The organism is Chitinophaga flava (assembly GCF_003308995.1).
GTDB lineage: Bacteria > Bacteroidota > Bacteroidia > Chitinophagales > Chitinophagaceae > Chitinophaga > Chitinophaga flava.
Genome location: NZ_QFFJ01000001.1, coordinates 1,095,759 through 1,153,429, shown reverse-complemented (window position 1 = coordinate 1,153,429; position 57,671 = coordinate 1,095,759). Strand labels below are relative to the sequence as shown.

Here is a 57,671-nt window from a genome sequence, read left to right as displayed (position 1 = left end):
TGAGGTCGGATGTCAGCAGGAGGGTAGATACGATATCGGCGGCGTTTTTATCTACCGGAACAGCGTCAGCGTCGGTGATGGCCACGGAGATATTGGACTGCAGTGTATCGGGGAGACGCAGCACGAAGGTGCTTTTTTTGCGGGCATCCCTGGCTACGTCAGATTCCAGCACGTCCATTTCCATATGGTCGTTATTGCGGACAAAAGCCAGTCTTTCTGCGATTGGCAGGCCATTGCTGCTGAACAGGGTAATCTGCAGAATACCGCTGGGCAGTTTGTCGGCGGGAATAAAACCACTGATACGACCTTCAGACACATCGAGGATGGCTTTATATACCAGCTGCTGGCCCATCTGGCCGATGACTACCAGTTTGTTGAATGCGGTATCACCGTTATTGGCGGGAACGGCCTGATAGAAGATACGCGGGCCTTTGTTGAATACCTTCAGAGAGGCGCCGGTAGACTGTGCAGCCGGCAGTGTAAAAGTTTTAGTCTGGCCTTTGGCACTTTTCACGACAGCCTGGTAGGCGTCGGATGCCGCGCCAGGTGTTACTTCGAAGGTACCCATCCCGTCATGAACGGTTTTGATAGCGGTGTTTTTGGCATCTTTGATAGTGCCGCTCACCTCGATGGGATAGCCATTATTGTCGATAGCCTTGAAAGCCACGGTATTAGGCTGGCCGGTGATCAGGTTGCCGCCTTCAGGAAAGAACTGTACGGAAAAGTCCTGGGCGGTACTGTCGGCAGCTGGTCCGCCTTTTTTAGCCGGATCAAATATCTCGATAGTACGGGAATAGGTAAAGGCCGGGTCAAAGTTGAGCATCCAGGCAGTATAGGCTCTCAGCTGGTATACGCCTGGTTTCTGTGTTTCCGGCAGATCGAAGTTGCCCGGTGCGCCGGCATTAAAGATGCCGAACAGTTTTTTCTGCACGACATTATTATTCTTGTCCAGCAGTTCTACATACAGGTTGGTAGCCTGTGTGGAGGGGAGACCCTGAAGGGTCACATATCCTTTGAACCAGATGGTTTCACCGGCGGCGTAATAGTCTTTATCCAGGTGCAGGAAGACTTTTTCCTGCGGGTAGCGGTTGTTGTACTGTTGTAAAGCCTGAACGAGATGATCAGACCAGTCGGCAGGGGGAGGCATAACCGCCACGGCACCCATTACTCCGGCCAGCAGGGTAGCGGGGATCATCCATTTCAGGTGACGTCTCTTTTTTTTATTGTGCGCTTGCATGAACTGTATTTTGAGCCGATATAATGGGTATAATAATAGGACAAAAATATAAACTTCGGAAAGAATAAAGGCTAAGATTACGGCAGGTTTGTTATTATTGCGTGTTTAAGCATTGGTTTTAACAGGAATTTAATGAGTTCAATCCGGAAAAGATTAGTGGTGGCCGGCGGTGGCGCGGCCGGTTTTTTTTGTGCAGTGAATGCTGCCCGGTTATGTCCGGGGCTGGAAGTGCTGGTGCTGGAGAAAACAGGCAAGCTGTTGTCCAAGGTGAAAGTGAGTGGCGGCGGCCGCTGTAACGTGACGCATAATGCACCGGATATCACGTATATGACTAAACGTTATCCGAGAGGAGCCCATTTTGTCAGGAAAACCTTCTCCCGTTTTTTTGTGACCGATACTATCGCCTGGTTTGAAGAGCGGGGCGTGAAACTGAAGGCAGAAGCGGATGGGCGGATGTTCCCGGTTACCGACGACTCACAGACTATCATCGACTGCCTGTTGCGGGAAGTCGATAAATACCATGTAAAAGTAGAGACCAACAAGGAAGTAACAGACCTGGAGAAAGGCCCTGATGGCCGCTGGCGTCTGCAATTGCAGAACGGTCAGGAGCTGAAGGCAGACTATATCTGCATAGCCGCAGGTGGTTATGCTCAGGCCGGTAAATTTGGCTGGCTGGAGAAAACCGGCCACAGCATTGTGCCGCCGGCACCTTCCCTGTTTACTTTTAATATGCCCGGTCATCCTATCACGTCGCTGATGGGCGTAGCCACTACGGCGCACGTAAAAATTGCCGGCACCAAATTACAGGAGCAGGGCCCGGTGCTGATCACCCATTGGGGTATGAGTGGTCCGGCAATACTGCGTTTGTCAGCCTGGGGTGCCCGTGACCTGCAGGCACTGCAATATACCTTCACAGCGATTGTCAACTGGCTGCCTGACTACAACGAAAACAGCCTGCGGGAAGAATGGCCTTCCCTGCGCCAGGAGCTGGGCAAACAGAAAATACATCACAAAAACCCGTTTGGCCTTCCTCAGCGGCTATGGCAGTTTTTACTGGGCCTGGCAGGTATCGGAGAAGAACTGCGCTGGGCCGATGTTCCGGCCAAAGACCAGAACCGGCTCATGAAACTGCTGGTATGCATGGAGTTTCCGGTGAAAGGCAAAACTACTTTTAAAGAAGAATTTGTTACCTGCGGAGGTATTACCCTCAGCGAAATAGAACCAGCTACGATGGAAAGCCGCTTAGTACCCAACCTGTTTTTTGCCGGAGAGGTGATGGACGTAGACGGTATCACCGGTGGGTTTAACTTCCAGCATGCCTGGACGAGCGGATTTATTGCTGCTTCAACGGTGATGCAGATGATGCTTTCTGATAATCCTGATGAGCGATGATCATATTAATTTATAAAGCGAAGGGCCTGGATGTTATGTCCAGGCCCTTCGCTTTTATAAGAATTCGTTTTCATCAAAACCTGATCTTCGCTCATCAGGATTATCAAAAAAAATCACACACATCATAGTTTCAGATAGTGTACTCCGGGCTCATACTCTTTCTCCAGTGCAGCGAGCAGGTTCTGAAAATCATCGGGCTGGCGGAGGAAATCCACTTTGGTAGTATCGATCATGAGTGTGCGTACAGGATGTTGTTTGATATACTGCATGTAGGTATCATGAACGTTGAGCAGGTATTCATCAGGAATTTGCTGCTCATAGGGGCGGTTCCGGTGACGGATATTTTCCTGGAGTTTGGCTACGGGAGCGTTGAGGAAAATGAGCAGTTCCGGTTGTACCAGCTGTGGATTGATGATGTCGAAGAGCTTCTGGTAGAGGGAATACTCTTCTTTGGGCAGGGTTATTTTTGCGAACAGCAGGCTTTTGATAAACAGGTAATCGGAGATGATGACATCGCTGAACAGGTCTTGGGTTTGCAGCATGTCTTTCAGCTGTTTATATCTTTCAGCCATAAAAAACAGTTCCAGTGGAAACGCGTACTGTTGCGGGCGTTCGTAGAAGAGTGGCAGGAAGGGATTGTCTGCAAATTCTTCCAGGATCAGTTTAGCGGAAAAGTGTTGAGACAACATATTGGCCAGTGTGGTTTTGCCGGCCCCGATATTCCCTTCTATGGTAATAAATTTATAGTGCATGCATTGGATTTTATGGCACAAGGCATTGGTGGCGGTAAGGCCACTATGAATGGCTGCCTAGTGTTTTTGCGTATCAGTATTCAGTTTCAGCGCGCTCAGGTCATCAGGGCATTCCTGTTGCAATTGTCTTACAGTTTTATGCAGTACCGGATGTACGTAGTCGGGTACAATTTCGTTGAGAGGTACCAGTACAAACTGTCGCAGGTGCATGCGGGGATGCGGAAGTTTCAGTTCGGGCAGTGACACGATTTCGTTGTTAAAGAAGATCAGGTCTATATCGATTACCCGGGCGCCCCATTTTTCCTGGCGGATACGGCCGATGCGGCGTTCTATCCCCAGTAGTGTATGCAGTAACGTTAGTGCGTCGAGCGTAGTATGTATCTCCAGACCCTGGTTCAGGTAGTCAGGCTGGTCTACGGAGCCCCAGGGGGCTGTCTGGTATAAGGCAGAGGTTTTTACTACCTCTCCGGCTTCTGCAGCGATGTACTGTATCGCCTTTTGCAGGTTGGCGATCCGGTCTCCCAGATTGCCACCTATAAGTAATATTGCTGTATTCATGTATATTCTGAGGCCCAAAAGTAGCCATATTCCTTATTTTTGAAAAAATGTATCTTTCCACTTCCCTTTCATTTTAACTAAAACGTATGCGTTTCTTTAAAACTTTTCTAGCTGTGTTACTGGGCCTGGTGGTCTTCTTCGGCATCTGTTTTATCGTGCTGCTGGGAATCATCGGGAAGGCGATTTCTTCCGAGACGGTGACAATAGCCCCCAATGGAATCCTGGTGCTGCAGACCAGCCAGGCTTTTTCCGAACAGAAAATTGTTAATCCCCTGGCTGCTTTTTTGAAAGATGAATCATCGGAGGTGCCCGGATTATATCAGGCGGTAAGGCTGATAGAGAATGCTGCCACCGACGATAATATCAAGGGAATATACCTCAAGGTAGATGGCAGCGGCAACGGTTTCGCCGGTAATGAAGAGCTGCGCAACGCCCTGCTGCGCTTCCGGAAGTCCGGTAAATTTGTCTATGCCTATGGTGAAGTAATGCCTCAGCAAGCCTACTACCTGGCTACTGCTGCCGACAAAGTATACCTCAACCCCAAAGGAGGTGTTGACTTCTCCGGCTTTTCCACCCAGCTGACGTTCTTTAAGGGCGCCCTGGAAAAACTGGAAATACAGCCTGAAATCTTCTACTGTGGCAAGTTTAAAAGCGCTACAGAGCCGTTGCGCGAAAACCAGATGACAGATGCCAACCGCATCCAGACCAACCAGTTCCTCGGAGAACTGTATAGCAACTACCTCTCCGGTATTGCTAAGGCCCGTCACCTGGATACCGCCACTCTGCATGGTTATGCCAACCAGAACCTGATACAGGAGGCGACAGATGCGCTGAAATACAAACTGGTGGACGGCCTGAAGTATGACGATGAAGTTATTGCTGAGCTGAAAAACAAAACCGGCCTTGGCAGCGATGATAAAGTGAACTTTGTAAGCCTGTTGAAATACAACAGCGCTACAAGCCTGAGCAATGGCACCGGTGAAAGCAAAATAGCCCTGATCTACGCTCAAGGCGATATTATAGGTGGTGAGTCCGACAAACGCAATGTTATCGCCAGCGAAAACTATATCCAGGATATCCGCAGAGCCCGGGAAGATAAAAACGTGAAGGCGATTGTTTTCCGTGTGAACTCTGGCGGTGGCAGCGCCCTGGCTTCCGAAGTAATCTGGCGGGAGCTGTCGCTGGCTAAAAAGGTGAAACCGGTAGTAGTGTCTATGGGTGACTATGCAGCCTCCGGCGGTTATTATATCTCCTGTATGGCTGACAGCATCTTTGCACAACCTAATACCCTTACCGGTTCTATCGGTGTATTTGGTATCATGTTTAACTTACAGAGCTTCTTCAAAAATAAGGTAGGTGTGACCTTCGATGGTGTTAAAACAGCTCCTTATGCTGACCTGGGTTCTATTTCCCGTCCGCTGACAGAAGTGGAAAAACGTTTTGTACAGAATGGTGTTGATAGCATCTATTCTTCCTTTAAATCCCGCGTGGTGGCTGGCAGAAAGCTGGACCCTGCTGTAGTGGACAGCATCGCACAAGGCCGCGTATGGAGTGGTACCGATGCCCTCAAACTGGGACTGGTAGACCGTATCGGTGGTATCAACGATGCCCTCGATTGCGCAGCCCGTCTGGCTAAAGTATCCAGCTACAGAATGGTGGAATACCCTGAAATAAAGGATAAATTCTCCCGCCTCCTGAAAAATGTAAGTGAAGAAGTGCAGGTGAGAATGGTGAAAAAAGAACTGGGCGTTAACTACGACCTGTATGAGCAGCTTAAAACCATCCAGGAAATGCCTCGTGAAGTGCAGGCCAGACTGCCTTTTTCTTATAGATTCTAATCTCTTTAATGCCCAGGACTTTAGTCCTGGGCTAAATTCGATGCTAGTGTTTTGATAGCCTTGTCTATTTTTAGCCCTGGACTTTAGTCCGGGGCTAATATTAAAATCTACTTAAAATCGGGTAGGTTATCTCCGCTCCATCATCTCCCCCAAAGGCTTCAATAACAACCCCCAAAAGGGCATAAAACGGGCAGTAATCTCCTTCATAATCCTGTTGATCGCGTAAAAAACGCGGCCAGCGTTCATTTTTTTGAGTAGTTTTACGCGATTTTTAACAAACGCGACTCAGATGAATGGAGTGAAGTACAGCCAGTGGAGGGCCATGCTGGCCATAACAAAAGGAAGTTTTAGAGGTATATTCAGAAGCCCTTCAGCGGTGGTTTTCAGTCTGGGATTCCCGCTTGTGTTCATTCTGGTATTCGGATTTATCGGTAACAGCAGTGTATCTGTGAAAGTGGGTGTAGACAGGCATACCGATATCAGCAGCGGGTTTTATCAGGGTTTGTCGCAGGTGAAGACCGTTAAACTGGTGGCCGATCAATCGGCTGCTGAAATGGAAGATGACCTGAAAAAAGGCCGTATTGTGGCCATCCTCAATATTATCCCCCAGCCAGGGTCCGACAGTGTTCTCCACTATCAGGTAAATATTAAAACATCTACAGCTTCTGATGTCAATAAAAAAGCCATTTTACAATCGGTGCTGAAAGAGGTGGCTGCCCGAATGGACGCCCACACTTATCCCCGCCCTTCTGTAGCTACTTTTGTGAGTGAAGAAATACCGGGCCGTGTATTTAAAACAATCGACTTTATATTGCCGGGTCAATTGGGTTTTGCGCTGATGAGCGCGGCCGTGTTTGGCACCGCTTTCCTTTTTTACAGCTTACGTCAGACGCTGGTACTGAAGCGCTTTTTCGCCACTCCTATTAAACGCACCTATATAGTGCTGGCAGAGGCACTGAGCCGTATGATCTTCCAGCTGATCAGTTCTGTGATCATCATCGGGCTGGGGCATTTCGCCTTTGGATTTACGCTGGTGCATGGATGGGCCACTTTCGCTGAAATGCTGGTTCTGTCTGTTTTCGGGCTGCTGGTATTTATGGGCTTTGGTTTTGTGGTGAGCAGCCTGGCCAAAAATGAGAGTACTATTCCGCCATTGGCTAATATTTTTACTTTGCCACAGTTCCTGCTGGCAGGTACCTTTTTCCCGATAGATTCTTTCCCGTCCTGGCTGCAGCCTATCTGCAAGCTGATGCCGCTGACCTATCTCATTGATGCGCTGCGGAAAATAGCTTTTGAGGGGTTGCATCTGTGGCATGTGGGCTGGGATATAGCCATTTTAACCCTTTGGGGAGTGGTGGTGTACGCTGTGGCGGTGAAGGTATTCCGTTGGGAGTAGCTGGTTTTTTTTGATTAGCTTTGGCTTACCTAAAAACAGCTACATGCAAGCCTTTTTTATTATTCTGGGGGCGTTGATCGTCCTGGTATTGGGGCTTTTCATTTTTAGTTTATTCCTTCCCCCTGTGGTGAAAGTGGAGCGTTCGCTTGTCATTCCTGCTACGGCAGACAGAATTTTCCCGTTGATCAATGTAGTACGTAACTGGGAGCTGTGGTCGCCCTGGAAAGAACAGGACCCCGACATATCTATCACCTATGGGGAAAAAGATAGTGGTGCCGGCGCCAGCTACAGCTGGAAAAGCCATAACCGTAATATTGGCACCGGGCATATGACCATTACAGAATCCCGGCCAGATCAATATATCGCTACTGATACTGATTTTATGAATATGGGCATTGCGAAAGGGGCGTTCCGGCTTGATCCGGTGGGTGAAGGCACGCTGCTTACCTGGAGCATGACCTGTAACATGGGGCAGCATCCGTTACGGAAGGTAATGGGCCTGATGATGGATAAATGGGTAGGTAATGATTTTGAGAAGGGGCTGGAAGGATTAAAACGATTGGTTGTTCGTAATTAACCTGTATTTATGCGTTTATTTAAATTGTTAGGTATCAGCATTCTTGTATTGGGCATTTTTGCCTTCCTGTTATCGCTGATGTTTCCCTCTACCGCGGTGGTAGAACGTACCGGTGTTATTCAGGCGCCAATAGATTCTGTATACGCGGTGGTGAATAACCTCAAAGCCTGGGAAAAGTGGAACCCCTGGAGCCGTCCGGATACTACGGCACAGCTGGTATATTCCAGCCAGACTTCCGGCGCCGGTGCCTCCTATTCCTGGCAGGGCCAGCTCAACAGTGGTAAGGTCCTGATTCTGGACAGTGAACCCGATAAAGGGGTGCATTATATGATGGATATTCAGAACATGCGGCCGGTAAAAGGTGGGATCGAACTGAAAAAGACCGCTGATGGAAAAGCTACGGCCATATTCTGGCATATGGAAATAAAACTGGGACTGCTGCCCTGGTGGAAACTGAGAGGATTCCTGGCAGACCGCATCTATGGCCCTGCTATGAATGAGGGGCTGAACAGGCTGAATGAGCTTTGCACTCACCAGTGATCGGTTATATATAGTTTTTTACCATTGATCCAATAAAATAAGGCAGAGCGAATTTTAAGTTTTAAATTGTTGTCTTTACCTCATTCCTCAACAAAAAAACTGCAGCTTAAAATGAAACACCTTTTATTGGCAGCCTTCTTCTGCGCCACTACTACTCTCGGTTTTGCCCAGGAGAAAGAAAGGAAAAGTCCTCATGTAAACGTAGAAAATAAAGACATTAAAGTTGTGTATGGCCAGCCTTCCAAAAAAGGCAGGGTTATATTCGGCACCCTGGAACCATGGGGTAAAGTATGGCGTACCGGTGCTGATGAAGCTACTGAAATCACTTTCAAAAAAGATGTGGTATTTGGTGGTAAATCTGTAAAAGCAGGTACCTATACCCTGTTCTCCATTCCTGACCAAAAGAAATGGACGGTGATCCTCAACAGCAAACTGGGTCAGTGGGGCGCTTACGACTACGAAAAAATCAAAGGCCAGGACGTAGCATCTGTACAGGTGCCACGCGAAACCTTAAAAGCACCAGTGGAAAAACTCACCTTTACACTGCCAGGCAATGCTGTAGTGTTTGAATGGGATGATACCAAGGTGTCTGTACCGGTGAAATAAGTTTTCCGGAGATAAAGTAAAAAAGCAAAGGAGCGAAGATTCTTCGCTCCTTTGCTTTTTTTATTTTTCAGGAAGATGTTAATGCAGTTGTGACACCAGTTCACGAATACTGGCATACACCAGGTCCAGCTGCTCGTTGGTAATACAGTACGGAGGCAGGATATAGAGTGTATTACCCAGAGGCCGGAGCATGATCCGTTTGGAACGGAAGAAGCGGTGCAGGTGGTCGGCCAGTTGGTTGGTATAACCATCTGCTCCATCAGTAACCAGTTCGAAAGCCAGGATGGTACCCAGCAGGCGCGGGTTTTTGACGGGCGCCATGGATGTAAGCTCCTGGAGAAAGTGCTGATGTTTTTCGTGTATACGTTGACGTTGCTGGGCACAGGCCGGATCTGTAAAGAGGTCCAGGCTGGCCAGGGCTACTGTGCATGCCAGAGGGTTGGCAGTGAAAGAGTGGCCATGGAACAGTGTTTTAAGCTTGTCTGCCGACAGGAAGGCTTCGTATATGTTACTGGTGCTGGTGGTAATGCCCAGCGCCATACTACCGCCGGTGAGTCCTTTGGAGAGGCATACCATATCGGGTGCTGTTTGCACATATTCCATCGCAAAGTTTTTACCGGTTCTGCCGAAGCCGGTCATCACTTCGTCGGCGATGAGCAGGATGTGGTTGTCTTTGCAGAAGCTCAGCAGCTGGTCAAAAGCCGGGATATCGTACATGATCATGCCGCCGGAGCCTTGTAATAACGGCTCGAAAATAAAGGCCGCGATCTGATCGGGCTGTTGCGCTTTGATATCAGCTATCAGGTGATCAATATTATCGGGAGTGGGCACATCGAGGAAGTGCACTTCAAACAGGAAATCGTCGAAAACGCGGGTAAACACGCTGCGTCCGCTGACGCTCATGGCGCCAAAGGTATCGCCGTGATAGGCATTTTTAAAAGCGATGATTTTATGTCTGCGCTGGCCTTTGTTGTCCCAGTATTGTAATGCCATTTTCAGGGCGACTTCGACAGCGGTGGAGCCATTATCGGAATAGAACACCCGGCGCTGGTTGGCAGGTAGTATCTGTAGCAGCCTTTCTGCGAGGTTTACAGCGGGAGGATGGGTATATCCGGCAAAAATACAGTGTTGCAGTTCCAGTGCCTGAGCGGCTAGCTGTTTTGCGATATGCGGATGTGCATGTCCGTGGATATTGACCCACCAGCTCGACGTAGCGTCGATGTATGCGTTATTGTCTTCATCATATAAACAGGCGCCTTCGCCACGTACGATACCGATAGGAGCAGGAGCAGTCTGCATCTGAGTATATGGATGCCAGATCACTTCGAGGTCTCTGGCAGACAGGTTTCCTTTTGTTGTTGACATGGAGCAAATGTAGGGAATTCATTTTTTATAGGTGTACAACAGGCGGTAGAGGTCTTCCGCCTTGTAGGGCTTGGGCAGGATATCCCGTATACTCAGCTCCTGCAGGCGTTCGATAGCATCCGGCATAATATCGGCGGTGAGCACTATGATAAACGCGTGGGGTTGCATTTGTTTGATATAGGGAATAGTTTCATAACCGTTCATCTCGGGCATATGAAGGTCCAGCATCACGCCATCGAAGGTTTGTTCCTGCATGCGGAGGACGGCTTCTTTACCGTTGACGGCCAGTGTTACTACGGCGCCGGTACGGTTTAGCTGCAGCTGCATGACCTTGCGGTTGATCTTATTGTCTTCCACTACCAGCATGCGCATGCCTGTAAGCAGATTTTCCGGGATGATGACGGGAGCTGTTTCGGGAACAGCAGTATCGGCGGGCGTATTAAACGAAACAGAGAACCGGAAGGTAGTGCCCTGATTAGGAGTGCTGTCTACTGTAATATGGCTGTTCATCAGCTCCACCAGTTTGCGGGTGATGGACAATCCCAGTCCGGTGCCACCATATTCGCGGGTGGTGGCGGAGTCGCCTTGTACAAAGGTTTCGAAGATCCGTTCCTGAATGTCGGGAGGTATGCCGATACCGGTATCAGTGACGGAAAAACTGATGGATGCTGTGCCTGCACTGTTTTTTTCGAGTTGCAGCGTCACACATACACAACCTTCATTGGTAAATTTGATGGCGTTGTTGAGGAGGTTATTCAGGATCTGTCCGAGTCGTACGGGGTCGCCGAGGAGGCGGGCGGGTACGTTGTCGTCTACCTTCGTATTCAGTTGTAATCCTTTGGCGATGGCCAGTGGCTGATAGTTACCGGCAATGCCCTGAATGAGGTCACGGAGATCCAGTTCAATATATTCGAGTGTTACTTTCCCGGCTTCTATCTTGCTGAGGTCCAGGATATCGTTGACCAGACCGAGGAGGTGGTTGGCTGAAAACCGCAGGTTATGCAGCAGTTCCGAATGGTCTGTGCAGGGCTCATCTTTCATGATGCCGGAAATACCGATGATGGCGTTGAGCGGTGTGCGTATTTCATGGCTCATGACAGAAAGGAATTCGCTTCTGCTCCTGGCGGCATTTTCAGCGGTTTTTCTGGCTTGTTCGAGTTCCAGTTCTGCCTTCTTTTGTTTGTCGATGTCCATGATGATGCCACGGAAATGGGTAAGGCGGTCGTTGGTGTATACGGGTATGCCGGTGGTGCGTACCCATTTGACGGTGCCTTTGGCGGAGATATGCCGCAGGTCTATGCAATATTTCTGATGATAACGAAGCAGCTGTTCCTTGGCTGTTTCTACCAGGTGTTTATCTTCCGGATGATAAAATTCCAGATCATGGTATACGGGCATAAAGTTCTCCGGTAGTTCCCTGATGGCGTACACCTGTTTGGTCCAGAATACCTGTCCGGTGACAAGGTTGAACTCCCATCCGCCGATGAGTCCCATTTGTTGAGTGATGTCCAGTATCTGAATACTCCGGGCGTAATCAGCATTAAGCTGACGTAGTTCCAGCTCGCTGCGTTTGCGTCGGGTGATGTTTTGTATGAGGAGCAGGATGCGCCGGGGAGTGCTGTCCGTAGCCGGCATCAGACGCATTTTTAAAGCATACCAGTAGGGCATATCCTGCCGGATGTCGGCGTATTCATAAGACTGGGGATCGCCTGTTTGCAGCAGGGTATCGGCCAGTTTGCTGAAGGCGTAGGCATATTCGCCCAATACGTCTGCCATTGCCTTGCCTACGATTTCATCTTCTGGTATAAACAGCAGGTGTTGCTGATTGCACCATACACGGGTGAAGACTTTGTTTTCATCCACTTCAAATACAATATCATCAAGGGATGCGGTGAGGGCATGCAGTTCTGATGAGAGTTGTTTGTTGGTGATCTCCAGTCTTTCGCGGCAGCTCTGTGTACGGTAGTTATGTAGCAGGGCGCCGTAGGTAAGTGCTATAGGCTGAAGTAGTGGGATCAGGGAGAGGTCATAACCGCAGGGTTTATTAACCAGTGCTATGAGGCCAATGGTTTCTCCATGCAGGGTAATAGGGATGCCCAGGAAGGACTGGAATATAGCGATGGTGTATGGTTCGTCGGTGGCCGGGTGATTGCTGAACACCGGTTGCCCATTGAGGATGACAGTTCCGAAGAGGGTACTGAGGTTGGTGAAATGCTGGCCGCGTTCAGGACGTGCCCCGAAGTATTGTTGTACACCGTTATGTAATGGCATGTTGCTGATAGACTGTACCACCAGATAAGGAAGGTGGTTATAGTCTTTTTCTATTTCTCCGATAAAGCCTCCCTGGCTTTCGGTGAGTGCCATCAGTTGTAACAGTAGTTCCTGGCAAACTTGTGAAGGTTTGTTGTCTGTAAAGCTGGCATGCAGCCAGGAAACGATGTCCAGGGCGTTCTGTTGCCGGCAAAGGATTGTTTGCAGTGCATCAAAGCCATCTTCAAGTTTGAGGTTCCCAGAGTTGTTGCCAGGAAAGGGATTAGCCAGCATTTTGCAATCAGATTTAATTTGTTAGGACCATCTTCATCAGGCATATTAGTCTGACAAGCCCGGTCATGCGGTCTGGTAGTATGAAAAAACTGATTATTAAAGCAGGCTAGTGTTATGGAACAAGAGGAAGGGGCTGCCAAGGCAACCCCTTCAATAAATTTACAAAAATTAGTCAGAAAATATGAGATTATTTCCGCATACCATTGTTTTTAAATAAGGAATAGGCGGTTTGGTAGGTTGAAACACTCCGTTTGAGCAGGGCGCTATCCATGGGGGCAGGCTGTTCTTCACTTTTATCCTGACTCCAGGAAAAGCACTGGGCTTTTTGCTGGGGGCTGAGGATAATCATTTTACCTGTTTCCAGGTAAGCCAGTTTCTGGTAAGTGCTGAGCATAGCGCGTGGCTGATAAGTGCTGTCGAGCACATTTTTACCATAGAAATTGGAGTGATAAGACCAGTGGAGCATTTTCAGCAGGGTAGGATAGAGGTCTATCTGCGAGCACATCACGGGTATTTCCTGCGGTGCTGTATTAGGCACATTGTACAGGATACAGGGTATGTGGTATTTGCTGATTTCTATTTCATTTTTACCTGCGCTGCTGGCGCAGTGGTCGGCGACAAAAATGATCACGGTGTTTTTATACCATGGCTTGTTGCGGATAGCTTGCAGGAACTGGCCTATGGCATAGTCGGTATATTTCACGGCACCTTCGCGGCTGGTACCGGAAGGGATATCGATTTTACCACCTGGATAGGTAAACGGACGGTGGTTGGAGGTAGTCATGATGAAATCATAGAAAGGTTTGCCGGCTGCATATTTTTCGTCAGCACTTTTGATGGCGGCTTTGTAGATGTCTTCATCACATACACCCCAGGCGTTCTCAAACTGTACAGCGTTATCAGGTATGTTGGTTCGTTTGGAAGCTATTTTGTCGTCTACCAGCCGGTGGCGCAGCCTGTCAGTGATATCATAACCGTTGTTGCCGAAGAATTTATTCATGTTATCGAAATACCCATCTCCGCCGTAGAAGAAGGTGGCTTCGTATCCGTTTTTGCGGAAGATGCTGGCCGCAGAGAAGAGGTTTTCGTTGTTTTTACGGCGAACGATGCTTTGTCCGGGTGTAGGCGGAACCGCGAGGGATAAGGCTTCCATGCCTCTCACTGTGCGGGTGCCGGTAGCGTACATATTGGTAAACAATATCCCTTCCTTAGCGATGCTATCCAATACAGGTGTGATATTTTCCTTATTACCAAAACGGGCCATAAAATCGGCGCTGAAGCTTTCGATGGTGACCATGATCACGTTGGGCTTCACCGGAGGTATGGTGTCTGTAATGTTACGATAGATACTCTGACCGTTTTCCAGGTACTGTGCGTCGGGAGAAAGCAGCTGGTTGCGGACCTGTGCGAAGGCGGTACTTTCATCCTGCAGCAGATAATATTTATCGTAGGCCAGTTCATTGTTCAGATAGGCAGATATAAAGGAATAGATGCCTGCTTTGGACAGTTCCTGTGCATAACGATTTTTGTTTTTATCCGCCCAGTTGTTGTTGACCAGAAAGGCGTGGACGATCGTGATCCCCAGTAGGGTGAGGAAGATGAGCGCTCTTTTTCCGAAGCCTGTATTTGACCGGAAGCTGTTGCGGAAAATGCCTCGGCGGTTGCAAAGCCAGGTGAGTAGTGCAGTAGCTCCCAGTACGCCACCAATCAGCAACGGCAGCGGATACGACTGGTTAATATTACTGATCACCTCATAGGTATAGATCAGATAGTCTACTGCAATGAAGTCGAAGCGACCGGCATATTCTCCCCAGAAAGTAAATTCAGCAAAAAAGGAAAAAATAACGATCATCAGTGCCAGAAAAAAACCGGTATAGGTAAAGACCCGGTTAAACACAGTGTTGTTGAGCCTTTGCGGCAGCAGCAACAGATAGAAGGCATAAGCGATGGTGAAAAAAAGTGCTACACCGGCATCATAGATAAAACCTTTGACATATACAGAAAGTATGGTGGTAAAAGAAAGGCCTGCCTGTGGGAAGGCCCAGATTAACAAGGTGGTACGTACTAAGAACGAAAGTACCAGGAACAGGGCGGCAAAACCGAATAAAACGGCGTACCGATTTTTGGCAGATTTCATGCTGTTTTAATGTATGAATAAGGCCGCAAAGGTACGCCGTTCCGAATAAGAAAGTGCAGAAATATTACAGGTCAAATTTCACTGACAGGTTGATGGTACGTCCATCGATAGGACCCCACAACTGAGCAAACTGCGGATTATTGACAGGACCCGTAAACAGCGGTATGTGTTTACCCTGACGGGCGTCAAATATGTTTTCGCAATTCAGCACCAGTGTTACATGTTCTCCCAGTTTTCTGGAAACCATAGCGGCCCAGAACCAGTAGTTGGGTGCTTTCTGATTGTTTTCCAGGTATTGGTTACCTATCCAGCTGTTTTCAATGCCGAAACGCCATTTCTCTTCAATTTCATAAGCGAGGGTAGCGGCAAATTTATCCTGAGGAGCAAACGCTACTCTGGTAGAAGCAGGATCTGTGTATTTAGACACGGTATGGTTGTAGCCCAGGTACAGTTCCAGCTCGTTGCGTTTGAGGCGTAGATAGGTATCGGTGCCAAGGCTGTTAACGGAAAAGGGCTGGTTTTGGAGCATCACTTTTTCGTTGGTAGCATTGGTGACAGGTAAGATCGGGTCTGTAATATGTGTATAGTACAGAGCCTGGTTGAGGGTGACGTCTATTTCACCGAGGGTGGTGTGATAGTTGGCGTCGAAGTTGAGGCCCTGGCTTTTTTCAGATTTGAGTCCTGCAGCGAGTGGCAGCAGGTTGCGGTAGCCGATGGTTTGTGTTTGCGCAGAGAAGATGGCTGGTGATTTATAGCCGGTACCGCCGCTGAGGCGGAGGCTGAGATCTTCTATTGGTTTGTACACGAATGCGAGCCTGGGCAGTACATACCATCCGAATACGTTGTGATAGTCTGCGCGGATACCTGCTTCAGCCATCAGTTTATCAGTGATATGGAAACCGTCCTGAGCGAAGGCGCCCATGGTGTTGTAGGTGTAGTTGCCCAGTTGAGTACTGTCACCGGTTGCGCGGCGATAGATCTCACCGGTATTGTTGAGGCCTATTACCCAGTCGTGGCGGCCGCTTTTTTTATTGTAGGCAGCTTCCAGGTAGGTGCTTGTTTGGCGGCCTTTCAGCGGGAAATTACCAGCGATATTTTCGAGATGGAAGAAACTGGCCACACCTTTTACAGTGAGGGTGCCGCCACCCAGATTTTTACGGGTAAACTGGAGGTCTGCGCTATGCCGTTCACTGTTATTGATTTCCGTATAGCTGTGTACGTTATCGGCATGATGATCGAGCACCTGCATGTCGCCGCCTTCGCGTTTTTCGATGGTACCGGTGTAACCAGCTATCAGGGTAGTGTTGGCATTGGGGTACCAGAAAAAGCGTGGGTGGAGCAGGTATTGGCGTACGCGTGGCACATCGCTGAAGCCGTCATTGTTAACGTCTACCGGATTTTGGGAGGTAACACCGGCGAAGAGGGTGAGGCCTGTTTTACCATATCGTTGGGAGTACCAGGCGTTCACGTTATTTTCCTTGAGGGTGCTACGATTGGCCAGGATGGTGAGCTCGGGTTTTGAACCGGGCGTTTTGGCGATGAAGTTGATCATGCCGGCGATAGCGCCTCCACCGTAGAGGGTAGAAACGGAGCCTTTGATGATCTCTATCTGTTTGAGGTCCAGCGGGGGAATGGCGAGTACGCCGAAGTTGCCGCTGAGGCCTTCATACACGGGCATTCCGTCACGGAGCAACTGAGTGTATTTACCGTCGAGCCCCTGCATACGGATGGCATTGTTGCCGCTGACAGCCGAAGTGTTCTGGATATGTATCACAGAGAGGTCGCCGAGGATGCTGGTTACGTTACCAGGTTTGATACCGCTTTCTTCGATCATTTCTTCCTTACCCAAAATTTCCACTTTCATGGGCAGGTCTGCAATACGGCTGTTGTTGCGGGTAGAAGAGATGATAACCTCATTGAGGTCAGCGACTTTGCTGATTTCCGGGTGTTGGGTGGTGTCTCTACTAAGGGTGTCCTTAACGGGAGTGGCTACACGCTGCTGTGCGGTGGCAGTGAGTATGCTGATACAGAAGGCTCCTGTTGTAATAAGCAAACGCATGGAGGTAGTACTTTGGTGATTTATTCAGTTTCCATGCAAAGAAAAGAATACAATCTGGTGCAAATCTGTATCAACAGCTGGCGGTGAAAATGTGTAGGCCGTTGCGATACTGATAGGAGATGCGGATGTGATAGGACTCACCAATTTTTTTTACGATAGCGAGGCCCAGGCCGTTGGAGTTGGAATATCCCTGGTCGTTTTTTTTGAAGCGTTGAAATACATTGGCAGCGGGTATTTCGGGGAGACTACTGGTATTGGAAATGGTGAAGGTATTTGTTGTCAGTGTGATCTGAATATGGCCTTCGGGGTAGTTGTATTTGATGGCGTTTCCCAGGAGATTGCTGATCATAATGTCGGCCAGTGCGGGATGCAGCGGCCAGGGTGCAGTGGGTACCAGGGATGTTTCGATATTCAGTTCTTTTTCGCGGATCAGTTCTTCGAAGAGTGACAGGTATTTGGCGATGACCTGATGGAGGTCGGGACGTTCTGTAAAAGGATATTGCTGGTTCTCAATTTTCGCCAGCAGCAGCAGGTTGTGGTTGAGACGGGAGAGCCGTTGCAGTTCTTCACTGGTTTGACCGATATTTTTCAGTTGTTCTTCTGAGAGATTTTCATCCTGCAGCAGAAGTTCGAGTTTACTTTGTGTGATAGCAAGGGGTGTTTGCATTTCATGGGCAGCATCTTCCGTCAGTTCTTTCATGTTGATATAATCCTGATGGATACGGGCTGTCATCTGGTTAAGTGCTTCGTTGAGCTGGTTAAACTCATGTGTAGGAGTTTGGGGGAAGTCGGGTGTCTCCATTTTGTTGAGCTGCAGCTGCCGTATTTTATCGAGGGAGCGGTAAAAGGGGCGCCACATGTTACGGCTGATGAACCAGTTGGAAATAACTACAAAACAGAGCAGGCCACCAAAAGCGATCAGCATCACATGGATGATATTTTTCAGCAGGTCATCTTTTTCTATCATGGATTTACGCAATACCATCTGGTAATTTTGTCCGTGGATGCTGATGACCTGCGATAGTTCACGGAAGGGGGCCTGTGCATCTTCCGTTTCCTGGTAAAGATGAACGCCTTTGAGTTTATATTTTTTCTGTACTGGTTTATCGGTGGGGGTAAGTTGAAATTCCTGAGTGTTGAAGCGGAAAATGGGATTGTCGATATGGGCGGTATCGAGGTAACGGAGCCATTCCAGCTGGTCGTTGACCAGTTCTTCATCCGTTTCGTGTTTGATTTCTTTATTGAATTTATGAAAGAGGTAGAAGGCGCCGGCGGTGAATACCGGGAGCATAATAAGCAGGAAATATACGGTGGTTTTGGTGAGCAGTTTCATGCGGCGCATTCTGTTTATCCGAAACGATAGCCAGTACCGTAAACGGTTTTGATATAATCTTCTCCGCCGGCTTCGAGCATTTTTTTGCGGAGATTTTTGATATGGGTGTAGATAAAGTCGTATGATCCGGCCTGGTCGTAGGCATCGCCCCAGAGATGTCCGGCGAGGGCTGATTTGGTGACCACCCGGTGCTGATTGGCAATGAAATAGAGCAGGAGCTGATATTCCTTGCCGGTGAGGGTGATAGACTTATCGTGTACCAATACCGTTTTAGAAGAAGGGATGATGGTGATTTCGAAGAAGGTGATGCTGGTATTGCCGTCGAAGTTTTTGCGTCGTAGGAGGGCGTTGATACGGGCATTCAGTTCTGACAGGTGGAATGGTTTGGTGAGATAGTCGTCTGCACCGAGTTCCAGTCCGCCCAGTTTATCTTCCAGGGAGTCTTTGGCCGAGATGATAATGATACCGGCTTTAGACTTCAGTACTTTGAGTTCACGTATGATGTCCAGTCCGCTTCCCAGTGGCAGCCCGATATCGGCTACGATACAGTCGTATTCATAATCTGTAACCTTGTCCATGGCCTCTCTGAAATCGGCCGCCACCTCACAAATAAAGCCCTGGTGCTCCAGGTATTCGCGGATGCTGTTGCGGAGGGAAGGTTCATCTTCAATAATCAGCACTTTCATGAAACGGTGATGGGTATGATGAATGATGGTGGAAACTGTGATGTATTCGATGAATCATGATGGGATGTGGATGCTCCCGCAGCCCCAGGCTGTGATACATGATGATGCATTGGTGCACCGGCAGGCCCTTCGTGATGCAGATCGATATTTATCATGGGGCAAAAGTAGGGATTAATTCTAAAGCAATCCTGAACTGTAATGGATGTGATGTATGATGATGGGTGTGATAGATGGATGATGGAGAAAGGGGGGGCATCGTGATTTTTAAATGAGGTCTTATTTTTATTGGTTAATTAGTTATATATGTCTAATTAAATATGTCAAAAAAAGATGTTAAAACATTTTTAGGAGTAACGTATAAAATTATCATTGACGTGAAATAGTACCATTACCCATCTTACATCATGCTGAATATCGAATTGCTGAACTAATCATCCGGCCATCATGTCTTATCACAATTCATCACAGTTTATAATTAACCGGCTATCGTGTTTTATCATAATTCATTAGTGTTCATCGCGGTTTATAATCATCTGGTTATCATTCTATCATAACTCATTACTGTTCATTAGCGTTCATAATTCTCAGCATAATTCATCGTAGTTTCATTACGGTTTTAAATCCGAATGGTAATATTTATCGTTTATACTATAACAAAACGATGATGTAATCACGCGAATTGGACTTTAGGGCTAGACTATACGGGTTATGTATTAACAGGTCGTTTTGATCACAACGATAATGGAGTAACAACATTCAGACTATCCGGCGGAAAGCCAAATGCTTCGAAGCTAATGCTTTCGACTGTTTCCTACACTTTTTTGAAGAATCACTACAGGTACTGCTGTAGCGGGATGTTTATGTCATTAAAATATTGAAAACTTGAGCAACAAAGAAACCAAAGAATTGTTTGACCTGATGGATCAGGTTCCCAATGCAAAGCGGGTAGCAGAGGAGTACCGGCGTTTGATGCGGGAAGGTAAGCTGGACCCCCAAAGAGATGTTACTGATGCAGGAGCAGGATGGTTGATGGTAGAGGATGAGTTATTGCGGGATGATAATGCTAAATCGTACAACTACAAGGTGTCTGTGGTATGTGTAACGATCATCCTGCTGGGGTTGGGCTTTAGTGCATGGTGGCAGTGCCGGCATGAGAACAACCTTATCCGTCAGCTGGCGGTCAATGACCGGCCCGAAGTAACGACTGTATCCAATAGGCAGGTAATGCCTATGCCAGGTGTGGAACGTAAAAATGGTATTTATACCTTCCATGAGGCCTCTCTGCGGGATATCGGCGGTATGATCGATAAACGTTTTGAAGTCAAGGTGGTATTTGATGATCCTGCCATGTCGAAGCAGTGTTTTACCGGTAGTATGGACCCTTGCCAGTCACTCGATGCTTTTATGAACGTGGTGAAGTACAGCACTCCTGTAGATTATTATTTCAGGGGTAGTACATTGCATATTCAGCAACGGTTATCACACCGCCGTTAACAACGTAGATGCTGTAGCGTTATAGTCATGATAAGGAGGAAGCAGCATGTAATACCGTTGACAATAGTTGGTTTTTAGAAAATACGAGCGCTGAAGCGGAGTACCGCTGTACTGTTGCAGCTGCCTCATGTGCGGCGAACCGGCCATAGGACAGATTACGAATACAGTCCTGGCAACATTACAGCAGCCTTTGCTACGGTGAACCTATGTTGCGCTACGGTAAGTCCGCCGTTTCTTTAGGGATAGCCTTCAAAAATTTCTTCAACTCTTTTTCCCGTTGCCATAATTCTCTGGATGCAAGCCAGCATACAAAAGCTTCCTGGCGGCTGCCAGCCGGAATCCGGGTGTTGTGGGTTTTAAACTCATCTGCCGGAAACTGGTGGTCAGACTTCAGCAATTCTGCTGCCATATTAGGGTAGGCCTTCCTGGCTTCGAGGAACCGGGCTTTGGCCTGTTCCGGAAGATCCAGTTTGTAAAGTGCGAGGAAGGAGAAAAAAGTGGTTTCCAGCGTACGCTGAAGAGGAGACTGTTGCTGATACCATTCGAGATATTCCGCATATCTGCCGAGATATATACAACAAACGGGCAGAAGGGCAGCCACGCCGGTATCATCGTTTTTGTTGATCTTCAGCAAGTAGTTGATTTTGTCCAGTGCCCGCTCATATTGTTTCTCCTTGATGTATTCCGTGATTACCGCATGAAATGACCTGAGCAAAGGTCTGTTTTCCAGGATGCACCAGTAAACATCATCCTGATCCGGATTAAAGTACGGAGGCAGGGCTTCCATACAAACGAGGTGCGCTTTATGAACCAGCGCATTTCCTTCGATCTGGCGGCCCGTACGATTCAGTACCACCGCGAGCGACAACATGGCGTCTATGTTACAGTTACCACAGGCAAGAATAATCTTCCGGAAAATCCTTTCCGATTTCAGCAGCTGTGTATGCATGATATCCATGGCATGCAACAGCTCCTGATAATATGAGACCGTGATTTCGGGCTGATAGAACATCCATGAGCCGCCCTCTTTGATGAGATAAGGTTGACGTGGCATATCTTCCGGTTTTGTCAACAATTACATGCTACAAGAATAAGTATATTCAACATGGCAATTGTTAACCACTTCTAAACACCGGAAGTTATTTTGAAATTTTTTTTATCAGGGTTGTTCAGCCGCTACATTGCCCTGCGTATCCAGCGCCAGGAAAGGGTTGTAGGCAATTTCCCAGAGGTTATTTTCAACATCGGCGATATAACCGCTGTAACCGCCCCAGAAAACCTTTTCGGCCGGTTTCACTACTTTCACACCGGCAGCAGCGAGCTTTTCCATCAGGTCGTTCACTTCCTGCTCGGAGCCCAGATTGTAAGCCAGCGTAAATCCTTTATAGGCTGGAGTATTACCTTTCACCTGCGCATCGGCTGCCAGGGCGTCGTGCGGATAGAGGCTCAGGATGAAACCGTTCAACCGGAAAAAGACAATGGATTCCTCTGCTGCCATCGGTGTCCAGCCAAATTTAGTCTCATAAAATTCCTTCATCTTCTGAAGGTCGTTTACACCAATGGTAAGGTAAGTAAGTCGCTGATCGAGCATGGTCATCATTTTTATGCCTCAAAGATAAGTGGGCTAAGGATGACGGTGTTTGGAAAAAAACGACATTTATAAAGCGGAAGGTACACGCCCGGTATATTTGCGGATGTCGTTGGTGAGATGGGCATGATCATAATATCCATGCTCAAAGGCAATCTGCAGCAGGCTGGTGCCGGGCTTGCTGTTTCGGATATGCTGATGTACAGCCTGATAACGGACAATGTTGGCAAAAGCTTTTGGGCTGATACCGGTATGTTTCAGGAAATTACGCTCCAGCTGCCGTGGTGTCTGGTAGTGAGCGCGGGCAAGATCACTTATTCTGATAATGCCCTTATGCTGTTGTATACTGTTGATCACAGGCAGCATCTCCCTGGATGCCCGGGTATTGTGCAGCAGAAAATATTTATCCAGCACAGGCACAAAATCGTGACCAGCGCACAGCAACAGCTCCACCAGTTCCTGACCGAATTCAACACAGTTGTCTGCCAACTCCTGTAATGGAAAACGAAAGAAAGATGCAAACGCTGCCGGCTTGAACCGGATACCGATCATCCTGGCTTCTGCCGGCGGGCAGGAATCTGTATAGCGGGTCATCGTACCGATCAGATAAGCTTTTTCCGATGCCAGCATACGTGGTCCTTCCCCGGCGTTGTTGGTAACGGCCGCTCCCAGGTTACAGATGATATCTACACAACCATCGGGCAGTATGCGGCTGTGAGCCACTGCACCGGATGTATTGGTCACGGCCCAGTAGGCATCAATGTATTCCCTGAGTAAAGGATGTGGTTTGAATTGCTGGTACATTCACGATAATATGTTGCCGTAAATGTAAGAAAAAGGAGGTGTTTGTACTGTTCAAAAACGGACAACCGGTGTGCGGTTTTGAAACAGCGATATTTATGCGGGTCCGGAAGAGCCTTGCCAGTGCAGATTGCCGGCTGTGGCAGATTTATTGCAGCGGTCTGGCACAATGATTAAGATTGTTAAATGATTCCCTACTATGCTCAAAAACTATTTTAAGATCGCGTGGCGGAATATTACCCGCAACCAGGTTTTTTCTGCTATCAATATCATGGGGCTGGCTATCGGCATTGCCGCATCCCTGCTCATATTCCAGTATGTAGCATTTGAGCTGAGCTATGAAAATACCCAGACTAAAGCAGACCGTATCTACAGAGTACAGCAGGACCGTTACAACGATGGCAAACTCAGTACACAATGGGCTGCCGGTGCTTTTGCCATAGGTAATAAATTTAAAGAGGCTTTTGAAGAAGTGGAAGCTTATGTGAAACTGACTAAACGAAACGCTTCGGTACTGGAGACAGCCGGCAAAAGTGTGAAGGTGACAGAACATTATTACGCCAGCAGTGCCTATTTTGAGATATTTTCCACGCAACTTATCCAGGGAGATGCACGAACAGCACTGGTAGAGCCTAATACGGTGGTCTTGTCTGAAACCCTGGCGCATAAACTGTTTGGCAATGAAGACGCTGTAGGCAAAACACTGATGATGAATCAGGTAAGAGCATTCAAAGTGACCGGTGTATACAAAGATATGCCTGCCAATACCCATCTGAAAGCAGCAGCATTGTATTCCTATGCTACTTATGTGGATATCGTGAAACCCAGTAACCCGGAAGATGGCTGGCAATGGGATGGATGTCTTACCTACCTGCTGCTCCGCCCCGGTACCAATCCCAAGCAGCTGGAAGCGAAGATTTCTTCTCTGGTGGCTGCAGTTTACAAGGATGTGAAGGATGGCTCCAAAGCAGTATATACGCTGAAACCATTGAAGGATATTCATCTGTATTCTCATCAGATGATGGAAGCGGAGACTAACGGTAACGGCAGTACGGTATATCTGTTAATGGGCATTGCATTGTTTATTGTGGGTATTGCCTGGATCAACTATATCAACCTGGCTACAGCCAGGGCTATCAACCGTGCTGTGGAAGTGGGGGTACGTAAGGCAGTAGGTTCTCAAAGAAGCCAGCTGATAGCGCAGTTTATGGTAGAATCGCTGCTGCTGAATGCGATGGCCGTTTTACTGGCATTGTTTCTGGTCGTTTTTGCCATCCCGCTTTTTAATAGTCTTACAGGGCAGCATCTCTCTTTTTCCCTGTTAGGTGATAGCTTATTCTGGACTGTACTGGCTATACTGTTTCTAACCGGTTCTTTTCTTTCCGGGCTGTACCCGGCTTTTGTATTGTCAAACTTTAAACCGGTAACAGTGCTGAAGGGAAAGGTGATTTCTTCCCGTCAGGGAAGTACCTTGCGGAAATCGTTGGTGGTAGTACAGTTCGCGGCTTCGTTGTTTCTGTTGGTAGGAGTGCTGGCTGTTTTCCGTCAGATACAGTTTATGCGCAGCCAGCAGCTGGGTATTAGTATTGATCAAACGCTGGTATTGAATCCCCCGATCGTCGTCTCCCATGATTCTACTTTCCTCCGTAAGCAGGAGGCTTTCAAAAAACAATTATTGCAGGAGACGGCTGTTCGCAGTGTGACTGTCTCTTCGGTGGTACCGGGAGAGCCATCCGACTGGAACGCCGGAGGCATCCGATTGAAAGGCGCCGATGAAAAAGAAGGAAAACAATACCGGATTATTGGGGTGGATTATGATTATGTACCGGCCTATAGCCTGAAACTGTTGGCGGGTCGTAACTTTTCGCCTGACTTTGGTATGGATGGCAATGATGGTGCTGTGATATTCAATAAAACCGCTGTAAAACAACTGGGCTTCGATCGTCCGGAGGAAGCAGTAGGGAAGATTATTTTCTTCTGGGGAAATTACATGCGTATAGAAGGGGTGGTGGATGATTTTCATCAGCAATCGCTGCATGAGGCTTATGAACCACTGATTCTGCGGTTGATCCCGGATGTAAGAGGATACGTTTCTATCCGGGTGTCGCCCGACAATGCGAATGCGACAATAGCAGCTGTGCAACGCAGCTGGAATACTATTTTCCCTTCCAGTCCCTTTGAGTATTTTTTCCTGGACCAGCATTTTGATGAGCAGTACAGAACTGACCAGCGTTTTGGAAAAGTGTTCGGTATATTCACTGCCCTGGCTATCCTGGTGGCCTGTCTGGGCCTCTTTGGGCTGGCGTCTTTCACCATTGTACAACGCACCAAGGAAATCAGTATCCGTAAGATATTGGGAGCCTCTGTAGCGGAGATTGTGCGGCTATTGTACCGCGAGTTTGCCATGCTGATTGTGATTGCTTTTTTTGTGGCCACCCCATTGGCGTGGTTCAGTATAACACAATGGCTGAAAGGCTATGCTTTTCGTACAACCTTGTATTGGTGGTTGTTTGCGCTGCCACTAGCGCTGGTGCTGGTGATTGCATTCCTGACGGTGAGCTTCCAGAGTATCAGGGCTGCGCTGGCTAATCCGGTGGATAGTTTGCGATCAGAATAATTTGATAGGATGAGCAGGTTTCCAGGATAAAATCCGACATTTACCAACAGGTAAATAAGTGAATGTTATTCTGTTAAAACTATCTGTATCATGGAAATCATTATCAGGAAGGCTGTAAAGGAAGACCTGCCGTTATTACTTACATTCGAACAGGGGCTTATCACAGCGGAACGCCCTTTTGATCCTACTTTGCGGGATGGAGAAGTTCATTATTATGATATCGCTAAGATGATTGAAGCGGAGCATATAGAAGTGGCTGTGGCAGTGGCCGGCGATAAAATTGTGGGTTCCGGTTATGCCCGTATAGAGCCGGCCTCCAGACCTTATCTGAAACATGATAAGCATGCCTATCTGGGTTTTATGTATGTAGACCCATCCTATCGGGGCAAAGGCATCAACGGAAAGATCCTTGCTTTCCTGAAAGAATGGGCCTATCTGCAAGACATGCTGGAGCTACGCCTGAACGTATACAGCGACAATGAGGGCGCTGTAAGAGCCTATGAAAAGGCCGGCTTTAAAAGACATCTGATCGAAATGCGCATGGACCTGCGTGACGATCCTACCTATCTTGCCCAATAAAAATTACTGAGCACCGGCCAGCCTGAGCGCAAGCTCCATAGGCTGGTCTTTCTTTTCTATAGCAGCTTTTGCTGTTAATGGTACTACATAATCCGGCATGGTACCGTGCCCTTTATTTACCGTACTGTCCACCGCTGTAACATACCGTTGTAAGGGAACAGTAAGCATCATTCGGGTAGGTCGTAGTTTTACAGCCGGCATCATACCACTGTTATTGCCCTGATAACCACCGCCGGTTTCTTCTCCGATAAAAACAGCTTTGCGGTGGGCTGATAAAACAGCGGTTGCATCTGCACAAGACGACATACAAAAGCCATCTATCAGCACAAAAGTCTTACCAGTATAGGTATTCGTGGCAGGTTGTTGTGTTGCATAATAATTAAATTCTCTGGTGATCTTTGATCGCTGCCACTGATATTCTCCATTTACTAATACCGGTTTGCGGTAGAAGAGCCGGGCTATTCCCTTTATCTGTCTGGCAATGGCTGGTGTAACGGTGATGCGCTCCCAATACCGGAATGGGTTTTCAAAAAAGTGACGCGTAAAATAAACAGCGTTGCCATCGGTACCGCCGGTGTTGCCGCGCAGGTCTATAATCAGTTGGCGGATGCCTTGTTGCCGGAGTTGCAGGAAGGCACTGTCGATGAACCTGCTGAAGTGTTGTCCTGATTTTTTAATGTCGGATGCAGCAAAGGAATGGATGGTGAGGATGGCTATGTTGCCATTGATCCGGAAATCGAGTGTCCTGGTGTAGGTGGGCTCTTGGAGAAATCCACCATGGGCAATATCTATAAATCGTGTACCCTTTAACGTTATTGTTTTATTATCTGCGGTAGTGAGTATAAACGTTGTATCGGGGCTGATCATGCTTCGGTACCATAAAGGAAACTGATGATACAGGGCTTTGTATTTCAAGGTAAGATTATAACCATCAGAAGGGATTGCAGGCAGTATCTTATCCAGTATTGACAGCGTGCTTTTGCCATTGATAGCCGTCAATACTGTGCCGGGCGCAGGCTCTGGCTGACCGGAATAGTTGGCGGTAACGATAGCCTGATTGTTTTCAAACATCACTTGTAATGGCAACAGGTTGGGCTGCTGGTTCAGGTGTGATACATAAGCGTCCGGCAAGCTCAGTGCTGTATGCAGGCAACCAATCCGGGCGATGAACGGTTTTAGTTTACGGTATATGTCCGGTTCGGTAAGTGAATCAGTTGTGATGGTGGATTTCAACGAGTCCAGGTACTGATGCGTACTACTGCCGGAATGATATCGGTAATAACCGGGATGACCTTGTTCCAGTTCTTTGGCCAGATCGTTGATCATGGAAATGACAGCTGCTGCCGGGTATTTGGGAAGGCTGTCGGATGGCGGTTGTACAGGGTTTGTGAATGCGATACAGAGTGGGATTAAATGGATCATTTGTTTTATTTTAAAAATAATGCGAAGGGACGTTAAGGGTTTGTGAATTGGGAGAAATTTAAAGAACCGTATAGCCGTTAAGGTCATCATAAACTATTCACAATTGGACAGCAGTTGTGCCGAAATCGGACAATTTTTGCAAAGGCAAATATGTATATTGTTGAATATTAATATGCTATTCCCTGGCATTTGATTGGAATACCATCAAACCATGATCACTAATTATTTCCGGACAGCTGTCCGCAGTTTATGGAAACATAAAGTTTACAGTTTCCTGAATATTTTCGGGTTGATGACGGGTATTGCCTGTGCAGGCATTATTTTCTTATGGGTAGAAGATGAAGTGCAGTTTGATCATATGCATGATAAGAAGGACCACCTATACGTTGTCATACAGCACTGGCAGTATGATGGATATAAGCGTACATTCTGGTCTACACCGGGATTACTGGGGCCTACTATGCAGGCCAATTTGCCAGGCATTGCCCATACCTGCCGTACTACTGAGGGGACACAAACAGCGATGTTTAACAATGGTCAGACGGCTTACTATGCTGCAGGGATTTATGCAGACAGCACCTTGTTCAGCATGTTCACCTTTCCCTTTGTCGAAGGGAATGCCCGAACGGCCTTTACACAGCTTAATTCACTGGTGATAACGGAAAAGGCTGCACGAAAATTTTTCGGCACAGCCACCAATGTTACCGGTAAGATCCTGAGGATGGATAACAAGCAGGAGTATATGGTGACGGGTGTTGTAAAAGATATTCCACAGAATTCCACCCTGCAGTTTGAATGGGTGGTGCCTTTTCAGGTATATTTTAATCAGAACAAATGGCTGGAATCATGGGGAGCCAATGCTATCAATAACTTCGTGGAGCTACAACCGGGAGTGGACGTAGCAACTGTCAATCGCCAGCTGGCAGGTTTTGCCAAAGCGCATAATCCTCAGGGGATTACTACGCCGGTTTTATTTTCAATGAATGACTGGCGCCTGCGGGGAGAGTTTGAAGACGGGAAGCAGGTAGGTGGCCGTATTGGTTATGTGCGTTTGTTTGCGTTGATCGGTGGTATCATCATTCTTATTGCCTGCATCAACTTTATGAACCTGGCCACGGCACGCAGTGAAAAACGGTCGAAGGAAGTGGGTGTACGAAAGGTGCTGGGGGCCGGTAAAGGTAAGCTGGTGGTGCAGTTTATCAGTGAGGCCATGTTAATTGCTTTGATCGCGACACTGCTGGCTGTGTTATTAATTATAACGTTATTGCCTGTATTTAATGCAGTGGTGGGTAAAGATATTTCACCGGGATTGGGCAATACAACGCACTGGGTAGCTTTACTGCTGATAGTGGTTATTACTGGCCTTGTCGCGGGCAGTTATCCCTCCCTTTATCTTTCTTCCTTTAATCCGGTGACTGTGCTGAAAGGGTTTAAACTGCCTTCAGGTAATGCTGCATTTATCAGAAAAGGACTGGTGATATTACAATTCACTATTTCCACCGTGTTGATTATTTCCACTATCATCATTTATCAGCAGATGCAGTATGTTAAGAACCGTAAGCTGGGTTATAACAAGGACAATCTGCTGGAGATGAAGGTTACCGGTAACATGAACAAGGATTTTGATGCTATCAAACAGGACCTCATCAATACCGGTGTGGTAGAGAATGCAGCACTTTCTGATCATGCCACCATTTATGGTGGAAACAATACAGATAATTTCAGGTGGGAAGGATTACCGGATAAGAGCAGTAATCTGATTTCGGTGAGAGGTGTGACACCGGAATTTTTTGCGACTTCAGGAATGCAGTTGCAGAGTGGCCGTGATTTTCAGTTGGGAAAATCAGTAGATAGTTTTAGTGTGATCATCACTGCCTCACTGGCGAAGCTGATGGGCAAGGAAGGGCGTATAGGTGGTAACTTTCTGGTACCGGAGAATAAAACCAGGAGATACATTCCTTATCGTATTGTGGGTATTGTAAAAGACTTTGTATATGGCGATATGTACGGAAAGCCTGATCCGGTAGTGTTTTTCAAAGGTCAGCAGGATGCTGTGGTGATGTATATACGTATTGCGGCGAAGGCTGATCCGGAGCAGGCCATTGCAAAAATAGAATCGGTAATGTTGAAGGACAATCCGGATTACCCTTTTGCTTTCCGGTTTGTAGATGAGCAGTTTAACGGGATGTTCAGCAGTGAGATGCTGATCAGCAGGTTATCGCGTTTGTTTGCCGGACTGGCTATTGTGATTTCCTGTCTGGGTTTGTTTGGGCTGGCTGCTTATACTGCAGAACGCAGGACCAGGGAGATTGGTATCCGCAAGGTGCTGGGCGCCAGTGTGACGGGTATAGCCCGGCTGTTATCTGCGGAGTTTCTGCAGCTGGTATTGGTGTCGGTAGTTATTGCGTTTCCGTTGGCCTGGTGGATCATGTCTGGTTGGCTGGACGGTTATGCTTATCGTATTGCTATCCACTGGTGGGTATTTCTGCTGGCAGGTGGGGCTGCCGTGCTGATTGCGCTGGCGACGATTAGTTACCAGGCTGTCAGGACAGCCCTGATGAATCCTGTCAGGAGCTTAAGGCGGGAGTAGTTTTCATGATATGTTTGCGATGTTGCTGGCCCCAGTCCATGATGGACAAGACAATCGTTTCCAGTGATTTACCATAGGGCGTTATCTCGTATTGGACGGTGACGGGTTTGGTGCGGCATACGGTACGTTTCACCAGCTGATTCATTTCCAGGATCTGCAGCTGACGGGTCAGCATTTTAGCGCCAATGCCCTGCAGATGGCGTTGCAGCTCCGTAAAGCGTTTGGGGCCGAGGCAACATAGTGTGGCAATAATCAGTACATTCCATTTGCCTTGCAGGATGTCCATAGCATCATGCAGGGCTTTTACTTTGCCTTTATAATCGCATTGAGCGGGTTGAGAAATAAGTGTTTTCATCCTAATCAGAATATGCTGTAAAAATAGTGCAAATAAGTGCAGTGGGGTATTTAACGGATAAAATATTACTTTTATGTATTGTTATTAAAAAATACCGAAAATGACCCGTACCTATCTGTTCCTGTCTGCGTTTCTGGCCGTAATGGCTGTTTCCTGCTCCAAAGAGCCTATGGCTGGCCCCGATCCTGATCCTGAAACAACAACACCAACTTCTCCAGGTGCCAATCCTTCCAACAAGCTGGTAGGTGTGTGGAAAAACGCTGGTGTAAGAGTGATCGGGCAATCTATTGCTGAAATGAATCTATCGGGGGATGCGATGAGAAGTGTTACTGAAATAAACTATACATCATTCAATAACAAAGGGACTGTTACCTTTGATGAAACAACAACAACATCCAGTAATATCAGTTATTCGATAGATACCAAATTAAAAATACGTTCTTATACCAATGGGATACTTGATGCCAATGAAGAGCTGCCATGGAAGATAGATATGCCTGCCTCAAATGGTAAAGGCCAATATAAACTGATAGGTACTGATTCCATGTATACAGACAATGGTGTTAGTTCTATGGTTGGTTCGGATGGTAAGCCACTTACCAGTGTTCCCGCTACCTTTAAAATTTCCTGGTCTGGCGACACGCTGATCTTAGTGGCGCATTCCATTATTGATAAGACCCAGCAGGAGTATGGTATTACACAGTTGGTCCACTACGATTTTTATCATGAGACAAAACTGACTAGAAAATAGCAGTGGTTATTCTGTCCGCAGACTTTTCACCGGATTTGCAATAGCGGCTTTGATGGTTTGGAAACTGATCATCAGTAAGGCGATCAGCAGTACAATCAGACCCGCTATTGCAAATATCCACCAGTGCAGGGTGGTGCTGTAGGCGTAGTTGCTATGCCACTGATGCATTACATACCAGGCCAGCGGACTGGCAATCACCATCGATATCAATATCAATCCAAGATAATTGAAGGACAGTAAGCGGAATATAGCCCCCATACTGGCCCCCAGCACTTTCCGGATACCTATTTCGCGGATACGCTGTTCAGCCGTAAACATCGTTAGTCCCAATAACCCCAAACAGGCAATAATAATGGCTAGCCCAGCAAACAACCCTGATAGTTTTCCTACAATTATTTCACTGACATACTGTTTGTTATAATCATCATCAACAAACCTGTAACTGAAAGGAAAAGAAGGATTCAGCTGCTTACATAATGCAGTGATGGTTTTTAACGCCGCTTCGGTTTGTCCAAGCTGTATACGGATCAGCATGTTGCTGTTATGTTTCAGTTCTGGTACGATGATCATGGGTTGTATCAGTTCGTGCAGGGATTTGTACAGTGTTGTTCATTTCCAGGACGGGTCAGGGCGCTCTAATGAATTTCTAATTTTTTTCTAAAGAACTTCTAACCATTCTCTTAACGGGGCTGTTTTAATTTTGTTGGTGTCAACAAACTTGTATCATATGGACTCAGGACCCGGAACCACCGGTTACAGAAGCTGAGGTGTCCTTCTTCCCGGGCCGCCTTAGCTGACCATTAAATTCTTTACGACAATGATTAAAACAGCAGCAGGCAGAATCAGGCGGCATATCCCCTTTACCACACAGGTAACAGCAGACGGATTTAATATTATTGCAGCCAAAAAGCTCCGCCACGTGGCCAGGAGCGATAGGGCTACCAGTATGGGTATACTGGACAGCCAGGAAGGTGGGCTTACAGAAAGCCAGGTACAAACCAAACAAAAACTCTTTGGTCTTAATGAAGTCACGCATATCAAGTCACCGGCCTGGTATAGGCAGCTGTTGCAGGCTTTCATTAATCCCTTTATCGGCGTACTGATCGTGATCGCCATCATATCCCTCATCATGGACGTGTTTTTGGCCGCTCCCGGCGACCGTGACTATAAGACCGTGATGGTGGTGGGTGTCATGGTGGTACTCAGCTCAGTATTGCGTTTCTGGCAGGAATACCGCAGCAACAGGGCCGCAGAAAAACTGCAGAGCATGGTAAAAACTACCGCGCTGGTATTAAGACATGCCACCGGCAGTCAGGAGATCCCGATCCGGGAGATAGTACCAGGCGATATTTTCCAGCTATCTGCCGGCGATATGATACCTGCAGATTGCCGGGTGTTACAATCCAAAGATCTGTTTGTAAGCCAGGCCATGCTTAGCGGAGAGGCTCTTCCCCTGGAAAAGCAGGAGTTCAGTATTGCAGACGCCGAAAGACGCATGCCCTTTGAACTGGAAAATATCTGTTACATGGGTACCAACGTAGTCAGTGGCGCCGCTACCGCTATCGCTATTAATACCGGCGACCAGACCTATTTCGGTTCCTTCAGTAAAACACTCACCGGCAAAAGAGCTGAAACCAGCTTCGATAAAGGTGTTAACAGCGTCAGCTGGCTGCTGATCCGATTTATGCTGGTGATGGTACCACTCATTTTTGTGATCAATGGCATGGTAAAACACGACTGGATAGAAGCACTGCTTTTTGCTATAGCCGTTGCCGTTGGACTGACACCCGAAATGCTGCCCATGATCGTAACTGCTAACCTCGCCAAAGGAGCAGTAAGCATGAGCAAAAGAAAAGTGATCGTAAAAAGACTCAACGCTATCCAGAACATCGGTGCCATGGATATTTTGTGCACCGACAAAACCGGCACGCTTACTATTGATAAAATTGTACTGGAAAGACATCTTAACGTATTGGGCGAAGAAGATGAAGAAGTGCTGAAATGGGCTTATCTCAACAGTTATCACCAGACCGGGTTGAAAAACCTGCTGGACCAGGCTGTACTGGAACATGTGGAAGTACATGAGCATCTGCAGGCAGATGATCGTTTTACCAAAATAGATGAAATACCATTCGACTTTCAGCGCCGCCGTATGTCTGTCATCCTGCAGCAACGCGATGGCAAGCACCTGCTGATCTGCAAAGGTGCGGTAGAAGAAATGCTGGCCCTTTGTTCATATGCTTTTAACCCCGGAGAAGACAAAGAACTGCACATTGAGAATGATAAGGTGATGGTGTTGGATGAAGCTATGCGCCGGTACATTCTCAATGTTTCCCGCAAGCTGAATGAAGAAGGTCTGCGGGTACTACTGGTAGCTATCAAGGAGTTTGACAGCCGGGCACTGACTTACGGAGTAGCCGATGAATGCGATATGATACTGACAGGATTTATTGGTTTCCTGGACCCTGCCAAACCATCTGCAAAGCCTTCCATTGAAGCGCTGCATCAACTGGGCGTATCGCTGAAAGTGCTGACCGGTGACAACGAGATCGTTACAAAAAAAATATGTCGCGACGTAGGTATCCCCATCAATAATATTTTGCTGGGTCCTCAACTTGATAGCATCTCTGATGCAGAGCTGACACGCGAAATAGACAACATCAGCATCTTTGCCAAACTGAGCCCGGTGCAGAAAACCCGTGTGGTGAAAGTATTGCAGGCGAAAGGTCACACTGTTGGTTTTATGGGAGATGGTATTAATGATGCGGCCGCCCTGCGCGAAGCAGATGTGGGAATTTCCGTAGACACCGCCACCGATATAGCCAAGGAAAGTGCTGATATTATTCTGCTGGAAAAAGACCTGACTGTTTTACGCAAAGGTGTGATTTATGGCAGAAGAACTTTCGGCAATATCATCAAGTATATCAAAATGACGGCCAGCAGCAATTTCGGGAATATGTTCAGTATGCTGGGAGCGAGCGCTTTCCTGCCTTTCCTGCCAATGCTGCCTATTCAGTTGCTGGTGCAGAACCTGTTGTACGATATCTCCCAGATATCCATTCCCTGGGACCGTATGGACAAGGAATACATTGATGAGCCTAAAAAGTGGGATGCGTCCGGTATTGCGCGGTTCATGGTTTTTATAGGACCTATCAGTTCTGTTTTTGACTATGCGACATTTGCCTTGTTATATTATTTTTTCAAAGCCAACGCACCGGAGCATCAGGCTTTTTTCCAGAGTGGCTGGTTTATAGAAGGATTGTTATCACAGACACTGATCGTGCATATGATCCGTACCCGGAAGATTCCGTTTTTACAAAGCTGGGCCACCGCGCCGGTGCTGGCACTGACTACACTGGTGATGGCCTTCGGTATACTGCTGCCGTTTTCTCCACTGGCTGGCGCACTGCGGATGCAACCCTTGCCTATGCAGTATTTTCCTTTCCTGATTGGAATACTTGTCAGCTATTGTGTGTTAACCCAGCTGGTGAAGAACTGGTTCATCCGGCGTTTTCACAACTGGTTGTAAGGAACACGTGTGGAGTAGGGGATCACCCTACTTCACACCATTTGCCGGATTCCAGGATCCCTGTTGTTTACGAATATATAAGATCTGCCCGGTTAATTTTCTCATAAAAGTGATTGATTTTGGTGTTTGTTTACCCGGCTAATTTGAATCATTCGCCTATATCCGGAAGGAAAAAGATATGAACGGAAGATGCTGCTAGCCGAAGGAGGCAACAATTCGCTTTTGCAAGGCGTTACAATAAATGAGAACCTCTTCAAAGAATCCGATAAATGGTTTGTTATGGAACTTTTGAAATGGTCTGAACGTCATTTTCAGTTTGGGTATACTCCCGCTTACATTCCTTTTTTTATCGAGCGTCTGCGCGCCACAGCACCCCGGCTGGACGAAATGACCGTACTGGTATCAGAGGACCTGATGGAGATCCGGGAGGGCGGCAAATGGTCTGTGAAAGAACATATCGGGCATCTGTCCGATATAGAAATTCTGCATGACAGCAGACTCGAGGATTTGCAGTCAGGACATGAACTGCGCCCGGGAGATCCTGATAACAAAGCCACCTGGGCCGCCCATTACAATCAGTATCCTATCAATGAAATGATATATCACTTCCGCCAGCTCAGAGATAATTTTATCAAAAGAGTAGAACATTTTCCAGTGGCAGTACTGGAGAAAAAATCCCTGCATCCCCGATTGGGACAGGAACTTTCGCTGGCCGATTTCCTGTACTTTGTTGCAGAGCATGATAATCATCATCTTACTTTTATTGCTGCGTTGTTGCGTCCGTATTTACCGTGATCCCAGGGCTGAAGCCCTGGGCTATATTTGTTGTGATCTAAGACGGTGTGTTTGGGTTTAAGGTGGGGTATTGGCTTTGGGGTTTTGAGAGATGTTTGCTTTTAGGACTATTATGTGCTGAAGCCCTGGGCTATATACGATTATAGCCCAGGGCTTCAGCCCTGGGATTGTGGATGATGCCGGTATCATTTTGTTGTTTTCTGACGCAATTTTCACTTGTTTCTGTTTGGTTGGGCCATGATGGCTGTTGTTAATGATATACCCCAAAAGTGTGGGGTGAATTAATTGCTAATTTTCCCTATTTTGTTTGCACAACCAAAACATACCAACCGGGATTTTAATAGTGAAATATGGGGAAAATGGAGCGATATACAGATGATGAGTTGTTAGCGCTTCTCAGGGAAGAAAGTACTGCTGCTTTTGTAGAGATCTATCAGCGTTATTGGCGGGGGCTTTATACGGCTGCTTCTAGGCGGGTGAAATCCAGAGAGCTGGCGGAAGAGATGATACAGGACCTGTTCACCGGTTTGTGGATGAACCGTTCGCTATTACAGGTTAATGTATCCTTGCAGGCTTATCTGTATACTTCGATCCGCAATCAGGTGCTGAATCATTTTGAAAAAGAAGATGTACGCAAAAGATACCGTGAACAATTGAAAGCCACCGCTACCGAACAAGATCATTCCATGGAAGAAGCTATCAACAGCAACGACCTATCCGGATTGCTCGCCAGACAGGTAGCCAGACTCCCCTCCAAATGCCGGGAAGTATATCTGATGAGCCGGCAACAACATATTCCTAACAGAGAGATTGCTGCACGGATGCAGATCTCTGAGAAAACAGTAGAAAGCCATCTCACAAAGGCTTTGAAGATACTAAAAGGGCAGTTGAAAGATGCCCTTGTAAGCCTTTTTCTGTAATTGTTTTTTCTCCTTAAAAAAAATATTTTCGTCAGCACTCAGGGTTCTTTCTTACTTACCTGTCTATCTCTATAAGGGCATGTATGATAGTACGTGTACCTGTAAACGTTATGAAAGAAATCAATATTCCACCACCAGAACTGATCCGGAAATACCTGGATGGGCAATGTACCGATGCAGAAGCCTTGCAGATACAGCAATGGTATGCCTCTTTTGAAGGAGCTGCAGATCCGTTGCAGGAGCTGTCGGCGGAAGAGCAGACCGCCCTGGGGCAGCGGATGCTGGACCAGGTTTTGCAGCAAACGGGCCAGCCGTCCGTACCCGGAAAACACCTGAAAGTATTGTACCGTGTACTGCAAGCCGCCGCTGTGGTGCTCGTACTGTGGGGAGCCGGTTACTACTGGTTTTCCAAAGATCGCGGTACTCCTGCTGGTCAACCTCCTATGCAGGCAATTTCCAACACATCCACCAACATCCGGCAGTATCAGTTGTCTGACGGTACCATTGTATGGCTCAAGCCAGGCGCACGTTTGTTGTATGCCGATGATTTTGGCAGCAAACATCGTCGTGTATCCATGACCGGAGAGGTATTCTTCGACGTGGCCACCCGGTCTTCCCTGCCTTTTACAGTGGAAGCTGGAGAGCTGACAACACGCGTGTTGGGCACCAGCTTCAGTGTAAAGATGCAGGGTAATCGTACAGAGGTGACCGTTATTACCGGTAAAGTGGCGGTGGAAGATCCGGCAACAGAAAAAACGACAGCCGTTTTGCAACCGGCACAACGTATTACCTATGATGGCAGCCGTATCGTCAGAGACAGTCTTTCACTGACTACACCCAGTATCTGGGAAGGTAGTCACCTGAACTTTGATAACGTAGAAGTATACACGATTATCCAGGCACTCAACGAAAGATTTGCAGTAGATATCGCTGTCAGTGATACTTCTCTGGCCCATTATTTCCTGAAAGCAGATTTTACAGGTATGCACCTCGCTGCTATACTGGAGATGCTGGAGAAGTCGCTGGATGCCCACTATGAGATCAAAGGAAACAGCATCATACTGGAAAAGAACCAGGCAAATTCCCGTGATATGAAAAAATAAAAAGCCTTCTCATAAAAAAAGCCCAGGAGTGGTACCAGCACTCCTGAGCTAACACTGAATCGCCTGTTTACAGGCGATAACAGCTTTTGCTTTGTCCCATTTAAAGGAAAATGAAACAATTAAAACTATGAAATTTCATTTACAATTTCTTTTAAGACTACATCCGGTTATGAAAATAACTATAAGCCAACTGTTTCTTTCACTTGTATTGACGGGAGTGACCTATGCCGGCAGCACGAAAGGACAATCGGTACTGGACAAAACCGTGAACCTGTCTGCCCAAAGCAGTAGCCTGGAAGATATGCTGACAGCACTCGAACATATTGTGCCGGTGAAATTTGTATACAGCCGCAATATCGTGCCCGCCAGCAAACAGGTGACTATAGAAGGGCGCCAGTGGAAGCTGGCATCGTTGCTTAATAAAATGCTGACACCGGAAGGTATCGGTTATGAAATGTCCAACGGGATGATCGTGTTGTCCAGGCTAAAACCGGGTGAGGCACTACCGGGAAGTATGCCGGCCACCTCGCCACCAGGACCAGAACCCCTGACAGCAGTGCCGCCGGGCCATATCATAAAAGGTACCGTCACCGATGCCAAAGGAGAAGGTTTACCCGGCGTAGCCGTGATCCTGAAAGGCAGTACCAAAGGTGTGCTCACCGATCCTACCGGCCACTATCAGCTGGAGATAGCTGATAACACCGGCACCCTGGTGTTTAAACTGATTGGGTATATAACACAGGAAGTGCCGGTAGCAGCGGCGAACAATGTCCACATCAAAATGGAGCTGGCAGCCACCGATATGAATGAGGTCGTAGTAGTAGGTTATGGTACCCAGAAAAAAACAAGTATCACCGGCGCAGTAGCCACTGTAAATACCAAAGAACTGAAACAGGCTCCTACCTCCAACCTGAGCAATGCCCTGGTAGGTCTGATGCCTGGCCTGATTGCACAGAATACCAGCGGTAAGCCCGGTGCAGGTTCCAGCATCTCTATCCGTGGTAAAAGTACCTGGGGTAACAATGATGCGTTGATTGTAGTGGACGGTGTAGTACGGCCTTTTGATCAGCTGGACCCTAACGAAGTGGAAAGTGTGACCATCCTCAAAGATGCCGCTGCAGCCGCCGTATACGGCGCCCGTGCGGCCAACGGAGTTGTATTGGTAACCACCCGCCGCGGACATACCGGTAAACCGAAGTTCAACTACTCCGGTTATGCAGGCATACAACAACCTACCCGCTATCCTAAACTGATGTCGGCTTATGAATACGCGCAAACCAACAATGCCGCCCGTATCAATGCAGGCCAGGATCCCAGCAAACCGCAGTTCGCTCCGCTGTTCTATACAGCAGATCAAATGGCCGACTTCCAGAGCGGTAAAGTAGGTACCGACTGGTATGCCGCCTCTTTCCGCAAAACATCGCTGCAAACACAACACAATCTCACCATCGATGGCGGCTCAGAAAACATCAAATACTTTTTCTCCGGCGGCTACCTGAGCCAGGACGGCATGTATAACAATATTTCGTATAACCGTTACAGTTTCCGCTCCAACGTAGATGCAAGGATCAACAAAACCCTTACCATTACTGTAGACATCGATGGCCGTATCGGTAAAAACCGCAGTCCCGAATTTACTGATGCCACCATCTTCGGGCATGTGATCCGCCAGAAACCTGTTTTCAACGCCTATAACCCCGACGGCACACCGAAAAATACTACCGGTGAACATCCTGTGGAAGAAATCAACAGCAAAGGTTATATGCGCAATGACCTCAGCACTTTCTTCGGTACCATCAGCTTCAAACAAGACCTGAATGTCATCACCAAAGGCCTGAATATTACCGGTAGATACAACTACAACAAAAACAATAATTTCAGAAAAGAATTCGATGTGCCGTACACCATGTACGATCTCGATGCCAACGGTAAAGTGATTTCCACTAAAACAGTAGGTAAGAATCTCACTAAAACAGAGTTGTCACAAGCCATGGAACAAAACAGTGGTTCTACTGTAAACCTGGCACTTAACTATGCACGCAGCTTCGGAAGACATAACCTCAGCGGTTTGTTGCTGTACGAACAATTTACTTCCGTGGCAGATACCTTCAACGCCTACCGTACCAACTATCCCAGCATCCTCGTAGACCAGCTGGGTGCCGGTGGTGCCATCGACCGTAATAACGACGGATATGCCGCCGAAACAGGCCGCAGAAGTTATGTAGGCAGGGTTAGTTATGACTATGATGCGCGTTATCTGCTGGAAGCTTCTTTCCGTTATGATGGCTCAGCCAACTTCCCGAAAGGACGCCGCTATGGCTTGTTTCCCGCGGTATCCGCCGGCTGGCGCATTTCTGAGGAAAACTTCTTTAAAAATTCCAATGCATTACGTTTTGTGGATAACCTGAAGCTGCGCGCTTCTTATGGCGTACTCGGCAACGACAGGGTACCCAACTTCCAGTATAATGACTACTATACTTTCGACAAACCAGCTGTATTCGACGGTAAGGTAGACCAGTCAGTTATCTATGGTCCTTATCCCAATCTCAACATCACCTGGGAAAAAGCAAAGACAACAGATATCGGTCTGGAAGCTTTGCTGTTCAAAGGAAAGCTCGGATTTGAAGCTGACTATTTCTACAAACGTACTTCTGATATCCTGCGTCCGCGCACCGCTTCCGTGCCTGGCACCTTCGGCCGCCAGCTGCCTGATGAAAACTATGCTGTAGTAGATAACACCGGTTTTGAAGTATCCGTGAACCACCGCGGTACCATCGGAAAACTCAATTATTTCATCAAGGCCAATGGCTCTTATGCACACAACACCGTGATTGTGCTGGATGAAGGAGACAATACACCATTCTATAGAAAACGTAAAGGCAAACCTATCGACTACATTTACGGCCTTCGCTCAGATGGTTTGTTCCAGTCGGCCAAAGAGGTATACAACTCGCCGGTGCAATATGCCAAAAACACCGCGCAGCCGGGCGATATCAAATACCTGGACCTCAACGGCGATGGTATTGTGGATGATTACGACATGACCGTTCTTTCCTACGATGGCACCACGCCCAAGGTTATACTGGGCCTGTATATCAGCGCAGACTGGAAAGGCTTCGACCTCGGCATGCTTTTTCAGGGTGCCTTCAAAAGCAACATGATGCTCAGCGGCACCGGCCGCAATATGTTTGATAATGGTGGCAACTCCAACAGCTTCGCTTACCTGCTGGACTACTGGACACCTGATAATCCCGGTGCTGCCTATCCACGTGCTTACCTCGACCGTAATTCCAACAACGACCGTGATTCAGATTTCTGGTTGAAAAAAACAGGGTATGTGCGCCTGAAATCCTTTGAACTGGGTTATACCATTCCGAAACAACTGTTGCGTGGCATAGAACGGTTACGTATATACGCTTCCGGTCTGAACGTATTCACCATCGACCAGTTCAAACTGTTCGATCCGGAATCCACGGCAGGTAAAGGAAACTATTATCCTCAACAAAAGAACTACAACATCGGTGTAAATCTAACCTTCTAATAACAGCATAATGAAACAGACGCTTTATATAACAGGATGCCTGCTGCTGACACTGGCATTTTTCTCCTGCTCCAATGTGCTGGAAAAAGAGAACCTCAACAGTGTAGACAAAGAAGCCATCTGGACCGATCCTAATCTGGTAAGGCTTTTCCTGAATAATATCTATGCCAACAGGCCGGGCTTTGATAATGCCAACCCGCCTATTGTAGATAATATCTGTGATGAAACCAGGATAGGCGCCAGTACCGGCAATCCATTTAATATCCTGGCCGGTGTATGGACACCTTCCTCCGGCTATTTTGATTACTGGGCTTATGATGATGTACGCAAAGCCAATGAGTTCATAGAAGGATTACAACAGAAATCCACTATCAGTGAAGACCTGAAGAAACAGTATCTGGGAGAAGCCAAATTTCTGCGGGCTATCACTTATTTCGACATGGTAAAACGATATGGCGGTGTACCGATTATTACTGCTCCGCAGAAGTTGACCGATGATCTGGCTGTCAAAAGAAATACAGTAGATGAATGTTATCAGTTTATTGTAAAGGAGTGTGAAGAGGCCGCTGCATTGTTGCCGGAAAAGGGAAAGACCGCCAGCGGTCGTGCTACCAAAGGCGCTGCCATGGCTCTGAAAGCCCGTGCTTTGTTATTCTACGCCAGTCAGCTTTATAATACCACCAATGATAAAACCAGGTGGGAAGCTGCGGCTAAGGCGGCACAGGATGTAATAGACCTGAAAGCCTATTCGTTGTATCCTGATGTGCGCCGGATCATGCTGGACAAAAGCAACCAGGAAGTAATCTTTGAAGTACAGTACAGCAAACCCGATAAGGAACATGGCTGGGATGCGCAGGCCAAACCGCTGTCTATTGCCAATGGTATAGGTCCTAAACGTTGCCCTTTGCAGGAGCTCGTAGATGCGTTCCCGATGGCCAATGGTAAAAGTATTTTTCAGGCGGGTTCCGGTTATGATCCCAACGATCCCTATACCGGCAGAGATAAAAGATTTTATGCCACCATTGTGTATAACGGCTCCGAATATTGCGGCAGAACGCAGTATACACATATCAAAGACAGTCTGAATGGTCTGGGCTTTAGTTTCTGTACTACCACCGGTTATTATCAGCGTAAAGGAGTGGATGAAACCAACAAGGGGTACAGCTCCGGAAAAGGCAGCGACCAGAACTGGATTGAAATAAGGTATGCAGAGATATTACTTAGTTATGCAGAAGCAAGGAATGAAGCTTCCGGGCCTGATAACTCCGTACTGGGTGCGCTTAACGAACTACGTGCCCGTGCCGGTATTAATGTTCCGCTGGGAACTGACATACAGCAGGATTCCATGCGTACCCTGATCCGTAATGAAAGATATGTGGAGCTGTGTTATGAAATGAAACGTTATTGGGACCTGCGCCGTTGGAAGATTGCAGAGAGGCCCGATGTGCTGAATGGTCGTCGTTATACCGGCATGAAGATCACGCCGGTAGGCAATGGCTGGAAATACGAACGTATTGTAGTAGATCCTAAAAACAGTGTATTTACGCCCAATATGTACTATATGCCGATACCGTTCAATGAACTGTTAAAGAATGGTAACCTCACCCAGAATTCGGGCTGGTAATTATTTGTTCCAACAAAAAAATCAAAGATGAAACACATATCATATCTCGTTATACTCAGCATATTTTCTTTCATCAGCGCTTGTTCCAAGGCTGATGACCAGCCTATCGGTGATAAAAGCGATCAGGCCTGGATACAGGATGTAATAGTATACGATGCCACCCAAACAGAGCTGACGGTAACTAAAGTAATCCCCAAAATCATTACAGACCCGGTCACCAATATTGAAAGGGGAGACACTACCGGCGGTAAGGTTACGCCTATCCCTATTGTGATCACCGTAAAGGCAGGCGTGGACATTAAACAGCTGAATATCCGTTTTACGTTGTCTTCACAATCGAAGTATGCGAAAGTAAGTCCGATACTGGGGCGTATTGAAGATTTTACAGCTCCCAGGAATTATACCGTCACTTCTCAGAGCGGAAAAAACACCAACGTTTATAATCTTCAAATAAAACAATAATCCCAGGCATCCCAGGGCTGAAGCCCTGGGCTATATTGGATATGAATAGACGGGGGTTTAGGAAATAATCAAAGGTTAAATTAGCGTAGCCTTTGATTATTTCCTAAACCCCCGTACCTGATTATAAACAAAATTAGCCCAGGGCTTCAGCCCTGGGACCTTTATAGGCGAGCAATCGCAGCCCATTGAATACGACGATGAGCGTAGATCCTTCGTGGGCCATTACGGCGGGGCCTATGGAGGCGATGCCGGTGATGGTGAGGGGGATGAGTACCGCTACCATGCCGAGGCTGATCCAGAGGTTTTGTTTGATGATCCTGCTGGCTGTTCTGCTGAGGCCGATGGCGAAGGGCAGGAGGGAGAGTTTATCTCCCATGAGGGCGATATCTGCTGTTTCCAGTGCTACGTCTGAGCCGGCGGCGCCCATGGCGATGCCGACGGTGCTGTTGGCCATGGCGGGGGCGTCGTTAACACCGTCGCCTACCATGGCGACTTTATTTTCGTCTTTGGCTAGTTTTTGTATGGCGGCTACTTTCTGTTCTGGCAGGAGGCTTCCCCAGGCGTCGGTGATGCCTATTTCGCGGGCTACGGCGTCGGCTACCTGTTGGTTGTCACCGGTGAGCATGATCATGCGCCGTATTCCGGCGTTTTTAAGCGCTTTAAGCGCCTCTGCAGCTTCGGGGCGAGGTGTGTCCATTACAGCGATGATGCCCGCGTAAACGTCTCCTTTACGCACAATCATGGTCGTATTGCCTGCACGTTCCAGTTCCTGTACGCGGGTACGGAGTTCCTGGGAAGGCAGATGGGTATCGAGGGCATCGAAGAGGGCGAGGTTGCCGATATATACCGGCTGTTGCTGCCAGGTAGCTTTGATACCTTTACCCAGTACGGCTTCGAGCTGCTGGGCTTCGGGTACGGGCAGGTTGCCGAGTCTGGTTTTACCATCCCTTACGATGGCTTTGGCCAGCGGGTGGTCGCTGAGGGCTTCGACGGCTACGGCGGCTTGCAGCAGCTCGTTTTCGGAGAGGCCGTTCATCGGTATTACCTGTGTGAGTTTAGGTTTGCCTTCGGTGAGGGTACCTGTTTTATCGAAGGCTACGGCGGTGAGGGTACCGAGGTCTTCCAGCGGACGGCCGCCTTTGATAAGTACACCCATGCGGGCAGCGCGGGCTACGCCGCTTAGTACTGCGCTGGGTGTGGAGATAGCCAGTGCACAAGGGCTGGCTGCCACCAGTACGGACATGGCACGGTAGAAGCTGGCGCCGAAAGATTCGTCGATGACGAGGAAGGCGAAACACAGGAGTACTACCAGTGTGAGGACTGATGGTACGAAGATGCGCTGGAATTTATCTGTAAACTGCTGTGTGGGTGATTTCTGCGATTGTGCTTCATTCACCATTTTCACCAGTCTTGAAATGGTAGAGTCGCTGGCAGGTTGGCTGACCATCACTTCCAGGGAGCCGTTGCCATTGATGGAGCCGGAATACACTTTATAGCGGGCGTCGATGTTATCATGCAGAAGAGCGGCAGCAGGGTTGTCTACCGGTATTTTATCTACTGGTACACTTTCGCCGGTGATAGGTGCCTGGTTAACACTGCTGGCACCTGCCACTACAATACCGTCAGCGGATATTTTGGTGTTGGGTCTTACTACTATGATATCGCCTGCTTTGAGGACGCTGGTGTCTACTTCGGTGGTGGCGCCGTTGGTTTTGAGGAGAGCCGTTTTAGGGGCCAGGCTGGCCAGCGCGGAAATGGATTTTCTGGCTTTGTCCATCGCATAATGTTCAAGAGAATGTCCGAGACTGAAGAGGAACAGCAGCAGTGCTCCTTCTTCCCATTTGCCCAGGATGGCGGCGCCTACTGCAGCTACCAGCATCAGGAAGTCTATTTCAAAGCCTCCTTTGGCGATGGTTTGGACAGCTTCTTTGGTGGTAAAGAAACCGCCGAAGAAATAAGCGCCCAGCAGGAGGGACAGTGTAGCCGTTTGTGAAATGACGATGGTGTTCCCCAACAACCAGGCGATGCCCAGCAGTATGCCGCAGAGCAGGCTGAAATAGAGCTCCGTATTTTTACCGAAAATCATCATCGTGTGGGCGTGACCGTGATCACAACCCTGACCATGATCATGGCTATGTTTGTGGTCCTGTTTTTCGCCCGGTTTATGCTGATGGTCGGGATGATGAGCTGAAACAGGTTTCCTGGCAGGTGCAACTGTATTGTTTTCTTTCATAATCTCTTTTTTAATGGGCATAAAAATCCTGGTGCACGTCTTATGCGCACATCATATCTGAATGATGGTAGTTAAAGGAAAATTATCCGGGTATGCAGGATAGCAGTCATTATCTCCGCATGTAACAAAATTAAGCATTCCTCCATAGCCAGCCCATTCTATTTTTACACCGTGGTTGCAAAAACAGGGCTTTATATGCTTAGCTTTGTATTATGAAAACGTTTACGATCACCGGCTATTCTACGGCCCTGTTTTCCACCTGGTATTTTATCGATGAACTGGGTATTTTGTTTGATGCAGGTGACGGGGTTACTTCCACTTTATTACAGAAAAGCAGAAAGATCCAGCATGTATTTCTTTCCCATGCAGACAGAGACCATATTACCGGTTTGCTGCAACTGAATCAGCTGAATGCCCGTGATGGTTTGCCGGTGATCTGTTACCCCAGGGACGGCCAGTCGTATCCGGCGCTGGAAGCGTTCACTAAAAAATTTGATCCGCATATTGCCACTACTGTATGGATGCCAGTCGCGCCAGGTGATGAAATATGGATAAAGAATGATATGCTGGTGGTACCCTTGCGTAATGAACATGTAGATGCCGCACCTGATACCGTGCGCAGCCTGAGTTATAAGGTGATGCAGACAAAACGCAAGCTGCGTCCTGAATTGGCGGGACTTTCAGAAGACGAGATTAAAATTATCAGCCGTGAAAAAGGAAAGGAAAGTACCACGATGGAGGTACGTACCAATATTCTGAGTTATTCCGGCGATACGCCGGTAGCGAATCCTGAAACCTGGCAGGATGCAGAAATACTGATCCATGAAGCCACTTTCCTGGGCGGAGAGGAGATGGTAGCCCCCAATTCCGATAAGCACCGGCATAGCCGCCTGGAAGAAGTTATAGAAATGGTGAGTGCTACCCGTGTGCAACAGCTGATACTGGGGCATTTTTCCTCCCGTTATTCAGCTGAAGAGATTGACCAGCGACTGCGCCAGCTATGCGATCGTTATGCCCTGAATATCCCGGTATTCCGTTTATTACCCGGACAAACGGTTAGGGATATACTCCATAGCCAGCCTATTAACCATTAAAAACCATTCATCCCTTTTTATTTAGAAAATAATTTAAAAACTAACTTAGTTTATTAAATTATTTTTATATTGTGCTACGCACGATGAAATATGAAGGAGCTGCTTTACCGTATACAATTTCACGATGACCAGCAGGCATTTAAAGCTTTTTATCAGCAGCAGATGTTTCCGCTATATCAGTTTGCCCTGGCATTCCTGAAGCAGCATCAGCCCGCAGAAGAAGTAGTGAATGATGTTTTCGTCCGCCTATGGCAGCGCAGAAATACCCTGCATGAAATAGAGAATATAAAAGTGTATCTCTATGTGGCGGTAAAACATGCTGCACTCAACCAGCTGCGTTCAGCTACCACCTTCACGGAAGCTGACCTCGATAATTTGCAGGTGCCACAGATCCGATTTTGTGCCGGAGCAGAACAACTGTTACTCACACATGAGCTGCAAAGCGCTATAGCCGCGGCAGTCCGCCAGCTACCACCCAAATGCAGGCTTATCTTTAAGATGGTAAAAGAAGACGGTCTTTCCTACAAAGAAGTAGCGGGTATACTCAATATCTCTCCCAAAACCGTAGATGCCCAACTGATTATCGCATTGAAAAAACTAACTACTTCTCTGCAACATTATTTGTTGCCCCAGGGCTGAAGCCCTGGGCTATGTTTGTTTATTATTTAGACGGAGTTCTGGGATATAAATTGAGGTCTTCATTTTGGGGGCTGAATTATACTATTACTATTTATTTATGTGGAACCATGGATCATTAATTGATGCGTTGGGCTGGTAAAGATTGCTACCCATTATACCTAAGAACATCAAACATAGCCCAGGGCTTTAGCCCTGGGATTTTTTTTATAGCTTTTTAGGGAATCCGGTTTTTTCTTGTGTCCTTCTCTCAGGTACTATCTAACATTTCAATGAAAGCAGCAAGAATACTGGAGTTGATGGCACGAAAGGCCGGCAGGGCAGCGAGCAGGGAAGAACTGGAAGAGCTGGAGCAGCTGCTGGAAGAAAACCCGGATTACCGGTTTATGGAGACCGTGATCGATACAGCAGGCAATGATACCAGCGACGCCGCAGTGGTAGCTGCCGGCTGGGACAAAATTGCGCAGTCACTGGACACTCCAGTGGTGAGTATACCATCGAGACGACGTTACTGGTGGGCTGCTGCAGCGGTGGTATTGGCTGCCGCAGGTGCCGGAATCTGGAAACTCACCGGAAAGCATAACACGCCTGCGCTGGCTTTGCAACAGATCAGCGCTCCCCTGGGTAGTACTATCAAGGCACTGTTGCCAGATGGTACCGAAGTATGGATTAATGCCGGCAGTAAAATCAGTTATGATCCCCGTTTTGCTGGTACAACCCGCGATGTGACTGTAGCCGGAGAAGTATTTTTTGATGTGGCCAAAGATGATAACAAACCTTTTATCGTTCATTCGGAAAACCTCGCGATACAGGTGCTGGGTACCTCTTTTAATGTAAGAGCCTATGGCGACGACCAGAAAGCAGAAGTGGCCGTGATCTCCGGCAGGGTGCAGGTGATGATGTGTAACAGTCCTGAAAAAAAAGTAGTGTTGCTGCCCCGTGAAAAACTGGTGCTGTCACTCGATAAAGTGGCTGCTCCCAAACAAAACGATAGTATACAACATGCCACGTTTAAAGTACAGGAACTGGCCGACAGCAAAGATCCAGCAGTAGTGATGGAAACTGCCTGGTGCGATCATAAGCTGGCCTTTATGAATGAGACCTTTGCGGAAGTGGCGCGTAAAATGGAGAGACAGTTTAATGTCAACATAGTATTTGAAGACGAAGCACTGAAGCATGAAGTACTGAGCGGCGTATTTGAAAAAGAAGATATCAACAAGGCACTGCAGTTATTGCAGATGACCACAGGATTCCACTATAGAATTGTAGAGCGACAGATTTACCTGTCCAGATAAACATAAGACCAACATTTTATCAACTCAAAAATCACCTGTAATGAAAACACTGTTATTATACGCACTCGTTACCTGAGCCATTTCCGGAGATGAGATAAGCCTCATCAGGTAAAGAAAAGGGAAGAGACCAGCTCTTCCCCAAAGGCTTATGTTGTATGTACGGGAGTAAGACAGCCTGAGAAACTACGCTTACACCCTTCTTTACAAACCTTTCTAAAACAAATCTATGAAAAAAAGAAGATTTGGAGGGGCTTCCTATGCGCTCAGCCAGACAGTCAAACTATTCCTCATTATGAAGTTATGTTTTGTTGTGGTGTTGTTATCCTGTTTACATGCTTCAGCAACCGCTTTTTCGCAGGAAAAATTCACCTTCTTTTTTGTGAAGGCTGACGCAGACAAGATCTTCGCAAAGATCCAGCAGGAAAGCGACTATCGTTTTTTTTATAACTATGCAGCTATCCGTCAGTTGGGTAAGGTAGACCTGCAGGTAAAGGATGCTACCTTGCCGGAAGTCATGCGGCGCTTACTGGACAGCACATCACTGGCTTACCGTATAGTAGATAACAATCTGGTGGTAATTGCTCCCAAGTCGGAATCCGCTGCCGGGAAGGTTTCCGGTAAGGTGACCGACGAAAAAGGTGCTCCGCTGATCGGCGTGTCTGTTAAAGTAAAAGGTGGTAGTCAGGGCGCGGTGACAGACCTGGCCGGTGGTTTTACGTTACAGGCTGATGCGGGTGCAGTACTGATCGTGAGCTATATGGGTTTTATCACTCAGGAAGTGATTGTTAACAATAATGAACCACTGCGTATCATCCTGAAAGAATCTACCAGCGGCCTGAATGAGGTAGTAGTGATTGGTTATGGTACCCAGCGCAAAAAAGATGTGACCGGTGCTATCAGCTCTGTGAACAGCAAAGATCTGCGCAACGTGCCGGTACGCAACGCGGCTGAAGCCCTGCAAGGCAAAGCCAGCGGCGTAATGGTGTCGCAAAGTAGCGGCAGCCCCGGATCGGCGCCGGTAGTACGTATCCGTGGTATCGGCTCTATCAGCGGCAGCAACTCCCCGCTATACATCGTAGATGGATTGCCCCAGACAGATATCGGTTGGCTCAACCCTAATGATATTGAAGCCATGGACATCCTGAAAGATGCCTCTACTGCAGCGATCTACGGCTCCAGAGGTTCCAATGGTGTAGTGATCATCACCACCCGTAAAGGAAGTCGCGATGATTCCAAAATGCATGTGACCCTCGATAGTTACACCGGCTGGCAGTCGGCCTGGAAACGGCCACACATGCTGAATGCAGAAGATTTTATAAAATACAAAATACGCGCGTACAGCGCCGATGGTGCGCCATTGCCCACTGATCTGGATGCTCCTGAAAAAGTGGCTGCTGTACTGAAATTCGTTAACGATAACACCGGGCCTAACGGTACCGACTGGTGGAAGGAAATCATTCAGCAAAATGCACCTATCCAGAGTTATAACGTAGGCGTGAGCGGTGCTGGCAAAAACCTGGTATATGCTTCCAGTGTAGGTTATATGAATCAGAAAGGTATTGTAAAAGGTTCCGACTACGAACGTATCTCCTGGCGTACCAATGTGAGCGCAGATATCAGCACCCGTGTGAAACTGACCACCAATATCGGCCTGATCTATGAAAGCCGCCGCAATGTAGATGAAAACAATCCTTTCAGCGGTACCATCTTCAGCGCGATGGCAGCAGATCCTATCACGCCGGTATATCGCAACAACCTGAAGAGTGTACCGGATTTCTACAACCGTATCATGACTGGCTATGAGGCCAATAATCCTTATTCCCAATACGCCGGCATCCTCTTTACCAACAAGCCCAACCCTGTGGCACAGGTAGAACGCATGCAGCAAAGTGTATGGGAAGGTATCGCCATCAAAGGAGGTGCTGCGCTGGATGTGAAGATCATTGACCCGCTGACTTTCCGGAGTAATTTCGGACTGGACCTGGGCCGTGGTATCTCCAAAGGATTTTCACCTTCCTATTTCCTGAACTCTTTCGATTATGCCAACTATAACAGCGTGAGCAACAGTTCCAGCTGGAACAATTATTTCGTGTGGGAGAATACGCTGAACTTCGATAAGACCTATGGCAGGCATCGTATCACTGCGCTGGCGGGTATTTCCGCGGAGCTGACCAAAGGCCTCACCTATGCTGCTTCCAAACAGAATATCGTGAATAACGATAAAGACATGCGCATTATTGATGCTGCCACTATGACTCCTGGCGCTTCCGGATATACTTATTCCAGCGCGTTGCAGTCGTTCTTTGGCCGTATCAACTACGTATATGCTGACCGTTATATTCTCGCTGCCAATGTACGCCGGGATGGTAGTTCCAACTTCGGTGATGGCTACCGCTGGGGTACTTTCCCCTCTGCTTCTGCCGCTTGGCGTTTTACGGAAGAAAACTTCCTGAAGAATGCTAACCTGAAATGGCTGAATAGCGGTAAACTGAGAGCCAGCTACGGCGCTATCGGTAATCAGTATGTAGGAGGTGGCAGTGGATTATACCTGTCTTCCTATGGCAACACTTACCAGCGTTATGTGTTTGGTAATACCAGCACCGGCTTCCTGGGTGCAGAACGCAAAACCATGGCCAATCCTGGCCTGCAGTGGGAAACTTCCAAACAAACCGATATCGCATTGGACCTGGGTTTGTTTGATGGGCTGCTTGACGTGACCGTAGATTATTTCAACAAAAAAGTAAGCAACATGCTGGTGGTGATGCCTCTGCCCACCACCATGGGATATCCGTCTAATCCGTTCTGGACCAATGCCGGCAGCATGGTCAATAAAGGCTGGGAAATATCGCTCGCACATACACATCACTTTGGAGACTTCAGCTATGGCGTACGTCTCAATGTATCTACCTTCCGCAACGAAGTGCTGAGTATGGGTGGCGGAGAACCGATTTATACTACGGCTCACCTGGGCGAAACGATTACCAAAACAGAAGTGGGTAAACCGGTAGGTTATTATTTCGGCTGGCTCACAGATGGTATCTTCCAGACACAGGATGAAGTGAATAAAAGTCCGCAGCGTCTGAGCTCCCGTCCTGGTGACCTGCGTTTTAAAGATATCAATGGTGTGGATGCCAATGGCAATATCGTGCCTGGCCCTGATGGTAAACTGGATGCTGCCGACCGTACCATGATCGGCAACCCATGGCCCGATTTCGTGTATGGGGTGAATATCAATATGAACTATAAACGTTTTGACCTGAGCATGTTCTGGCAAGGTTCTCTGGGCAACGACGTGATGAATATCCTGCGTTATGATACAGAATCCGGCACCGGCTGGTATAATGCACCACAGGGCTTCCTGGAAAAAGCCTGGAACGGCCCCGGCTCTACCAACAAATATTACCGTATCTCTTCCAACTCTGCCTTAAACAGCAGTGTGTCTGACTATTTCGTGGAAGATGGTTCCTACCTGCGCCTCAAGAATATACAGCTGGGTTACAACTTCCCGGAAAAATGGCTGCAAAGAGCACGTATACCACAGTTACGGTTATACGTAGGTGCACAGAACCTGTTCACCTTCACCAAATACAGTGGCCTTGATCCTGAGATGGGCAATGATGATCCCAGACTGATAGGGATAGATCAGGGATATTTCCCGCAGGCCCGCACTTTTATGATCGGGGTGAACGCTAAATTCTAACCACTAACACTGTCAGAAAATGAAAAAATTCGTATATTCTTTACCGTTAATAATGATGTTGCTGGGCGTTTCCTGTTCAAAGGATTATCTGAACAGGCCGCCGCTGGGGTTGCAGACCGATGATAATTTTTATAATTCACCAGGGGCCGGCTTTAAGACGGTCGTGAATTGTTACCTGGGCTTTTATGATTTCTGGGGCTACCAGGCTGCCATTGCGGAGCTGGGCAATATGGCCACCGATGAAAGTGATAAAGGCGGTTCTGATGCCAATGACCGCCCTTTTGTGATAGACCTGGGCTATGGCAGGGCACTGGCCAGCAATGAAACACTGAATGGTTTGTGGGCTGCCTGTTATAAAGGCATCGGCAACTGTAACGTAGCGCTGGAACGCCTGCCTGCAGCTAAACTGCTGGACGACAAAGGCAATCCCCTGGATGATAAAACAAAAAGCCGTTATCTCGCAGAAGTACGTTTCCTGCGTGCCTACTACTACCTGGATCTGGTGCGCATATTCGGTGGCGTACCATTGCTGACTAAAACGCTGCAGATAGACGATCGTAATAAAATTGTACGAGCCCAGGCCAGCGAAGTATTTCAGTTTATCACCAGTGAACTGGAAGCGATAGGCAACGATGCCGCATTGCCTGCCCGTAAAGACTTACCGGCTGCAGAACAGGGCCGTGTTACCAGGGAAGCTGCATGGGCTGTTCAGGCAAGGGCCTATCTTTTCTTTGCAGAAGATGATAAAACATTATATGCCAAAGCAAGAGATGCTGCCAAAAAAGTAATCAGCTCCAATGCGTTTACACTGGAGATGGAGTACCAGCAGCTGTTTCTGAAAGATGGTTATAAGAGCCAGGAATCTGTATTCCCGCTGATCTTTGGAGATGATCCCGCTGCTTTTATCTACGGTACTACTCTACCGATTTATTGCTCTCCTCGTAACGTGGGCGGCTGGGGTTTCGACTGTCCTACACAATCACTGGTAGATGAGTTTGAGCCGGGAGATCCCCGTATATTGTTTACCGTGATGGACCCCGGAGATGTGTTCCCTAAAGCGAATGGCTCAGAAACACTGGACTTCTCTTCCTATCCCAATACAGGTCATCACAACAGAAAAGTGTTTCTGCCTGAAAACCGCCGTGGTCAAGGTTGGGGTAATGATGCCTGGACTATGCACCTGGTGCGTTATGCTGATGTGCTGCTGATGTATGCAGAAGCAGTGCTGGAAAGTGGTGGCAGCAAACAGGAAGCAGCTGATTATATCAACCTGGTGCGTGCCCGCGCCAGCAACTCCGCTCATACGGATGTGGAGGCGGTGTCCCGTAAAAGAGTAGTGGCCAGCACTCCACTGGTACCGGTAACTGCAGCCGATGACCTGCGTAAAGCCCTGCGTCACGAACGTCGTGTGGAACTGGGTTGTGAGTACGGCCGCGTCTTTGATCTGCTGCGCTGGAACACCTATGTATCCACTATGAAGGACTATTCCACCAGACCTTATTCCAACGGTAAAGGTGGTGCTTTCAGAGCGCCTGCTTCCGGTAACAAATACCTGTTCCCTATACCACAACAGGAGATAGACCGGACTGGTGGCGGCATCAAACAAAACCCAGGATACTAAATCAATTACGAATGAACAATTACGAATTACGAATGGAGTGGGAATTTTCAGGAATTCGTAATTCGTAATTGTTGCATAAAAGAACCCATTTAAAATTTAGCAATGAAAAAACTATGGTTGCCTGTTTTGTTGGTGCTGCTTTCCGCGTGCGGTGCCAAACGCTCTGTTACCCGCATTTTATGTTATACTAAAAATGTTGAGAGTACATGGGTGAAACAATTACAGGAAGCAGGACAGAAAGAAGGCTGGCAGATTGTGCTTACCGGCGACAGACAATATTTTCAGGATGATTCCCTGCGAGGGTTCAGTGCAGTATGTCTGCCGTTTTCCCTGACGGATAGTCTGAACTACCGGAATATTCCCGCGCTGAAACGTTATGCTGAAGCCGGTGGCGGTGGTATCCTTGCTGTAAAGGATAGCGCTGTTATCAAACAGGGATGGCCCTGGCTGAAGGAATGGGCTACGTTACCCGAAGGCAAGGAATTAACCCAGGACAATGGCCGCCTCTTTATTGTGCCTGCTGCGGCTACGGCAGCCACCATACAACCAGCTATAAAATACCTGGTAGGCAGTAATGCCTGGCCGGACTATAGCAAATCGCTGACCATCGCGCCACCGGATACTAACCGTTACACCTATACGGTATTGGACCATGGGCTGGATGAGCCTATGGAGATGTGTATTCTGCCGGAAGGAAATGTGTTGTTTGTAGAACGGAAGGGTGGGGTTAAGTTTTATGATGCCCGCCTGCGTCAAACCAAAACTGTCGGCCGTTTTGATGTGTTCAGCGGTATTGAAGACGGGTTGCTGGGGGTGGCCCTGGACCCTCATTTTGAAAAGAACCACTGGGTATATTTTTATTATGCTCCTGCAGGAGAAAAATGGTATAATAAACTGGTACGCCTTGAACTGCACGGTGATAAACTGGATATGTCTACAGAAAAGGTACTCCTGGAAGTACCTACGCAAAGGCAATACTGCTGCCACTCTGCAGGTTATCTGTTCTTTGGGCCTAATGATCTCTTATATCTGTCAATAGGAGATAATACCAATGCAGAAGAAACCCACGGATATACGCCGGTAGATGAAAGACCAGGCCGCCATCTGTCTGATGACCAGGCCAGTGCGGCTAACAGCATGGATCTGCGAGGAAAGGTGCTGCGTATTAAACCCGAACCTAACGGTACTTATTCTATTCCCGATGGCAACCTGTTCCCCAAAGACGGTTCCAAAGGACGTCCTGAAATTTATGTTATGGGCTGTCGTAACCCCTACCGTATTTCAGTGGATATGAAAAACGCATTTTTATACTGGGGAGATATCGGGCCAGACACCAAAGTGCCGTCTGCTGAAGGCAGCACGCTGAGCTTCGATGAAATCAACCAGGCACGGAAACCAGGCTTTTTTGGATGGCCTTATTTTAACGGTAACAACGAAGCATATCCCTTACTGGATTATGCCACTATGAAAGAACGCCCGGGCAAAGACCCACTGCATCCTGTTAACAACTCACCACATAATACCGGTATTAAAGAGCTGCCGCCTGCGCAACCAGCGATGATCTGGTATGGCGACGCTGCTTCACCTGTATTCCCGCTGGTAGGTAAAGGTGGCGAAACAGTCATGGCCGGCCCGGTATTTTACAGCGATCAGTTTAAGGATGCACCCTACAAACTATCGGATTATTACAACGGCAAACTCTTTATCTATGAATGGATGCGTCATTGGATCATGGCCGTAACACTGGATTCGGCAGGTAACTATGTACGCATGGAGCCTTTCCTGGAACATATAGATTTTGCTGCACCGATAGATATGAAATTTGCATCTGATGGCAGCATCTACATGCTGGAATATGGTACCAACTGGTTTGCCAAAAATTCCAATGCCAAACTGGTACGTATTACTTATGCTGAAGGTAATCGTAAGCCGGTAGCTAATATCCGCAGTAGTCAGCTGTATGGCGGCGCTCCACTGACTGTAAAACTTTCTGCTGCCGGCTCCATGGACTACGATAAGGGAGATCAGCTCACCTATATCTGGAAAGTAGCTGATAAAGAACTGAAAGGCGAGCAGGTGGATTATACCTTCTCCAAACCAGGAATTTACAAGGTAGAACTGACAGTAACAGATAACCACGGTGCAAAGGGAACTTCCTTTGTAGATATTAAAGTAGGGAATACCCCACCTGCTGTAAAAATCAATACCACGGCCAACAGAAGCTTCTACTGGGACAATGCGGTCCTTGACTATCAGGTGAAGGTTCAGGACCCTGAAGATGGAACGCCCGACAGCAGCAAGGTAAAGGTATCGTTTGATTATCTCCCTATGGGCAAAGACTTTGCGCTGGTATTGGCTGGTAATAACGGTGACGGCAACACGCAGCATGCAAAAGGACATCAGCTGTTCTGGTCGCTGGACTGTAAAGCCTGTCATACTGAGAACACCGCTTCTGTAGGCCCTAGCCTGGTAGAAGTGGCCAAACACTATCAGGATAATGAAACCAATGTAAACAAGCTGGCTGCCAAGGTAATCGCCGGTGGTAGTGGCAACTGGGGCAACCGCACCATGTCTGCACATCCGGATATGTCTACTGAAGATGCTAAAGAAATTGTGCACTACATTCTTTCGCTGGGCAGTGCCAAAGCTTCGTTGCCTATGCAGGGCGTGCAGCCGTTTAAGGCACATACTGGTAAGGGCAATGAAGGCGGATATCTGCTGATGGCTACCTATACCGATAAAGGCGCCAACAATATAGAACCGCTTACAGGCAGGGATTATATCATGCTGAGAAATCCATTGATACAGATAGAAGATTTTGATGAAGGAAATGTGAACCTGGCTACTATCACTACCGCTGCATTGTGTTACGCTTATGTGCGCAACAACAGTTATATCCGCTTCAACCATTTCTATCTGGATGGTGTGAAGAGTTTACAATACAATATTCAGGAGCAAGGTATGGGTGGTGTGATAGAAGTACACCTCGATAAGCCGGCTGGACCGCTGCTGAGTAAAGTCAGTGTGCCGGCTGGTACCGCTGCAGCCGCAGGACCTAAGAGCGGCTGGAAACCGGTGAAGGCTGCTGTGCAGCCAACTGTCGGAGCACATGATCTGTATTTTGTATTCAAGAGTGCAGACGGTAAAGACGGATACCTGTTTAATGTAGACTGGATCTATTTCTCAAATAACAACTAATCACATGACCGCATCCGTACGTTTGCGATTGTCTGTCCTGATGCTGCTGGAGTATTTTACCTGGGGAGCCTGGTATGTGACCATGGGCACTTACCTCATTACCGCTTTAAAAGCGGATGCGGTGCAGGTAGGGGCAGCCTATGCCAACCTGTCTATAGCTGCCATTATCTCCCCATTTTTTGTGGGGCTGATAGCGGACCGTTTTTTCGCTGCACAGAAAGTGCTGGGAGTGTTGCATCTGGCAGGTGCGGCCACCTTATACCTGATCAGTGGAGTACAGGACTTTAGCAGCTTCTGGTGGCTGATTCTGTTGTATACGTTATTGTATATGCCCACTATGTCGCTGGCCAATTCGATCTCCTTCCGCCAGATGCAGGATGCGGGCAGGGAGTTTCCTTCTGTACGTGTATTCGGTACCGTAGGATGGATACTGGCGGGGCTGCTTATTGGTTTCGCCGGGGTGGAAACGACTGCCGCCACTTTCCGTATCGCTGCCGCCAGTTCACTGCTGTTGGGCATATACAGCTTTTTTCTGCCCTCCTCACAATCGGTGAAAAAAGAGGTGTGCTTGTCTGATATACTGGGACTGGATGCGCTGGTACTGTTGAAAGGACGTGCCTACGGCATCTTCTTTATCACTGCGGTGGCGGTATGTATACCACTGGCGTTTTACTACAGTTTTACCAATCCATTCCTCAATCAT

The 57,671-nt window shown here is 47.7% G+C and carries 41 protein-coding genes (2 of these 41 cut by a window edge); 25 read left to right on the top strand and 16 right to left on the bottom strand.

All coding sequences use genetic code 11. From position 1 onward, the window contains the following. Positions 1-1,237 carry the 5' portion of an MG2 domain-containing protein gene (locus DF182_RS04470; protein WP_113614466.1) on the bottom strand. Its footprint begins 1,208 nt before the window's first position, so the window shows 1,237 of its 2,445 coding nt (coding positions 1-1,237); it begins with the start codon at positions 1,235-1,237; its stop codon lies beyond the left edge, outside the window. 132 nt (positions 1,238-1,369) lie between these two features. Between DF182_RS04470 and DF182_RS04465 the strand changes: the two genes are divergently transcribed. Next, positions 1,370-2,629: a BaiN/RdsA family NAD(P)/FAD-dependent oxidoreductase gene (locus DF182_RS04465; RefSeq protein WP_113614465.1), complete on the top strand. Its 1,260-nt coding sequence runs from the start codon at positions 1,370-1,372 to the stop codon at positions 2,627-2,629. A gap of 122 nt (positions 2,630-2,751) precedes the next feature. Here DF182_RS04465 and DF182_RS04460 read toward each other — a convergent pair whose 3' ends face one another. Continuing rightward, complete coding sequence (locus DF182_RS04460; RefSeq protein WP_113614464.1) at positions 2,752-3,381, bottom strand: deoxynucleoside kinase; 630 nt, start codon at positions 3,379-3,381, stop codon at positions 2,752-2,754. Between the two features lie 57 nt (positions 3,382-3,438). After that, positions 3,439-3,939 (bottom strand): 2-amino-4-hydroxy-6-hydroxymethyldihydropteridine diphosphokinase, encoded by a 501-nt coding sequence (gene folK / locus DF182_RS04455; protein WP_113616774.1) that lies wholly within the window; start codon positions 3,937-3,939, stop codon positions 3,439-3,441. Between the two features lie 86 nt (positions 3,940-4,025). Between folK and sppA the strand changes: the two genes are divergently transcribed. The 5 genes from sppA to DF182_RS04430 all read left to right on the top strand — a co-directional run bounded on the left by sppA (position 4,026) and on the right by DF182_RS04430 (position 8,896). Beyond that, positions 4,026-5,777 carry a signal peptide peptidase SppA gene (gene sppA, locus DF182_RS04450; protein WP_113614463.1) on the top strand — a complete coding sequence of 584 codons (1,752 nt, stop codon included), beginning with the start codon at positions 4,026-4,028 and terminating at the stop codon, positions 5,775-5,777. A 289-nt stretch (positions 5,778-6,066) separates the two neighbouring features. Then, positions 6,067-7,173, top strand: a complete 1,107-nt coding sequence (locus DF182_RS04445) for an ABC transporter permease (RefSeq protein WP_113614462.1) — start codon at positions 6,067-6,069, stop codon at positions 7,171-7,173. Between the two features lie 43 nt (positions 7,174-7,216). Next, entirely contained in the window at positions 7,217-7,750 is a 534-nt protein-coding gene (locus DF182_RS04440; RefSeq protein ID WP_113614461.1) for an SRPBCC family protein, read from the top strand. Positions 7,751-7,759: 9 nt separating this feature from the next. Next, positions 7,760-8,290, top strand: coding sequence for an SRPBCC family protein (locus DF182_RS04435; protein ID WP_113614460.1), 531 nt, complete (start codon positions 7,760-7,762; stop codon positions 8,288-8,290). 111 nt (positions 8,291-8,401) lie between these two features. Continuing rightward, positions 8,402-8,896, top strand: a complete 495-nt coding sequence (locus DF182_RS04430; protein WP_113614459.1) for a DUF2911 domain-containing protein — start codon at positions 8,402-8,404, stop codon at positions 8,894-8,896. Positions 8,897-8,974: 78 nt separating this feature from the next. Here the strand turns inward: DF182_RS04430 and bioA are convergent, their stop codons facing one another. From bioA to DF182_RS04400, 6 genes are all read right to left on the bottom strand, one after another. Continuing rightward, positions 8,975-10,261 (bottom strand): adenosylmethionine--8-amino-7-oxononanoate transaminase, encoded by a 1,287-nt coding sequence (bioA, locus tag DF182_RS04425; protein ID WP_113614458.1) that lies wholly within the window; start codon positions 10,259-10,261, stop codon positions 8,975-8,977. A gap of 18 nt (positions 10,262-10,279) precedes the next feature. Next, entirely contained in the window at positions 10,280-12,805 is a 2,526-nt protein-coding gene (locus DF182_RS04420; RefSeq protein ID WP_113614457.1) for an ATP-binding protein, read from the bottom strand. A 187-nt stretch (positions 12,806-12,992) separates the two neighbouring features. Continuing rightward, positions 12,993-14,942: an LTA synthase family protein gene (locus DF182_RS04415; RefSeq protein WP_113614456.1), complete on the bottom strand. Its 1,950-nt coding sequence runs from the start codon at positions 14,940-14,942 to the stop codon at positions 12,993-12,995. A gap of 64 nt (positions 14,943-15,006) precedes the next feature. After that, complete coding sequence (locus DF182_RS04410; protein ID WP_113614455.1) at positions 15,007-17,001, bottom strand: TonB-dependent receptor plug domain-containing protein; 1,995 nt, start codon at positions 16,999-17,001, stop codon at positions 15,007-15,009. Between the two features lie 70 nt (positions 17,002-17,071). Beyond that, the gene (locus DF182_RS04405) at positions 17,072-18,334 is read right to left on the bottom strand and encodes a sensor histidine kinase (RefSeq protein ID WP_161964049.1); all 1,263 of its coding nucleotides are present in this window, start codon (positions 18,332-18,334) and stop codon (positions 17,072-17,074) included. A gap of 14 nt (positions 18,335-18,348) precedes the next feature. After that, positions 18,349-19,020 carry a response regulator transcription factor gene (locus DF182_RS04400; RefSeq protein WP_113614453.1) on the bottom strand — a complete coding sequence of 224 codons (672 nt, stop codon included), beginning with the start codon at positions 19,018-19,020 and terminating at the stop codon, positions 18,349-18,351. 882 nt (positions 19,021-19,902) lie between these two features. Between DF182_RS04400 and DF182_RS04395 the strand changes: the two genes are divergently transcribed. Beyond that, a complete protein-coding gene (locus DF182_RS04395) occupies positions 19,903-20,514 on the top strand; it encodes a DUF4974 domain-containing protein (protein WP_113614452.1) in 612 nt (203 codons plus the stop codon). A gap of 214 nt (positions 20,515-20,728) precedes the next feature. Here the strand turns inward: DF182_RS04395 and DF182_RS04390 are convergent, their stop codons facing one another. From DF182_RS04390 to DF182_RS04380, 3 genes are all read right to left on the bottom strand, one after another. After that, positions 20,729-21,568, bottom strand: coding sequence for a hypothetical protein (locus tag DF182_RS04390; protein ID WP_113614451.1), 840 nt, complete (start codon positions 21,566-21,568; stop codon positions 20,729-20,731). 105 nt (positions 21,569-21,673) lie between these two features. Next, a complete protein-coding gene (locus DF182_RS04385; protein WP_113616773.1) occupies positions 21,674-22,105 on the bottom strand; it encodes a VOC family protein in 432 nt (143 codons plus the stop codon). A 66-nt stretch (positions 22,106-22,171) separates the two neighbouring features. Continuing rightward, a complete protein-coding gene (locus DF182_RS04380) occupies positions 22,172-22,906 on the bottom strand; it encodes a helix-turn-helix transcriptional regulator (RefSeq protein WP_113614450.1) in 735 nt (244 codons plus the stop codon). Positions 22,907-23,102: 196 nt separating this feature from the next. On the opposite strand from DF182_RS04380, the gene DF182_RS04375 reads away from it, so the two are divergent. Next, positions 23,103-25,520: an ABC transporter permease gene (locus DF182_RS04375; protein WP_113614449.1), complete on the top strand. Its 2,418-nt coding sequence runs from the start codon at positions 23,103-23,105 to the stop codon at positions 25,518-25,520. A 90-nt stretch (positions 25,521-25,610) separates the two neighbouring features. Further along, positions 25,611-26,099, top strand: a complete 489-nt coding sequence (locus DF182_RS04370) for a GNAT family N-acetyltransferase (RefSeq protein ID WP_113614448.1) — start codon at positions 25,611-25,613, stop codon at positions 26,097-26,099. Between the two features lie 3 nt (positions 26,100-26,102). Here the strand turns inward: DF182_RS04370 and DF182_RS04365 are convergent, their stop codons facing one another. Then, complete coding sequence (locus DF182_RS04365; protein WP_161964048.1) at positions 26,103-27,521, bottom strand: S41 family peptidase; 1,419 nt, start codon at positions 27,519-27,521, stop codon at positions 26,103-26,105. 211 nt (positions 27,522-27,732) lie between these two features. Between DF182_RS04365 and DF182_RS04360 the strand changes: the two genes are divergently transcribed. Beyond that, entirely contained in the window at positions 27,733-30,111 is a 2,379-nt protein-coding gene (locus DF182_RS04360; protein WP_113614446.1) for an ABC transporter permease, read from the top strand. Here the strand turns inward: DF182_RS04360 and DF182_RS04355 are convergent. After that, a complete protein-coding gene (locus DF182_RS04355; RefSeq protein WP_113614445.1) occupies positions 30,089-30,466 on the bottom strand; it encodes a winged helix-turn-helix transcriptional regulator in 378 nt (125 codons plus the stop codon). The two genes, DF182_RS04360 and DF182_RS04355, sit on opposite strands and share 23 nt — an antisense overlap. Positions 30,467-30,566: 100 nt before the next feature. Here DF182_RS04355 and DF182_RS04350 point away from each other — a divergent pair, with 100 nt between their 5' ends. Next, on the top strand, positions 30,567-31,217 hold the full coding sequence (locus DF182_RS04350; RefSeq protein WP_113614444.1) for a hypothetical protein: 651 nt from the start codon (positions 30,567-30,569) through the stop codon (positions 31,215-31,217). Between the two features lie 6 nt (positions 31,218-31,223). On the opposite strand, the gene DF182_RS04345 is transcribed toward DF182_RS04350, so the two are convergent. Beyond that, the gene (locus DF182_RS04345; protein WP_113614443.1) at positions 31,224-31,787 is read right to left on the bottom strand and encodes an ABC transporter permease; all 564 of its coding nucleotides are present in this window, start codon (positions 31,785-31,787) and stop codon (positions 31,224-31,226) included. A gap of 247 nt (positions 31,788-32,034) precedes the next feature. On the opposite strand from DF182_RS04345, the gene mgtA reads away from it, so the two are divergent. The 7 genes from mgtA (at position 32,035) to DF182_RS04310 (ending at position 43,191) form a co-directional block, all read left to right on the top strand. Further along, positions 32,035-34,746, top strand: a complete 2,712-nt coding sequence (gene mgtA, locus DF182_RS04340; protein ID WP_113614442.1) for a magnesium-translocating P-type ATPase — start codon at positions 32,035-32,037, stop codon at positions 34,744-34,746. Between the two features lie 279 nt (positions 34,747-35,025). Continuing rightward, positions 35,026-35,541: a DinB family protein gene (locus tag DF182_RS04335; protein WP_161964047.1), complete on the top strand. Its 516-nt coding sequence runs from the start codon at positions 35,026-35,028 to the stop codon at positions 35,539-35,541. A 359-nt stretch (positions 35,542-35,900) separates the two neighbouring features. Then, positions 35,901-36,461 (top strand): RNA polymerase sigma-70 factor, encoded by a 561-nt coding sequence (locus DF182_RS04330; RefSeq protein WP_161964046.1) that lies wholly within the window; start codon positions 35,901-35,903, stop codon positions 36,459-36,461. A gap of 83 nt (positions 36,462-36,544) precedes the next feature. After that, positions 36,545-37,564, top strand: a complete 1,020-nt coding sequence (locus tag DF182_RS04325) for a FecR family protein (RefSeq protein ID WP_113614439.1) — start codon at positions 36,545-36,547, stop codon at positions 37,562-37,564. Positions 37,565-37,733: 169 nt separating this feature from the next. Beyond that, positions 37,734-41,105, top strand: coding sequence for a SusC/RagA family TonB-linked outer membrane protein (locus DF182_RS04320; RefSeq protein WP_161964045.1), 3,372 nt, complete (start codon positions 37,734-37,736; stop codon positions 41,103-41,105). 10 nt (positions 41,106-41,115) lie between these two features. Beyond that, positions 41,116-42,729: a RagB/SusD family nutrient uptake outer membrane protein gene (locus DF182_RS04315; protein WP_113614437.1), complete on the top strand. Its 1,614-nt coding sequence runs from the start codon at positions 41,116-41,118 to the stop codon at positions 42,727-42,729. A 27-nt stretch (positions 42,730-42,756) separates the two neighbouring features. After that, positions 42,757-43,191: a hypothetical protein gene (locus DF182_RS04310; protein ID WP_113614436.1), complete on the top strand. Its 435-nt coding sequence runs from the start codon at positions 42,757-42,759 to the stop codon at positions 43,189-43,191. A 133-nt stretch (positions 43,192-43,324) separates the two neighbouring features. Here DF182_RS04310 and DF182_RS04305 read toward each other — a convergent pair whose 3' ends face one another. Next, on the bottom strand, positions 43,325-45,424 hold the full coding sequence (locus DF182_RS04305; RefSeq protein WP_113614435.1) for a heavy metal translocating P-type ATPase: 2,100 nt from the start codon (positions 45,422-45,424) through the stop codon (positions 43,325-43,327). A gap of 212 nt (positions 45,425-45,636) precedes the next feature. Between DF182_RS04305 and DF182_RS04300 the strand changes: the two genes are divergently transcribed. The 7 genes from DF182_RS04300 to DF182_RS04270 form a co-directional block, all read left to right on the top strand. Further along, positions 45,637-46,518 (top strand): MBL fold metallo-hydrolase, encoded by an 882-nt coding sequence (locus DF182_RS04300; RefSeq protein WP_113614434.1) that lies wholly within the window; start codon positions 45,637-45,639, stop codon positions 46,516-46,518. A 90-nt stretch (positions 46,519-46,608) separates the two neighbouring features. Further along, positions 46,609-47,157 carry an RNA polymerase sigma-70 factor gene (locus tag DF182_RS04295; protein ID WP_113614433.1) on the top strand — a complete coding sequence of 183 codons (549 nt, stop codon included), beginning with the start codon at positions 46,609-46,611 and terminating at the stop codon, positions 47,155-47,157. A gap of 269 nt (positions 47,158-47,426) precedes the next feature. Continuing rightward, positions 47,427-48,449, top strand: a complete 1,023-nt coding sequence (locus tag DF182_RS04290) for a FecR family protein (RefSeq protein ID WP_113614432.1) — start codon at positions 47,427-47,429, stop codon at positions 48,447-48,449. 226 nt (positions 48,450-48,675) lie between these two features. Beyond that, positions 48,676-52,149 carry a TonB-dependent receptor gene (locus DF182_RS04285; RefSeq protein ID WP_211327053.1) on the top strand — a complete coding sequence of 1,158 codons (3,474 nt, stop codon included), beginning with the start codon at positions 48,676-48,678 and terminating at the stop codon, positions 52,147-52,149. Positions 52,150-52,168: 19 nt separating this feature from the next. Further along, complete coding sequence (locus DF182_RS04280; RefSeq protein ID WP_113614431.1) at positions 52,169-53,770, top strand: RagB/SusD family nutrient uptake outer membrane protein; 1,602 nt, start codon at positions 52,169-52,171, stop codon at positions 53,768-53,770. Between the two features lie 102 nt (positions 53,771-53,872). Continuing rightward, the gene (locus DF182_RS04275; protein WP_113614430.1) at positions 53,873-56,968 is read left to right on the top strand and encodes a PQQ-dependent sugar dehydrogenase; all 3,096 of its coding nucleotides are present in this window, start codon (positions 53,873-53,875) and stop codon (positions 56,966-56,968) included. Between the two features lie 4 nt (positions 56,969-56,972). After that, on the top strand, positions 56,973-57,671 hold the 5' portion of the coding sequence (locus tag DF182_RS04270; RefSeq protein ID WP_113614429.1) for a nucleoside permease. Its footprint extends 492 nt past the window's final position; 699 of the gene's 1,191 nt are visible here — the first part of the coding sequence; it begins with the start codon at positions 56,973-56,975; its stop codon lies beyond the right edge, outside the window.

Coding starts and splice junctions, on each gene's coding strand:
- DF182_RS04330 (WP_161964046.1), top strand. CDS start 35,901: ATGGAGCGATATACAGATGATGAGTTGTTAGCGCTTCTCAGGGAAGAA.
- bioA (WP_113614458.1), bottom strand. CDS start 10,261: ATGTCAACAACAAAAGGAAACCTGTCTGCCAGAGACCTCGAAGTGATC.
- DF182_RS04460 (WP_113614464.1), bottom strand. CDS start 3,381: ATGCACTATAAATTTATTACCATAGAAGGGAATATCGGGGCCGGCAAA.
- sppA (WP_113614463.1), top strand. CDS start 4,026: ATGCGTTTCTTTAAAACTTTTCTAGCTGTGTTACTGGGCCTGGTGGTC.
- DF182_RS04290 (WP_113614432.1), top strand. CDS start 47,427: ATGAAAGCAGCAAGAATACTGGAGTTGATGGCACGAAAGGCCGGCAGG.
- DF182_RS04280 (WP_113614431.1), top strand. CDS start 52,169: ATGAAAAAATTCGTATATTCTTTACCGTTAATAATGATGTTGCTGGGC.
- DF182_RS04380 (WP_113614450.1), bottom strand. CDS start 22,906: ATGTACCAGCAATTCAAACCACATCCTTTACTCAGGGAATACATTGAT.
- DF182_RS04400 (WP_113614453.1), bottom strand. CDS start 19,020: ATGAAAGTGCTGATTATTGAAGATGAACCTTCCCTCCGCAACAGCATC.
- DF182_RS04350 (WP_113614444.1), top strand. CDS start 30,567: ATGACCCGTACCTATCTGTTCCTGTCTGCGTTTCTGGCCGTAATGGCT.
- DF182_RS04420 (WP_113614457.1), bottom strand. CDS start 12,805: ATGCTGGCTAATCCCTTTCCTGGCAACAACTCTGGGAACCTCAAACTT.
- DF182_RS04310 (WP_113614436.1), top strand. CDS start 42,757: ATGAAACACATATCATATCTCGTTATACTCAGCATATTTTCTTTCATC.
- DF182_RS04275 (WP_113614430.1), top strand. CDS start 53,873: ATGAAAAAACTATGGTTGCCTGTTTTGTTGGTGCTGCTTTCCGCGTGC.
- DF182_RS04315 (WP_113614437.1), top strand. CDS start 41,116: ATGAAACAGACGCTTTATATAACAGGATGCCTGCTGCTGACACTGGCA.
- DF182_RS04305 (WP_113614435.1), bottom strand. CDS start 45,424: ATGAAAGAAAACAATACAGTTGCACCTGCCAGGAAACCTGTTTCAGCT.
- DF182_RS04390 (WP_113614451.1), bottom strand. CDS start 21,568: ATGCCACGTCAACCTTATCTCATCAAAGAGGGCGGCTCATGGATGTTC.
- DF182_RS04320 (WP_161964045.1), top strand. CDS start 37,734: ATGAAAATAACTATAAGCCAACTGTTTCTTTCACTTGTATTGACGGGA.
- DF182_RS04465 (WP_113614465.1), top strand. CDS start 1,370: ATGAGTTCAATCCGGAAAAGATTAGTGGTGGCCGGCGGTGGCGCGGCC.
- DF182_RS04360 (WP_113614446.1), top strand. CDS start 27,733: ATGATCACTAATTATTTCCGGACAGCTGTCCGCAGTTTATGGAAACAT.
- mgtA (WP_113614442.1), top strand. CDS start 32,035: ATGATTAAAACAGCAGCAGGCAGAATCAGGCGGCATATCCCCTTTACC.
- DF182_RS04410 (WP_113614455.1), bottom strand. CDS start 17,001: ATGCGTTTGCTTATTACAACAGGAGCCTTCTGTATCAGCATACTCACT.
- DF182_RS04415 (WP_113614456.1), bottom strand. CDS start 14,942: ATGAAATCTGCCAAAAATCGGTACGCCGTTTTATTCGGTTTTGCCGCC.
- DF182_RS04285 (WP_211327053.1), top strand. CDS start 48,676: ATGAAAAAAAGAAGATTTGGAGGGGCTTCCTATGCGCTCAGCCAGACA.
- DF182_RS04405 (WP_161964049.1), bottom strand. CDS start 18,334: ATGAAACTGCTCACCAAAACCACCGTATATTTCCTGCTTATTATGCTC.
- DF182_RS04335 (WP_161964047.1), top strand. CDS start 35,026: ATGGAACTTTTGAAATGGTCTGAACGTCATTTTCAGTTTGGGTATACT.
- DF182_RS04440 (WP_113614461.1), top strand. CDS start 7,217: ATGCAAGCCTTTTTTATTATTCTGGGGGCGTTGATCGTCCTGGTATTG.
- DF182_RS04345 (WP_113614443.1), bottom strand. CDS start 31,787: ATGATCATCGTACCAGAACTGAAACATAACAGCAACATGCTGATCCGT.
- DF182_RS04385 (WP_113616773.1), bottom strand. CDS start 22,105: ATGCTCGATCAGCGACTTACTTACCTTACCATTGGTGTAAACGACCTT.
- DF182_RS04365 (WP_161964048.1), bottom strand. CDS start 27,521: ATGATCCATTTAATCCCACTCTGTATCGCATTCACAAACCCTGTACAA.
- DF182_RS04445 (WP_113614462.1), top strand. CDS start 6,067: ATGAATGGAGTGAAGTACAGCCAGTGGAGGGCCATGCTGGCCATAACA.
- DF182_RS04325 (WP_113614439.1), top strand. CDS start 36,545: ATGATAGTACGTGTACCTGTAAACGTTATGAAAGAAATCAATATTCCA.
- folK (WP_113616774.1), bottom strand. CDS start 3,939: ATGAATACAGCAATATTACTTATAGGTGGCAATCTGGGAGACCGGATC.
- DF182_RS04375 (WP_113614449.1), top strand. CDS start 23,103: ATGCTCAAAAACTATTTTAAGATCGCGTGGCGGAATATTACCCGCAAC.
- DF182_RS04295 (WP_113614433.1), top strand. CDS start 46,609: ATGAAGGAGCTGCTTTACCGTATACAATTTCACGATGACCAGCAGGCA.
- DF182_RS04435 (WP_113614460.1), top strand. CDS start 7,760: ATGCGTTTATTTAAATTGTTAGGTATCAGCATTCTTGTATTGGGCATT.
- DF182_RS04355 (WP_113614445.1), bottom strand. CDS start 30,466: ATGAAAACACTTATTTCTCAACCCGCTCAATGCGATTATAAAGGCAAA.
- DF182_RS04370 (WP_113614448.1), top strand. CDS start 25,611: ATGGAAATCATTATCAGGAAGGCTGTAAAGGAAGACCTGCCGTTATTA.
- DF182_RS04430 (WP_113614459.1), top strand. CDS start 8,402: ATGAAACACCTTTTATTGGCAGCCTTCTTCTGCGCCACTACTACTCTC.
- DF182_RS04300 (WP_113614434.1), top strand. CDS start 45,637: ATGAAAACGTTTACGATCACCGGCTATTCTACGGCCCTGTTTTCCACC.